The sequence below is a fragment of the Staphylococcus sp. GDY8P57P genome (genome assembly GCF_017892585.1).
Taxonomy (GTDB): Bacteria; Bacillota; Bacilli; order Staphylococcales; family Staphylococcaceae; genus Staphylococcus; species Staphylococcus borealis.
The window spans coordinates 1-57671 of record NZ_JAESLK010000007.1; the positions used below are offsets into that span (position 1 = coordinate 1).

A 57671-nucleotide genomic window follows, 5' to 3' on the forward strand; every position below is an offset into this window, starting at 1 on the left:
TGATGCACTTAATGATGTACTTGCACTTGTTGAGTCGCTCACACTCGTTGATGTTGATGCACTATCTGACGTGCTTTCGCTTAATGAGTCTGAAAGACTCTCGCTTTCTGATCCACTTAATGACGTGCTATCACTTGTTGAGTCACTCACGCTTGTTGATGCTGATGCACTTAATGATGTACTCTCACTTGTTGAGTCACTTACGCTTGTTGATGCTGACTCACTGTCTGACGTACTTGCACTTGTTGAGTCACTCACACTCGTTGATGCTGATGCGCTATCTGATGTGCTTGCACTTGTTGAGTCACTCTCACTTGTTGATGTTGACGCACTATCTGATGTACTTGTGCTCGTTGAGTCACTTACGCTTGTTGATGTTGATTCACTATCTGATGTGCTTGTGCTTGTTGAATCGCTCACACTTGTTGATGCTGACTCACTATCTGATGTACTTGTGCTCGTTGAGTCACTCTCACTTGTTGATGCTGACTCACTGTCTGACGTACTTGCACTTGTTGAGTCACTTACGCTTGTTGATGTTGATTCACTATCTGATGTGCTTGTGCTTGTTGAATCGCTCACACTTGTTGATGTTGATGCACTATCTGATGTGCTTGCGCTTAATGAGTCTGAAAGACTCACGCTTGCTGATCCACTTAATGACGTGCTCTCACTTGTTGAGTCACTCACACTCGTTGATGTTGACTCACTTAACGATGTACTTGCACTTGTTGAGTCGCTTGCACTCGTTGATGCTGATGCACTCAATGATGTACTTGCACTTGTTGAGTCACTTACACTCGTTGATGTTGATGCACTCAATGACGTACTCGCTTTTGTCGAATCACTTAATGATGTACTCGTACTTCTTGAGTCACTTTCACTTTTGGCTACACTTTCACTTCTTGATGCATTTTCGCTATTAACTTTGCTTGTACTTGTGCTTTTTGAATCACTTTCACTTTTGGCTACACTTTCACTTCTTGATTGGCTCTGACTTTTTATTACACTATTAGATAAACTGGTTGATTGACTGGTTGATGTACTCGGCTCTACATTATTAATTGTAGCGTTATCAAAGTAGTTCACATATGATGAATCTAATGCATAGCTAGCTGAAGGGGATATTTTAAATGATAAATCTCCGCTAGGATTATTTATATTCACCGTAAATTCCGCAGTAACGCCGTAGCCTTGAGACACATAATATTTACTTAACGTTGCTCCGGTCCAAGTATACCCGTCCCCTTTAGTCACAACTGTCGGAGTAGTTGTTTTAACATTTGTTATAAAATTATAGTTTGGATCAGTGTATCCTTGCTTTACTTTAGTTATTGCACTATAACCACTACCTAAAGTAATCATTGGCTGATTAGGATTAGTTACATTGGTATCTGTTGTCACTCCTGGCTTTTCAATAGTAGCAGTAGTATTCGGATTGTCATAGGTGATTGTATATCTAAAAGTTACTGTTCCATCACCATTATTCGTTACTGTTACCCTATAGTAAATCGGATAGTTTGTACCATTACTAAATTTTGAAGATCCAACTCCTGTATATGTGTTAGTTTGACTAGTCGCTGCTGTTGTTGCTGCAAGTGTATTTACTGCCAATCTACTAAACGTTCTTAACTTAGTTGGACTTGTGGATGAACTTGTTGAATTAGTAGTAAATAAGGCAGATCCTAAATCTTCGTTTTTATTGCTTTCTGTAGTGTGCGTTGAAGATGTCACACTTTTTGGGGCATTATTTGACGTTAGTGATGCTTCAGTACGCGTACTTCCTTTTGAGTTATTCTCATTTGAGTTACTTAATGATTCTTTATTGCTACTTGAAGAAATTTTATTACTTTTTTCTGATGTGCTGTTAGTAGAAGTGTCTTTTTCTAAAGAATTCGTACTGCTCTTTTTTTCTTCAGACGTACTTGTCTCTTTACTTTTATCACTATTCGATGCATTTCCAGAATTCTTTTCAATTTGTTTTTCCGAAGAAGCAGCTTCTGACTTAGGTGCTTCTTGTTCCGAAGTAGACGTTGTACTCGTGGATGAATTAGCGTTAGATGCCGCTTTATTAGAAGTCGTTTCTACTGAATTCTTATCGCTTGTACTTTCTACAGTGCTTTTACTTGTTGTTTCAGTAGACTCGGAAGTTTCTGATTTAGTAATCGCAGTTGATTGTTGATTTGCTACTGTTGCACTCGTGGATGAAATTTCTGAAGTCATAGGTGTCTCAGAAGCAGCATATGCCTGATGGTCATTAAGCATCGTAAAGGTAAAGGCACCGCCTACTAAGCCAGTTGCTCTCATGGCTTGTTTTTTTAATCGCTCATTATGATTTGTTTCTAAATTGCTAATTTCTTCTACATCTTTATTTAAGAATGGTAAACCCAACATTTTAAGTAGTTGAATTTCCTTAATACCCGCTTTAACCCATTGTTTTCCAGATTTATATAGTTTCACCCTTGCTTTTGCTTCACCAAAGGATCGTTTAAAATTTCTCTCTTTTTTCGACATAATACTCTCCTCTATTTTCCAATTACTTCCCCATCTACTAATTGACCACAATTAATTTGAATTTATGCTATTATATTACCCTTCACATGCAAATTGCAACAAAATTAGAATTCATTTATATAAGGTTTTTCTATATTATATTGTGTAAAATTCAAAAGTATGCATGATTTATTCATTATTTTTATTTTCATTATTTTTGTTTCAATCAAATTATTACTTGGTTAGTAAGTTTCTTTAAGATGAATCAGTTGTAATGCTTATTTATATATACTGGATTGAGATGATAATATTCATTTATTTGTATTTAAATTCATTTATTTAATCGGTATAACAATATTGTAAGCATGACAGATCTATCGCTTTATTATTTCTTTAGTAATTAGAGCTATTTTTAAATTAAAAATAGGAAAAAACACATTCTTCAGAACGAGTTTCTTCCTATTAAAATAGAGTTTTTGAATTTTTTAAGTTTTGGTAATTATTATATTTCAAACAATACATAGTTGATTTGAAATTACTTTTTCGATGGTGTCCTTCATACAGTTGGTCAATTCAATAACAGTGTTTGTTAATTTTTAACGAGATCGCCTAGAGATGTTATGATAGACAAAATCATTAAAAAAATGGGCATACACAAATTGATTTCTAATGTGTGAAGCCCATGAAACGTATTATTTACTGAAGTACTACAAACCATATATATCTTCATATACTACTATATTCATTCTAAGACATCTAATTATACTTCTTTAACCATGTTATACCACTTTATACCCGCGTGTTGTGACGTTGACGCTCCTTCATTAATATAGCCGTAATGTTCATAAAAAGGCACTAATGTTTCGCGACAAGTTAGTGTTACGGCATGTCTTGAATGTTGTCTAGCCAAATCCTCAAATGCTTTTAATAATTGCCCGGCAATGCCTTGTCCTTGGCTACTTTTACTAACAACTAATCCAAGTATACTAAGATAGCCACCATATTCAGGATTGCGCTCACTCGTTTCAAATAAGTCATCAGTTATATAACGTTGCGTAATCACAGGCCCATTAATATAGCCAAGAATTTGGCCCGCATTTTCAGCTATGATGAATGTATCAGGTATTTTACCGATTCTCTCTTTTAATGCTTCTGGTGTAGCTGCTTCATCAGATGTAAAACCTTCATTTTCTAATTCAATTAGTGAAGACAAATCCGCTTCGGTTACTGCACGTAATTGCATCATACATCCTCTCCTATTTTCAAAAGTCGTATATATCGTAGCACAATAATGTGATAAATGTGTATATGACAAAACTGTCATTCAGTTGATAGAAGATATTAAGGTTGAATTTAAATTATTGTGTTAAGTTATAAATATACATATTTATGATATTTTTAATTATTAAATAATCATCTTTATGTATGAAGAATGCTATTTACTAGGGAGTGGATGAATTGATTAAAAGACGTTTTAAATATGCTTTCGGAACAACATTAGTAACATCATCACTATTACTTATGTCACATGGCCATGCTTTTGCAGCAACAAACAACATTGACCAAGCGTTCAATCACGATAATAATGGTCAACCTATAACATCTCAAGGTAGTAACAACAGTGTAGATCCTGGGTTTAACCATGATGTTGATGACAACAATGATACAGATCCTGGTTTCAACCATGATGTAACTAGTAACAATGACACTACGAACAATCAAGATAACAACAACGTAGATCCTGGGTTTAACCACGATGTTGATGACAACAATGATATTGATCCTGGGTTTAACCATGATGTAACTAGCAACAATGACACTACGAAACATCAAGCTGAAGATAATGACATGGGCTTTAATGGTTATGCAGAACAACACGGGTTAGTTAATCAAACATCTAAGACGAACGCACAACAAGATCCAGATAAACATCAAGCTGAAGATAATGACATGGGCTTCAATGGTTATGCAGAGCAACACGGGTTAGTTAATCAAACATCTAAGACAAACGCACAACAAGATCCAGATAAACATCAAGCTGAGGATAACGATATGGGATTCAATGGTTATGCAGAACAACACGGGTTAGTTAATCAATCATCTAAGACGAACGCACAACAAGATCCAGATAAACATCAAGCTGAAGATAATGACATGGGCTTCAATGGTTACGCAGAAAAGCATCATTTAGTTAAACAACAAGCGCAGTCACCACAATCACAAATGAATACACAACTTAGTAAACAAGCAACGCATTCTCAACAAGAAGCGAGTCAATCTTCATTACATCACGAATTACCTATGACGGGCGAACGCACTTCAACAACACCATTTGTTTACAGTATTTTAGCTTTTATATTAGGTGTAGGTGTAATTAGCCTTAGACGTCAACTTATGAAATAAACAATAACTATATTTTTCTAATTATCTGTTACTTTTATTACTAAAGCATTTCTTTTATGCATATGATAAGTAAAGAAGCTATCGCAATAGGTGGTCTCACCTAGCGATAGCTTCTTTTTTATAATTCTAAACTAATAAGAGTTTAATGCCTCTAACGATATTTTGAATGAATAAATAAACACCGACTAAACCTAGTATAACGGCAATTACCCATGAACCAAATACAACCCAACTATCCATATTTGTTGAAGCGTTGCCCATAAAGCTAGCAGATATCATCAATGCGAATGGCGCTAATGCAAAGCAAATCCAAGTTAAAATATGGTTAAACAACGCTTTACGTGCGTGGGTTGATACTGGTTGGTCAGCGATGATCCACATTACAATTGGTAATAGTACTGGTGCAAAAAATACGCTTAAATAACTAATAGACGATGCAATATTTTCATTTCTGCTACCGTAATCGTCGTCATGTCTGTAGTTATATTTGTCTTTTACATCTTCCATAATCACTCACCTCAATTATATGTAAACATATTTAACTTAAGATTTTTAGGGAGAAAGCCCAAAATTACAACTCTGTAAGTTTCGGGAGCGTTCAACTCATTTGTCTATCTAACGCTATTATGATTAACGCTACCAATGTTAAATTAATTATTTAGTTTATTATGTCGCTAGCTTATTTTAATTATTGTTATAATATTAAAAAACAGACTAAGAAATAAATGTGAGGCATAACTATGGCAAATGAATTAGTAAATGAATGGCTAGAATTTACATCCATATACAATAACGTTTCAAAGCAGTTAGAACACGATTTAATGTCTCACCATCATCTTGCATTAAAAGAATTCTATGTCTTAATGTATTTAGATTGTGCAGAACATCATCAATTACCGTTGAAAGTGTTACAAACGAAAGTTGGTTTGAGTCAAAGTGCAATGTCTAGATTAGCAACAAGAATGGAATCAAAAGATTGTGGTGTGATACGACGACAAGGTTGTAGTGAGGATAAACGTGATGTTTACGCTGCTATGACAGATAAAGGACGTCATTTCTATAACGAAGTTAAAGTCACTTTTGAAAATACCTTACGTGATGTGTTCAAATCATAACACGAAACCCATGGTAGCGAGATAACACTCATATCGCGTGCATTATCTCCCCCATGGGTTTCTCTATATTATAAACTATCTTATTTTAATTGTTCTAATACTTCTCTAATAGTAGTATCACCTGATTGAATATAGACCACTTGTTTATCTAATTGCGTTATATCTAATGCGTTGATTAATGTTGTTGCAACATCATCTCGTGGAATTGTGTAACCATTTGGGTCTCCTTCAATTGAGAAAGAAGCATCGATTTTGCCAGTACCTTCATCATTTTGTAATGGTCCTGGACGTACGATGGTATAATTCAAGTCTGATTGTTCAATATAGTAATCAGACATATGTTTGGCAACAGCGTATGGTCTCATCACATCAGACTCGTTATCTGGGTCTGGACTATCTGTTGCACTTAATTGTACTAATTTTTTTACGCCATTTTTGCTTGCTGCATCGACCACTTTTTTAGAACCCCAAAGGTCCACAAGAAGTGTCTTATCTGAGCCAGTACTACCACCAGATCCAGCTGCAAAGATAACAGCATCAACGTCATCAAAGGCATTAGAGATGTCACCTTCTAAGTCAGCAACTACGACTTTGTCTGCGCCTACACTTTCTAATTCAGATACTTGTTCGTCTTTACGTACCAAAGCTACGGATTTATGTTCAGTGTCTTTCAACTGTGCTACTACTTTACGTCCTACAGCACCGTTTGCACCTACAACTAATACATTCATTCTATATCTCCTTTCATTTTGAAAATGCACACCCATATTCATGCATGTGCATGCATTTTATTAACTACTATATGTATTATCGACTCTCTATATTTTAAACATCTCTATATAAAAAGAGTCGAATAAATACGTTTTAATATTTACTCGACCCTATTCAATCTATACTATTCGCTTACGTATTGCGCCTGAAATCAAATCGACAATAGCTACCATAATCACTAAACCGATTAAAATAATTCCTACTCGATCCCAAGAACGTGTTTGAAGGGCGAAAATGAGTGGTGTACCGATACCGCCAGCACCAATCAAACCTAAAATGGATGCAGAACGTAAATTCAATTCAAAGCGATATAATACGAGTGATAAAAATGATGGTAATATTTGTGGTATGATTGCAAAAATAAGTGTCTTAGTCTTATTCGCACCACTCGCTTTCAGTGCTTCTACTGAAGTAAAATCTAATCTTTCAATATCTTCGACGAATAATTTTCCGAGCATCCCTACTGAATGAATACCTAAAGCTAATACACCTGAAAATGAGCCTGGACCAACTGCTTTAATGAAAATGAGCGCCATAACGATTTCTGGAAATACACGAATCACACTTAATATCAATTTAGTCATGCCTGTTACCGGGCGAACTTTGATGAAATTTCGTGCACCTAGAAAAGCAAATGGAATACATATGACCGCAGCAATAAATGTACCTATCACCGCAATTGCAAATGTTTCAAGTAATCCACGTAATAAATCCTCACCCGCAGGAATATACACATAATCCCAATCTGGATGGAATAAGCCGTTAAAGATAGATTTTAAAATTTCGATAGATTTTGATTTTAATTCTAAGGCGGGCATCCCTACAAAGCCCCACGCTATAATTCCTAAAACAACAATAGCTATAATCCAATTTTTAATTAATTTTTGTTTTTGTTGTTTTGATTTAACAGGATACTTTTGTTCTAGCTTGTTTGTACTCTGTGTCATGCGAGTTGTTCCCTCACTTTCGAACTTGCATAGTCAATAATTACAACAATAACAAGTGTAAACAGGATAATCATCGCAGTTTTAGGATATTGGAATAAGCCTAGTGTTGAATCGTAAAACAATCCGATACCACCAGCACCCACAAGGCCAAGTACAGCTGAAGCGCGAATATTAATTTCAAATGCGAATAACACATATGAGAAGAAAGTTGACATAATTTGTGGCACAACGCCAAAGACAATCCACTTTATTTTATTTGCGCCGACTGCCGTCATAGCTTCCATCGGTCCTGGATCGATGGTTTCTAGTGATTCATATAGTAATTTGGCAATTACACAGATTGTTAAGATAAATAGCGCTAATACACCTGGGATTTGACCAATACCGAAGACAGCTACAAAGATAGCAGCTAATAATAAATCAGGTATCGTACGCACAATATTTAGAATAAAACGTGCGGGAATCGAAACCCATTTTGTTTTAATGATATTGCTTGCACAAATTAGCGCAATTGGTATAGACACAATCGCACCTAAAAATGTCCCAACAATAGCCATTCGAATGGTGTCTAACATCGGTTTCAATATTGTATGTATATATGCCCAGTCTGGTGGCACCATTTGTCCAAAGAATGAACCAATTTGAGGTAACCCTACCATTAAATCGGCAAAGCTAAAGCCCGTGTATAAGAAACTCCATACAACTAAAGCAACAACGATAAGCACTGTAAAACTTGTTTTAAGTGACATTTTTTTATTTAAATATTGATCATATTTATGCGTAGTAGGCGTTGTCATTTTAATCCACCCCTAGCTTCTCGTCATCTTTAAGCTTACGGCCATAAATATCATTAAAGACTGCTTCTGTTGCTTCTTCAACAGGTCCATCATATACAAGTTCTCCTGCACGTAGACCTATGATACGCGTACCATATTCAAGCGCTAAATCTACAAAGTGTAAGTTAATTAGAATTGTAATACCTAATTCTTCATTAATTTTCTTTAAATCATCCATAACTTGCTTTGTTGTAAGAGGATCCAATGACGCAACAGGTTCATCCGCTAAGATAATTGCAGGTTCTTGTGCTAATGCACGTGCAATTGAAATACGTTGTTGCTGACCACCAGACAATTCATCAGAACGCTGATCATATTTATCTAGAATATTCACGCGCTCTAGCGCATCCATTGCCTTCACTTTATCTTCTTTTGGGAAAAGACCTAACACCATCTTCCAAGTTGGATGATAACCAACACGGCCACTTAACACATTACGCAATACAGATGATCGTTTCACAAGATTAAAGTGTTGGAAAATCATGCCAATATTACGACGCATCATTAATAGCGATTTACCTTTCGCTTTAGTAATCGATTTACCTTCAATAAGAATATCTCCGGATGTAATATCATGCAGTCGATTGACGGATCTTAATAGCGTTGATTTACCTGCACCCGATAAGCCAACAATAACTGCAAAATCTCCCTTTTCAATATTCAAATTGATATCTTTTAATCCTACATGACCATTGGGATATACTTTATTGACATCTTTAAATTCAATTTGACTCATTTAAATAGCACCCTTTATTTTTTACAAAGAACTTCGTGAGACAGAATTCTTCAAGAATTCGTCATCGACTCCCAGCTTGCTTTGCTTGTAAAATCACTTTCGCGATTTTTTATACTGGGGCTCGTCCGCAAGAATGATTAGAACTGAGAAATGCTTGATATAAGCGATATCTCAGTTCAGTCAGCTACTGTGAATTTATTGCGTAGCTTCAAAAATATTATTTTTGACCTTGCACTTCTTTGTCCCTTGTTTATCTACAATGTTTATTAGACTAAATTTAAATACTTTTTAATCGTATTATAGCTTCTTTTAATATTATTCTACGCTTATTTCATATCTTGAACTTGTTTTTCATATTTTCTTACAATATCAAAGTCTGAATCTTTCGCGTCTGTATATCCTTCGTGAGAATATACTTCACTGATAATTTTGTGACCTTCTTTTGTTTTAGAGATATCTTTAAATGCTTTTTTAAGTTTATCTTGGAATTTCTTATCCATATCCGGACGTACTGAAATCGTGTCATTTGGAATAGGTTCTGTTAATTTAATAATCTTAGTATCTTTAAATACATTTGGTTGGTCCTTTTTAACGATGGTACGTGCGTCTTGGAATACTGCTGCCGCATCAACATCACCGTTAAGTAATGAAATGACTGCTTGGTCGTGTCCTTTCACATTAACAATCTTCATATCTTTCGTTGCATCAATACCCGCTTCTTCTTTAAGTGTTGAGATAGGGAATGTGTATCCTGCTGTAGAAGTTACATCTTGTAATGCAATCTTTTTGCCTTTTAAGTCTTTTAGGCTATTGATACCAGAATCTTTTTTAACTAATATTTCTGATTTATAGTCATCTACTAATTTTTTCGAATTAGAACCATCTTCATTAACGCCATAACGTTGTGCTTTTAACAACAAGTCTGCTGCTTTTTGATCATGTGCTAACGTGTACGCTGTTGGTGGAAGGAATCCAACATCCACTTTTTTAGATTTCATCGCTTCAACGATTGTATTATAGTTTGTCGATACAGATACCTTTACTGGAATTCCTAATTCTTTAGATAACAATTTTTCAAGTGGCTTTGCTTTTGCTTCAAGTGTGTCTGCATTTTGTGATGGCACAAATTGTACCGTTAATTCCTTAGGTGTGTAACCATCTTTACTAGAATCTGATCCGCTGTCAGTGCTTTTATTCTTGCTGTCTAATGAGCTATTATTTCCACACGCCGCCGCAAAAATAATAACTGTTAAAGCAAGCACTAAAAGATACTTCATTTGCTTCATAACTGTAATGCCCCCGTTCGATATGTATAAAATCGTGTAATTTGTCAATTTATATGACAATATAAGATTAGCACAATATTACTTGAAATAATATTTAATTATCATGAATTTTATATAAAATTTATTTATATCGTTAAATTATTGTAAATCATTTCTAAATTTTTTCTTTAAAATCTAATTTGCCTGACTTTTTTACTATAATTTCTTTATATAACATTTATTCAAGATGTGTGCTCATGCATATCATATAATGATGACTATTATTTTATTGTTCTAATGAAAGGATGTTACATATGACGCAACTTGGTCTTTATATCGTGAGTGATGTTCACGGCTATATTTTCCCTACTGATTTTTCACATGCAAATCAACAGTTACCTATGGGGTTGTTATATGCGAATCAGTTAATTGAAACATCAAGCAAACATGACGATATTCATTTCAAAATTGATAATGGCGATTTCTTACAAGGCGCACCATTTTGTAATTATTTAGTGTCTAAATTACAGACTAGCGAACCATTAACAACCATATACAATCGTTTAAATTTTGATTTCGGAACAATTGGAAACCATGAATTTAATTACGGCCTGACATACCTTAACGACACACTCCAAACCCTTAACTATCCAGTGTTATGCGCGAATATTTTAGATTCACAACATCAACCTTTTACAGGTGAAGGTGTGCATTATTTTGAAAAGGGAGACCTCATCGTGGGCGTGATCGGTCTAACTACACAATATATTCCGAACTGGGAACAACCACATCATATCGAAGGCTTAACATTTAAAAGTGCGGTTGAAACACTCGCACAAGTATTACCGAATGTCCGTAATAAAGCTGACATCGTTGTCGTGTCATATCATGGTGGATTCGAGTGTGATGTAGATACAGATGTGCCGACTGAAGATTTAACTGGAGAAAATGAAGCGTCTGAAATTCTACGTCGTTTCCATAAAAGTATCGATGTCTTAATTACAGGTCATCAACACCGCGATATCGCAACAGTGAAGTATGACACCGCCGTTATACAACCTGGAACACGTGCCACACAAGTCGGTAAAGTAACGCTAACAATTGATGATCGTAACCGCATTAGTCATAAAGAAAGTACATTATTGCCTGTAATGCCTGATAAAGATTTCAGCCTGTTACCCGAAGATGCTAAGCTATTAACACAATTAGAGGACTGGCTAGATACAGAAATTACGACCCTACCAGAACCTATGTTAGTAGAAGACAAGTTTAAGGCTCGAATGAAACCTCATCCACTCATTAATTTAATCAATGTTATGTTACTAGAGAACAGTGGTGCTGATATTGCAAGTACGGCGCTCTTTGACTCAGCAGTCGGATTTAATACACGTATTACAATGCGAGAAATCATCAATAATTATCCATTTCCAAATACGTTTCAAGTTTTGAAACTCACTGGTGCAGGTATTAAAGACGCTTTAGAAAAATCAGCAAGCTATTTCGCACTTAATGACGAAAACGAAATAACCATTAATGATGCTTTTTTATATCCAAAACCACAGCATTTTAACTATGACATGTATGGCGGTATCACTTATACCATTCATGTAGGAGAACCTATTGGTCAACGCGTAACTGATATTAAGGTTGGCAATGAACCACTTATCAGTGATAAAACTTATACCATTTGTGTCAACAACTATCGTGCTGTAGGTGGTGGCAATTACAACATGTTCGCCAACGCACCTGTTGTCAAAGACATTCAAGAAGAAGGCGCGCAACTTTTGATTGATTTCATTACCAATAACGATTTGTCTAACATTCCACAAGTCGTTAATTTTAAAGTTCAGCAATAATTTTTCTTCTCATACCGCCCGGATAATGTACAATATATGTGTAAATATCCACATCAGGAAGGGAGTTCATCTTTATGAGCGAATTTTTAGCAGCGATTGTCGGAGGTATCTTTGCGCTAATTGGGACATTTTGGGGCATTAAATATCAAATCACTAAAGAAAAAGAAGAAAAACGTGAAGATTATAAAAATGACATTTTGAGTATGATCGATTTAACTGCTTACAAAGCTTCTAAAATAAGTAAAATTCATTTAAGCGAAACGAATGCTTTAATCAATAAGCCGCAAACATTAGAGAAGTGTGATGATGTTAAAGAACTTTTTGTAAAATTAGACGATCAAATTCAAGAATTATTGGGTACTATGAGTCACCATGAAGAAGAATCCAATAAACCTATTCGCGATTTATTAAATTGCTATGAATCTTTGGAGAATTATATCTCTAAATTTTCTATAGCTGCAAGAATCTATGACGATAAATACGAAACAACTTCTGACGATAAACGTATTATCATCGTTAGAACGAAAGAGAAATTAGATCGTAATATCCATACATTTATCAATGATTTACGTCAATTTTCTAAACATCATTTCAACCACGAAATGTATGAACCCACATTAAAATTTGAATCGGATTAAACATAATGAAACACCTCTAATATCAGTATAATGACCAACTGAGCTTAGAGGTGTTACTTCGACTAAAGCATTATGTTTCAAATTCGATATGTTTCTTTTCATAGAAATAATTAACTGTATTAATTAAAATACCTAGAATAATAATGCCACCTGACACAAAGGTAATCATTAAATAAGGTAAACCAACTGATAATAAAATAGACCCGATAATTGCGCCTAAGAAGTTCGCAACATTAAAGATAGATGCTGCTAATGTGCTTGCAAGTAGTGGTGCTTCTTTGGCACTTAATATAATCTTACTATTTAATAAGGGTGTCGTACCAAATGTACCAAATCCGAATAAGAAGCAAATTATAATTGCTAAGATCGTATGATGCACGAAAGTGACAAATAATACGATGGTTAAAAATAATAATAAAAACGTATAGAATAAATATTTCGTCAATTTAGGTTCTGGCACATTCCCAGTAATTAAGTTCCCTAACACGCCACCTAAACCAAACATAAATAAACAGATCGTTAGGCCGACGATTTTAAAAGGTGCGAAGTTATGAATCATTGGCTCCATAAAGGTATACGTTGTGAAGACACCTGAATAACCAAAGACGATAATAGACATCACAATTAAAATATGTGGATTTTTGAATACTTTCAATTCATTTTTCACATTAGATTCTGTGCTAAGTGATACATCTGGTACAAATTTCAACATACCTAACATCGTCATCACAGCTAAACCAATCATAACGCCAAAGACGACTCTCCAGTTTGCAAATCCACCTAAGAATGAACCAAATGGTACACCAATCATAACCGCGATGGTTAAGCCAGCTTGCACAAGTGCAATCGCTTGTGGTTGTTTACCACGAGGTGCAACGGCTGCAGCGACACTCATACATACGCCAAAGAAGGGTGCATGCATTGACGCTGACAACAATCGTGATAACAGTAATATTTGAAAGTTAGGTGCCAACATCCCTACCACGTTACTTCCGATAAATATGGCCACTAAAATCGGTAATAATCGTTTGGCACGCACATTCATTGTGAATATACGCATGAATGGCCCAATTAGCGCAACACTTACGGCATATACACTAATTAATAATCCTGCACTTGAAATAGATACTTTCATGTCACTTGCAATTTGAGTTAATAATCCAGTTACAACATACTCTGCCATGCCAACTGTAAATGTACCTAACATGAATATAAAGAACATCATTCTGTTACCTTTCATCTTGCTACCTCCTTTTATATCGCGCTCAAAAATAATACGAGTGCTATCTTACAAAAAAATAGGTACCATGTGAAGAGGTTTATTCAGAGTTTTTGATTTTCTTAAGTCAGTATTCGCAAGTTTTCATATATTTTCATTGTATTAATATTAAGATAATTTTAAGTATGTAGTATTTCGAAAACCTTCCATATATGTAACATTTTCAATCAAAATGTCGCTATGTTAATCTAACTAGCATAGGAGTGATATGATGTCTGAATCTAAAAAAGATAAATCCAAACAACCACTTTGGGAACTCATAATTAATATTATCCTAGAACTATTTAGTGCGATCATTCGATTTTTCAAACATTTATTATCTTAAATTCTTAGGTGATGTGGCGAATAATTAATCGCAATCAATGCGATTACAACACACAATCCGCCTAACATAATGTGTAATGTGAAAGGTTCACCTAACCCTATAATTGAAAAAATGGTTGAAAATAAGGGCACTAAAAATAAAAAACTACTCGAAATAGTGGCACCACGTAAATTCAAACTACTAAACCATAATCCAAATGATCCAATAGACGCTGGAAACACAAGCCACCAAAACCATAACCATCCCCAACCATTCAATTGTTCAATGTGATAACGTTCCCCTAACAATTGGCTAATCAAGAACATGATGATGCCGCCAAATAATAATTGCCATCCCGTTAATACCCATGCACCTTTATCAAACTTAAATTGCTTAGTCACAACAGTATTACATGACCAACATAGTGAACCAAGTAATGCGACACACGCACCCCACCCTAGCAAAGTACGGTCTAACCCTAAACATATCGTAACACCAATCACACCAATCACGAGTGCAACCATTTTAATCATTGTTAACCGCTCTTTCAGTATGAAATGCGCAAGAACAGCTAACCATAATGGATTGGTAAACAGTAAAACAGCTGACATTGAAGAGGATACACCCAATGACATTGCTATATTTAATAATCCCATTGTTCCAGCCGTTTGTAATAAACCGATTGTAGCGACAAATATAAAGCCTTTGTAACTATTATGATCAATTGATGGTAATGTGTTTTTAACGCCCCTTTTCAACAATAAAACTACTAAGATAATCAGTCCGGCTATAGTAAAACGCCATCCCCCGAGTAGCATGGGTGGCACGTGTTCAATTGAGATGAGGTATTTCCCAGTTGGAAAAGAAGAGCCCATACATAGGGTCGTCAAAATGATACATATATAGAAGTATAAATGCGAACGTTGATGTAAATTCATAGATGTCATCTCCTAGTCATTTATTAAAGATAATTAAGATATTCGTTGTCTTTAAATAGTATTATAATGCACCCTTTATATTTTTCAATCATAATATATAAAATTTTTATATTATATTTTATAATGAAAGAAACGTCTATCATTGGAGGACTATTATGAAATTATCTAAAGGATGGGAGCAAGCCGTCTATGTTCTATTAATGTTGAACCTACTACCCAAACATAGCGTGATGACCTCTACCGCGTTAAGTGATCGTTTAAATGTTTCTGATTCTTATTTAAAGAAGATTATTAAAGCTCTTGTTAAAGAAGATCTCGTTAATTCTTCTACAGGCAAAAATGGCGGCTTTTCTTTAAATAAGCCTTTAAATCAAATCACATTTTATGATGTTTTTCTAGCAATAGAAGGTCGAGACGCGATCTTTTCTAGTCAGCAATTATTGAAGCCCTTCTTAGGTGAAAAGGAAGGCCAAAAAGCAGAAATGTGTGTAGTTAGTCATGCATTAAATACAATTGAACATACACTTATCTCCACTTTATCTTCGATTACATTGGATGAAGTCAATCAAACCATCGTCACAAAATATCGCCTTAACGATTTAAATCAATGGGTCCTATCGAATCGTAAATCACGGTAAAACAAGCCTTCTGGATGTCTAACTTCAGACAACCCGAAGGCTACTTTTTAGAATTTTATGACAAAAATATAGGTCTTTTTGACTAATATACTTGTCAAAATGACAAAGATAATGTAACGTTATAGACAAGGAGCTGATGAATATTGCGAAATCGTCTTAAAGAATTGCGTGCTCGCGATGGCTTCAATCAAACACAACTCGCTAAGAAAGCTGGTATCTCACGCCAAACAGTTTCTTTGATTGAACGGAATGATTTTATGCCGTCCATTTTAACAGCCGTTAAAATTGCGCGTATATTCAATGAACCAGTTGAAAATGTCTTTATATTTGAGGAGGGAGATTTATGAAAGTAAGACGTAATCTACTTTTACTTGTACTCGGTGGATTGATTGGTGGTATTGTTGGCGGTTCGATGGGAAGCATTAGTAATTTCTTATCAAATATCAATTTATCGCATACCCATTTCGGGATACTTATTTGTATCATTTCGTCACTACTTATCATCGGTCTTACCGTTTATTTATGGAAAGTTCAAAAAGATGCGATTAAATTTAAAACCTCAAGTCTCAATTCGATTGAAGATGACGAAGCCGATATATACGAGAAAAAAGCTAATTTGAATTCTATTAAATCGAGTATCATCACTTATATCCAATTAATCATAAGTTTTATCGCACTTTTATTAATTGTCTTTGGCCACGGTTCAAATATTGATGTACTTTACGCAACCATCCCGTATTTATTGAGTATCATACCTTTAATGATGACAGGCTTTTTCAATCGTCGTTTCGATTCACGCTATCCTAAAATAGGTGAAAAAAAGGCAACAGAAAAAACGTTAGCACTTATGGATGATGGCGAACGTCATATTACTCTTGTCAGTATGTACAAAAATTATCAAGTTAACCTCGCATTATTAATGATCGCAATTATATTTTTAGGTATCTTCTCTATTGATACTGGTTCAAATCAAACACTTGGTATATTATTCTTAATTATTATTTTCGCATATAACAGTCTAGGTTATATGTTAAAAGTACGTAAATTTTACAAATCCTAGTTATTTATTAATTAATCTATATTATGATAAACGTAACTAATCTTTAATTAAATTAAATCCAAAACCTAATCAACAGAAAGAGAGGATTATTATGGAACATCTACTACAAGTGCAACATCTCAACAAGTCGTATAGGAAATCGCAATTCCATTTGAAAGATATTTCTTTAACACTTCGACCTGGTGAAGTGATTGGTTTAATTGGTAAGAATGGTTCAGGTAAATCAACATTGATTAATACATTAGTTGGTAACCGTTTTAAAGATTCTGGAGAGATTTCATTTTTTGATCAAGTTGTCTCAGATAAGGATTATGCATACAAAGAGCATATTGGCGTTGTATTTGATGACTTACGTGTGCCTGATAAACTCGAAATTAAAGATATGGATAAGGTTTTTGCGAATATTTTCAAAACATGGAACAGTGATCGTTTCTTTGAAGTCATTCAGCGTTTCGAATTACCAACTAACGCGCAAATTAAGACGTTCTCAAGAGGGATGCGTATGAAAGCAGCCTTAGCTATGGCTTTAGCGCATGATACAAAGTTACTCATTCTGGATGAGGCTACTGCGGGTATGGACGTATCAGGACGTGAAGAAGTCATTGAAATGTTGGAAGACTATATTTCAGAAGGCAATGGTATTCTCATTTCATCTCATATTTCTGAAGATATTGAGCATCTCGCTACACAATTAGTGTTTATGCGTGATGGTGAAGTTGTCCTTCAAGAAAATAAGGAAGCATTGTTAAAACAATACGGTATTGTAGAAATTGAGGAACAAAATGATATAGACATTCCACAAGACATCATCATTGCCTCAAGAGTAAGACACGGTAAACGTCAAATCTTAATTAATGATTGGTCACGCGTTACAAATGCGCACTCACTTAACACTATTGATGACGCAACAAAATTAATTATGAGAGGTGATAAATAATGAAAGGTCTTATTTTAAGTAGTTTCTATGCATCTAAAAAGTCACTTATCACATATTTCATTGTAGCCATTGTAGCTAGTGTCTTATTCGCGTTTATAAATCCAGCAATGGCATGTTTCTTACCAATGCTTTTCTTATTGTCACCAGTGACAGATAACTTGAAACGCGAAAAAGATTCTAAATGGATGTACTATATCTCAACATTGCCATCACATCGTAGCGCTTATATTAAAAGCTACTTTGCATTTTACGGCATACTCATCGTCATCGGATTAATTATTGGCTTAATCGCAGTATTGGCAATACACCAAAATTTGATGTTAACACTTATTTCAGGTTTAGTTGGTATAGGTGCTGCAGGCACATACGCTATCATGTTCCCGTTAACCTTTAAATTCGGTCCAGAAAATTCAAATGTCATCATGATTTCAACATCTGTTATCGTTCTTATTTTATTCTTTATTACTTACTTTGGTGTCATTATATCAGCTGTGGTACGTTCAGGATCATTCTCTGATTTAGGAACAAATCCTACAGATTTCCTTTTCATAGGATTATATGCACTACTTGGCATCATTTGCTTGGTGGCTTCTTATTTCCTTTCAATAGCCATTTTCAATAAACAAGAATTATAACCTTTAAGTTATTTACAATTTTAATTTAAACTCAAAGTGGTTCTAAGCACGCTACATTAGTGGCACTCAAGTGTTTAGAACCACTTTCTATTCATTGCTTATATGCGTCATTCAACTTTTTATAGGGTATGGATAACTAAACGCACTTAAAAAGGAGTCCTCATCTAATGAACATTCAAACTATCGAACGCTATTTACACATAGATGCTTCACTTCATCAATCACCTACACTTGAAGCACTCAATTATTATATTAAGCAATACATGCTTACGGTTCCTTTTGAAAATATTAATGTCCAAAATGGCATACCTATCTCCGTAGAAATTGATGATTTATATGATAAATTCATTATTCAACACCGTGGCGGTTTCTGTTACGAAATGAATCATTTCTTTGGGACTTACCTTGAAGCCAAAGGGTTTACCGTATATCGCATGTCTGCGACAGTCGAACAGCCGAATGGCAATCGTAGTCCAGAAGGTTCACATATGTCACTTGTAGTCCCAATTGATGGTGTCAGTTATGTTGCAGACGTAGGTTTTGGAGATTTACCTTTACAAGCTTTACCTATTACCAATACCGACCCTACTCATCCTGTGACAGATATTACAGGCGAATTTCGTGCGATTTCAGAACATGACGGTACCTATTGTATTCAAAAGCTTGAAAATGGTACATGGGTCACGCGTTACGAAGCGCGTTTCCACCCCAAACAAGTCGAAGATTTTGCGGATATGATTCAATATAATTCAGAACACCCAGATTCTATATTTGTGCAACAACTGATCGTTACGCAACCTCAGTCATTTGGTCGTGCTACGATGTCATTACAACATCTCACACTAAGTAAACAAGATCGTAAAGATAAGTACGACGTAACTTCTGACAACTATCGCGCTTTGCTAAAAGAATACTTTAATTTAGATGTCAAAATTAAGCCTTTAGAACCTTAAAATATACATTTCTCATTAAGAGGTGAAATTATGTCTAACATAGAGATTGTTGGTGCTAAACAAAACAACTTAAATAATATAAATGTAACCATTCCAAAGCATAAATTAACAGTATTTACAGGTCGTTCAGGTTCAGGGAAGTCTTCCCTCGTCTTCAATACTGTAGCTGCAGAATCCGAAAGATTGTTAAATGAAACGTATTCAAGTTATGTGCAACATCAACTCACACAATATGAGAAACCTGATGTTGACCAAATTAAACATCTTCCGGTTGCTATGATTATCAATCAAAAACGTCTTGGCGGTAATTCTCGTTCAACTGTAGGTACGATTTCTGATATTTACGCGTCCGTACGTCTTCTATGGTCACGTATTGGCGAACCCTTTGTAGGTTACTCTGATATCTTTTCTTTTAATAATCCTAAAGGAATGTGCGAAACATGTTCGGGCTTAGGCTACGTTGAAGATATAGATTTAAATGAATTGCTTGATTATGATAAATCACTGAATGAAGATGCAATTAAATTCCCTTCATTTAGACCAGACAGTTGGCGTGGTAAACGTTATTTATATACAGGTTTATTTGATAATGATAAGAAACTAAAGGATTACACGAAAGAAGAAATGGATACCTTTCTGTATACTGAACCAACCAAATTAAAGAACCCGCCCTCAAATTGGCCAAGGACTGCGAAATTTGAAGGATTAATCCATCGTTTTCGTCGTTCATTTCTACTCAATGATAATTTTGAAAAGAAACGTTTTAAGGAAGACATCGACCGTGTCGTATCGAAACATGACTGTCCTAATTGCCATGGTCAACGTCTTAATGACTCTGTGCTAAGTTGTAAAATTAATGGTTTAAATATTGCAGAATTCACAAACCTACAAATTGATGAGGCGTTAGCCTTTTTAAGGAAAATAAAATCCGACAAGGCACGTGTGATCATAGAGCCACTCAAAAAACAACTAGAAGCGTTAAGTTATATCGGATTGAACTATTTAACACTTGCACGGGAAACGACTTCCCTATCTGGCGGTGAATCACAACGTATCAAACTCATTCGTCATTTAAATAGTCCTCTAAGCGATCTTGTATACATTATTGACGAACCAAGTGTTGGACTACATCCAGAAGACATTCAACGCATTAATGACATCATTCAATCCTTAAAAGATAAAGGTAATACGGTGCTTGTTGTGGAACATGACCCAGATGTAATTAAGACAGCTGACCACATTATTGATTTAGGTCCTTTAGCCGGTAAAAACGGCGGTGACATTACATTTACTGGCTCGTACAACGCACTACTCGCTTCGGACACGAGTACTGGTCGCGCATTAAATCGTGAACATCAACTCAAAACGACACCACGTACGGCAAAAGACATGCTTCAAATTTCAAATATTAGTCGTAATAACTTACAAAATGTCTCAACTGAACTACCTAAACATGCGATGACTGTCGTTACAGGTGTTGCGGGTTCAGGTAAAAGTTCACTCATTTCTGCAGGATTTGAACGTAACTCAAATGCTATTTTTATTGATCAGAAACCTGTTCATGCATCTAATCGTTCTAATTTACTCACTTATCTAGGTATCTTTGACGATGTGCGCAGTTTCTTCAGCCAACACACTGGTCTTAAAAAAAGTCTGTTTAGCTATAATTCAGAAGGTGCATGTCCAGAATGTCATGGCAAAGGCGTCTTAAAAACTGAACTTGCGTTTATGCCAGACTTTTCACAAATCTGCGAGTTATGTGGTGGAACAAGATATCGTCCAGAAGTGTTAGAAGCTAAAGTAGAAGGTTATTCTATTGCGGATATTTTAGCATTAACTGTGGATGAGGCCATTGATAAATTTAGTGATAGTCCAAGTATCACGCGACCGCTTCAAGCATTAGCGGATACAGGGCTCAATTACATGACTTTAGGACAATCATTAGATACACTTTCAGGTGGTGAAATTCAACGTGTGAAACTGAGTCGTTACCTTACTCAAGACGTGACGAACAAGCTCTTTATCTTTGATGAGCCAACAACTGGATTACATGAAGATGATTTGCCAATCCTTATTGATTGTTTTAATCATCTTATTGACGAAGGTAATACAGTTATCTTGATTGAGCATAATTTAACGATGATGACTCAGGCGGATTGGTTAATTGATATCGGCCCCTATGCCGGAGATAAAGGTGGTCAATTACTTTATGCGGGCGAACCCGATGGTATTTTCAATATCGACAATTCAGTAACCGCTAAACATTTAAAACGATATATAAGTAATTAACATAACAATATAAACACCCCCACAAGCGTAACCGTCATGTGGGGGTTGAGTTCTGCCATTAAGCATTTGTATCTACACTTATAGTAACTTGTGTTGTTGCAACAATGCTTCGATATATGTGCCTTTAATCTTCTTCAAGAAAGTGTTGAGGGCGAGTTGCTGTATTTTGTTATGTTCGGTGAGTTCTAATAAATTTTTACGGTCGGTGAGTTCATATAAGGCATCCATCAATATGCGAAGGTCAAATTCTGTTGCAACCACTTCAGGGACACCTCTATCTATGCCCAACAATTGGTAGACTGCTTCCATAGCAGTTCTTACCGAATATTCAGTGGTAAAGACAGTATCTCTTTCTGTTTCTGCAAAATTACCAATAAAGGCTATGTTGCGAGCATTTTTAGGCACAACAAGTGGTCTGTCTCCAACAGCTCTAGGCATAAAATAAGAACAGATATATGGCATATAGACTGGTATCGTATTACATTGATTTTTAGCGAGGTCTTCAATTTGATTGATAGGTACGCCCATATGATATAGCCATTCTTGGCAAATTTCATTTCCACTGCACTCAGTGATTGGTTTATTGATAAAGTCACCATTCACGTTTGAATATAACGCGTAAATCCAAACGCTCACCTCATCGTCGGGTTGGCTTTTAAATTGTTGTTGACGATTTACAGTAAAATTCAATTGCCATTTAGAATCATTCACAGTAACAATCCCACCTGTCACTGTCTTGCCGGCTAAAGGATCTCGTTTACAAATGTGCTCGATAGTATTAATAATTGTCTTGTTATTCGTCGTCGCAGTTGCTGATACAAACCAACTTTTGTCCGGTAAATGATGATAGAACTTTTCGGGACAACCAAACTCAGGACTCTGTTTGGCAAGATTACGCCACAATGTCCAACTACCGCCGATATCTTTTGTAGGGGGTGCGGGGGTGTTGTTATCTCCATATGTTGAACTTTCAGTAATACTACCATTCGTAACAAATACTAAATCATTTGGCGTTAGAGGAATAACTTCATCTTTACCTGAACGTTTAAGTTGTATTTCACGAGCAACTTTTTCTGTTGTTGTGATATCGACTTTAATATTCATGACTTGGACATCATATTGAAATTGCACACCGTGGGACTCTAAGTAGGCAATCATAGGAAGAACAAGTGATTCATATTGATTATATTTGGTGAATTTAAGGGCACTGAAATCCGCTAATCCTCCAATATGATGTACAAAGCGCATTAAATATCGACGCATCTCCATCGCAGAGTGCCATGGTTCAAATGCGAACATTGTTTTCCAATAAATCCAGAAATTCGAATGCATAAAATCATTTGAGAAAACATCCGTAATCGTCACATCATTTAATGCTTCTTCTTTCATTAAACATAAATGTATGATTTCTTTAATCGCTTGTGGCGTCAAAGTAAAATCACCATCAGTAGGTAACTGATGTCCCCTTTTCTCAATAACACGACAACGTGAGTAATTAGGATCTTCTTTATTTAACCAATAAAACTCATCTAATACGGAAGCATTGTCCATTTCAAGCGATGGGATGGAGCGAAATAAATCCCATAAACATTCGAAATGATTTTCCATTTCTCTTCCGCCTCTAACAACATAGCCTTTTAAAGGAAGCTCATCGCCATCTAAACTTCCACCAGGTTTAGATAATTCTTCTAAAACATGGATTTTTGACCCATCCATTTGTCCATCTCTAATCAAGAAACATGCAGCAGCTAACGAGGCTAATCCAGAACCAATAAGATAAGCGGATTTATGCGCGACATTTTCTGGTTTTTTAGGACGGGCAAATGCTTCATAATTCCCGTTACTATAGTACATACATATCACTTCCCAAATGTTCATTATTTTTAATTTTTAGATTGAAAAGTAGTAAACTATTAGTAATCTTAAAGAAATTAATCTACCCTTCGACTGTATTATAAAATGCGGAAGGCTAAGAATTGTGCGTCACTTATGTGGTTTTGTAACATAAGCGACATTTTAATTAAACTGTCCGATATGAGGAGTGATGATGTTGAACAAACAAGATTTACGCGTCCAAAAGACACATCAAGCGCTAATTACTTCATTTTCTGAACTATTGCAATCAAAATCATTTGAACAGATTACAGTTCAGGACTTATGTACCAAAGCTAACGTACGACGATCTACGTTTTATCGTCATTTTAGTGATAAATATGATTTGTTAAATCATGTCGTCGGCACATTAATTGATCATTTTAGAGCGTTATATTTACCAGACATTAATCCTGATAATCCAAGACAATTTTTCGAGAAATTGATGAGAGATGTTTTGACATTTATTCACGATAATAAAGACATGGTCCGTAGCGTTATAACTCTCAATTTTTACGGCGAAGTTTATACGATTTTTTATGAACAAATCTATAAAGCCGTTCAAAAGCAAATTGAATTTGATCGACAGAGTGGACAATTTTATGTAGATGTAACCATATATGGAGAATTTTTAACTGGGGGAATTTTAAGCGTTATAACGAACTGGATTCAACATGGACAACAACAATCGATTGATAAAGTAACGAATGAAATTGTGAATATGATATGTGGTGCTAGAGAAATCCATTTGAAGAAACTGAGATAAAACGCCCTTTATTTAAGGTATTTCATAATTTGAAAAATGTCGCCAAGTTGAAAGCTTAGCGACATTTTTTCTAATTTAATTTATCGATTTAGAACCATTTCCATTTTTTATCTGCAGCAACGCGTGGGTAGTCACTACCTGATAAGAAATCCCTATGATAATGAACATAGGCTTTGCCATCTTTATTGATGGCTATATGCCACTGAGCGTTATCCTTTGGCACGATATCATATAAATCTTTCTTAACATGATATTTCTTGCCATCAATTTCATGGTCACCTTCAGTTAATACTTTCTTGTATTCATATTTTTGGCGATATTGTTTAATAATGTTGTTCCCTATTCGATTTCTATTATATTTTGCATTTTCATCGCCATAAGGTTGAACGTTCATGACCGTTTCGTTTAAACGCAAGTGATTTTGCTTATTGGTTAATGCGATGTTATAGCCTTTATTACTTGTACCTGTCTTCAACCCATCCGTACCAGGTAAATAAAGCGGTTGGCCTTTTAATGATAGATTTGTACTCTTAAACGTATTGCCTTGTTGTGTATCTTGTGTCAACTTAGATATTTGCAATACTTCAGGATGCTTTGAAATAAGCTGTTGCATTAAAATGTTCATATCTTTCGCTGTACTTTTAGGATATTCTTGGTTTTTAAATTTAGATGGTGCGTATTGACCTAACAAGCTATTCTGCGCGCCAGCAGGATTGACAAAATTTGTATTTGTCATATGAAATGATTGCGCTTGTTGATTCATTTTGTTAGTAAATGCATCATTATTACCACTAATCTTCTCACCTAATATCATCGCAGCAGCATTGCTTGATGCTAATGTTGTTTGTTTGATTAATGCTTCGATCGTATATACTTGACCTTGTTGCAATGATACTGATGATAAATTTGGTAAATTAGACAGAGTTGCATAATGATTGGTAATTTTTACTTTATCGTTAAGCTTTAATCTTCCATTGTCAATGGCTTCATATGTTAAATATAAGGTCATCATTTTAGACATAGATGCCGGATCAACATGTTGATTTCCCTGGTAATGATATAAAATTTGCCCTTGATCTGTAGTCAACATGACACCACTCGGCTGATATTTCGTGCTTATGCTACTATGTTTTTCTTTATTAGCAATCGTTACTGGCGATTCACTCGCGTAACTTATCGACGTATGTAATAGCGCTATCGTAATGATGGCGCCTATCCCCTTTACAAATTTACTAAACAATATATCCCCTCTTTTTAAATATTTATAATATTGTACAATATCTTTTATAACAATATTATATGGATAATACAACTATATATAAACGCATAATCTTAGAATGCTGTTTCTTATTAAGATGATCAACTCTCATTTTTAATGATTTAACCAAATTAAAGGGAGTGGAACAGAATTCTTTTTAAATTCGTCGTCCGCTCCCAGCTTGCTTTGCTTGTAAAATCACTTTCGTGATTTTTTGTGTTGGGGCCCCGCCCGCAAGGATGACTAGAACTGAGAAAAGCTTGATTTAAGCGTATTTTTAGTTCAGTCAGCTACTGCGAATTTGCAAAATAGCATCATCATATTATTAATGTCTCATGCTCATTTCGCTGTCATTTGTCATAGCGATGAGTTATGTGCCTGTGACTTCTGATTATTTATACGCTTTGTCACCTTTAAAATAACTACGATCTTCCTTGCTATAAACCTTGTCAGGGTCTACAAATGGTTTCAACTTGTATTTGAAGTCATAAAGATTCAAACCATCGATAGCAACACGATCTTGATATACACTATACTCACCGATATCAGTAAAGTTATTAGGACCTACGCCCGCTAAATATTTGAAACCAGCTTTATGCTCTAGATATTGATAACCTGCAGAGCCCCTATCTTGCGCGCCATGAGGGAAAATAAATAAATCTGTTTGTCCAATGATTGGTGTGACTTCTTTCTTCCAACGTTCGGTATCTTTCACAATACGATCATATGAACTATTGGCAAAATCAATGTGCCCCCAAGAATGACTTGCAAATGTCCAACCGTCACGTTTCATTGCGTTTGTAACTTTGATTGCTTGTTCTTTTCGCTCATGATAATCTTTGCTGTCTAACTCATTGGTACGATATCCAAGTACACCGTTATAACCTGTTAAACCAACGACACCCTTTTGTCCATTCAGTGAGAAATCGGGATGATCTTTCACAAAGCGATTTAGAATCGGAACGATATCATTCGTTTCACTTTGTGTTACTTTCCCATCTTTACCTTTTGTTTCAGATACAACGTGATTAGATTTGTCTAAGACTAAGCGGTCTGCATAGCCGTTTCCTCTCATATAATCATAGTAATTCATATCATCAATGGATAAAATTAATGGTTTCTTTCCTTTAGGCAGCTTTAATGTTTTCTTCTTAATAGGTTTAGAATTAAAATCGTAAGCATCATGTGGATCAATTAATATGTAATGATGCTGATATAACTCATCAAGTGAACGTTTAAATTCATTAACAGTAATCATCCAATCATTATTACCTTTTGCTTGATTTGCTTCACCAGTGAATGCGATCTTAGGATCTGTAATTAACGGATGAAAAAAGACATGCGCCACATCACCTTTATATTCAACCCAATCTTCTTGTCCAGAACTTTTCTTTTTCGCATACATGTTTGCTTCTTTATTTTGCGATGCTTGTTGCGCTTTTTTATCTTGCGTGTGTGATGTCGATTGACATGCACATAAAACAATGGCTAGAACAACTGTGAATACACTCAACAAATATTTCTTAGTCATGCATTTACTCCTTTATATAACAAAGTGATTTTATGCCGATCACTGAATATTATATAATATTTTTATACTATGCATAACATATCATTTATAACTTAATGTAATTTTTACATGACATTAATTTTATTTAATATTAAATTATTTGTTTTTACGCTTTTCAATGAATTTCATAACTAAATTAACTACAATGGCTAGAACAATAATGCTCTTTAATATTAATTCGTAAATTTCCGGCATTGAAAATGTACTAATGAATACAAATACTATGATGAGCACTATCGCAATTTTATCGTGACTATCTAATGTCATTCTATTTCACCTTTTGCTTCATTTTAATTTCCTATATAATTGCATTATACATATAAAAGGAGATGGATGTTTTGAGAAAATTATTTGCTGTGGCGTTAGTATTTATTTTAGCCTTAGCTGCTTGTGGTAATAATAGCGATAATAATCATTCTAATGATGCTAAAGAAGATACTAAATCTTATACAACTGACGATGGGGATAAAATTAAAATTCCTAAGGAACCTAAACGAATCGTTGTTTTAGGTACAACGTATGCCGGTGGTTTAAAAGAACTTGATGCTAACATTCAAGCTGTAGCTAAAAATGTGGATGATAGTTCAGTATTAAAAGATAAATTTAAAGATGTTAAGAAAATTAATCCTGAAAACGTTGAAGCTGTAGCTAAAGCCAAACCAGATTTAATCATTACTTATAATACTGACAAAAACTTGAAAAAATTGAAAAAAATCGCACCTACTGTCGCATTTGATTATATGAAGCATGATTATAAAGAACAACATTTAGAGTTAGGTAAAATTATCGGTAAAGAAGATAAAGCGCAAAAATGGGTAGATCAATGGGAAGATAAAACGAAAGATGATGGTAAAGAAATTAAGGATGCCATTGGTGAAGACGCTACTGTCTCAATCATCAAAGATTTCGATAAAAAAATCTATGTTCTAGGTAAAACTTATGGTCACGGTAGCGAAGTACTTTACGATTCATTCGGCCTAAAAATGCCAAGTAAAGTTGAAAGTGCAACTAAAAAAGAAGATTTAGCTGATATTTCTGCGGAACAAATTCCAGAAATGGCTGGTGATTATGTCGTAACACCTGTTGCTAAAGGGGCTGACCTTTCATTCGAAAATAAAGATGTTTGGAAAAATACAGACGCAGTTAAAAAAGGACAAACATTTAAAGTTGACGAGGGTGTGTATTGGTTAAACGATCCCTATTCTCTTGACTTTGAACGTAAAGATTTAAAGAAAAAATTATTAGATTCTGCAAATAAATAGTGCCTTACTTGCATAACAACCATCAACCGACCAGAATACCTGGTCGGTTGATGGTTTTTTTATTATAACATTTAATTTGTTTCTTCAACTGATGCCTTGCCAGCGAATATCACAATCCATGTGGCAAATATGAAAGGTGCCGTAAATACAGGTAATCCTACTGGTGCAAGTAACGTTGCGAGTGCACCATGCATTACTACAGTTAATAACAACCCTGTAATGACTGCGATATACGTATTTAATTTCGTCGTAAATATCGCACCCAACGCAATACCTGTAAGTATAGCGTTATAGCCGTATAAACCATTCGTAATAGATGGATAGTCACCACCAAGTGCCACAATAAAGATAACAGCTAAGATACTGGAAATGATGGCGTATATACCACCTTTGATTGATCCTACAAAGATGCCTATTATAATTAACACACTTCCCAGTATAGACGTCACTAGAAAGATTTCACTGAAGTTCGTAGTAATACCACTAAGCCAACTGATATGATTATGACTAATATCTGGATGTTTTACTTGTTGTGGCAATATATCAATTGTCACTTTTAATTTCGAAAATTGTGTCGTCATTGCTAACACTAACCATGTCATCAATACAAATGGAAATGTTAGCATAGGTACACCAAAAGGCTTTAACCATTCTCTAATAGCCGCCCCCATAGGCAACGTTAAAATGGTCGCAATCAGCAATACAATCCAAGCTACCATAGTAGACTGAAGGAACAATGCTAAACCAATAGCCGTTAACACAGCATTATACCCTGCTAAGCCATCTTGAATTTCCGCTTCACTATAATTGAAGAAGGGTGCCAATAAGAGCGCTAATACGCTACCTATCATAGCCGCTATACCAATCTCCCATCGAGCCACAAACAAACCAATTAAAATCAGTACCCCTGACCATTTGTTATTCATAAACACAACTTGCGCTATATTTTTGAAAAAAACATTAATATACTTCACAAACTCACCTTACTCTTCTGTTATTACACTTCATTCTTTTAAATTCTAGCACTATTACTACAACTTACAAAATACTTTTACAAAATTTAATCATGTAGAAATACAATTAGAGTTTGGATTTAAAATAATTGTATGACTATATTGCTTGTACAATATTCTTAACAGTTCTAACATTAAGACTACGAACGTTATTTTCAAATGGAAAGAAGGAATAGATATGCATTTTACTCAGCGTGAACAAGATAAGTTGATGATTGTTGTAGCTGCAGAAGTTGCAAGACGTCGTAAAGCACGTGGTTTAAAGTTAAATCATCCTGAAGCACTCGCTTTAATCAGTGATGAATTACTTGAAGGTGCAAGAGACGGTAAAACCGTAGCCGAATTAATGAGCTATGGCAAAACAATACTAAATGAAGAAGATGTCATGGAAGGTGTTGCAAGCATGATCAAAGAAATTGAAATCGAAGCAACATTTCCAGATGGAACAAAACTCATTACAGTCCATCATCCAATCGTCTAAGGAGGCAATAATATGATTCCTGGAGAAATTATAGTTAAAAATACTGAAATCGAAATTAATCAAGGACGCGCGGAAACGGTACTTGTTGTTAAAAATACTGGTGACCGTCCCGTACAAGTTGGTTCTCACTTCCACTTCTTTGAAGCTAATAAAGCATTAAATTTTGAACGTGAAAAAGCTTATGGCAAACACTTAGATATTCCCGCTGGTGCAGCCGTACGTTTCGAACCAGGAGATGAGAAAAAAGTTCAACTTGTTGAATATGTAGGCCATCGTAATATATATGGTTTCCGTGGTTTAGTGAATGGCAAAATTGATGAAAGTCGCGTTTACCGTCCTACAGACGAGAATGATGACTACGCCGGTGTATTTCATGACGAAGGCGAAGAAAACGTCAATAAAAAAGGAGGACAAGATTAATGAGTTTTAAAATGACGCAATCTCAATATACCAGTCTTTATGGTCCGACTACAGGCGATTCAATTCGTCTAGGTGATACAAATTTATTTGCTCAAGTCGAACACGATTATACAAGTTACGGAGATGAAGTCACTTTCGGTGGCGGTAAATCGATTCGTGACGGTATGGGGCAAAATCCTAACGTGACACGTGACGACCGTTATGTTGCAGATTTAGTTATAACAAATGCAGTTATTATTGATTACGATAAAGTAGTTAAAGCAGATATTGGTATTAAAAATGGCTACATCTTTGCTATTGGCCAAGCAGGTAATCCAGATATTATGGATAATATTGATATCATTATTGGTGCGACAACAGATATTATTTCAGCTGAAGGTAAAATTGTGACAGCTGGTGGTATTGATACACACGTTCACTTTATTAATCCAGAACAAGCTGAAGTAGCACTTGAAAGTGGTATCACTACACATATTGGTGGCGGAACTGGTGCATCAGAAGGTACTAAAGCTACGACAGTAACCCCTGGCCCTTGGCATATACATCGCATGCTTGAAGCAGCTGAGCAACTCCCTATTAACGTTGGTTTCACTGGTAAAGGTCAAGCTGTTAATCACACTGCGCTCATTGAACAAATTCATGCAGGTGTTATTGGATTGAAAGTTCATGAAGACTGGGGTGCAACACCATCAGCACTTGATCACGCATTAGCCGTTGCAGATGAATTCGATGTTCAAATTGCCCTTCACGCTGATACATTAAATGAAGCTGGATTTATGGAAGATACAATGGCAGCAGTTAAAGGACGTGTCTTACACATGTATCATACTGAAGGTGCAGGTGGTGGACATGCGCCCGACTTAATTAAATCCGCATCATATCCTAATATCTTACCTTCATCTACCAACCCAACATTACCTTACACACAAAATACTGTCGACGAACATTTAGATATGGTAATGATTACACATCACTTAAACGCATCTATTCCTGAAGATATCGCCTTTGCAGATTCTCGTATTAGAAAAGAAACTATCGCAGCTGAAGATGTACTCCAAGATATGGGCGTCTTTAGTATGGTAAGTTCTGACTCACAAGCGATGGGACGTGTAGGCGAAGTGATAACACGTACTTGGCAAGTCGCTCACCGTATGAAAGAACAACGCGGTTTCTTAGATGGTGATGCAGAATACAATGATAACAACCGTATTAAACGTTATATCGCTAAATATACAATTAATCCTGCAATTACACATGGTATTTCAGACTATGTGGGTTCAATCGAAGGTGGTAAATTAGCAGATTTAGTAATGTGGGAACCAGCCTTCTTCGGTGTTAAACCTGAACTAATTGTAAAAGGCGGTTTAATTAATGCAGCGGTTAATGGCGATGCCAACGGTTCAATTCCAACATCAGAGCCACAAAAATATCGTAAAATGTATGGCCAATATGGTGGCAATTTACAGCATACTGCCATTACATTTGTGTCTAAAACTGCATTCGAAAGTGGTATCTACCGTAGCTTAAACCTACAACGTATGGTTCGACCTGTTCATGGCATTCGTAATTTAACGAAAAAAGACATGAAGAATAACGATGCTACACCTAAACTTGATGTAGACCCACAAACTTATGAAGTATTTGTTGATGACGAAAAAGTGACTAGTGAACCTGCTACTGAATTACCGTTAACTCAAAGATACTTCTTATTCTAGGAGGTACGTTTAATGATTATAGAAGAAATTCAAGGAAACATTGCCAATTTACCAGCTGAAGATAAACAAAAGCACGTTGAAAAAGTCTATTTAGAAAACTCTGATTTAGTTAAACGTATTCAACGTGTAACAACAGATCATGGCACAGAAATTGGTATCCGTTTAAAACAACCTATTGATTTACAATATGGTGATATTTTATATCAAGACGAAACAAATATGATTGTGGTTGATGTGAATTCTGAAGACTTACTCGTTATCAAACCACGTACGTTACAAGAAATGGGCGATATCGCACATCAACTTGGCAATCGTCATTTACCTGCACAATTTACAGAAACTGAAATGCTCGTACAATATGATTATTTGGTCGAAGATTTATTAAAATCATTAGGCATTCCTTATAGTCATGAAGACCGTAAAGTTAATAAAGCCTTCAGACATATAGGACATTCACATGATTGATCATTCACATCTTCGATTATTTCAGTTCTGTGATTCACAATTTCCTACAGGTGCATTTAGTCATTCATTTGGTTTAGAAACATACATTCAACGCGATGTAGTTAAAGATGCTAAGACGTTTAAAGCATGGTTACAGCTATTTTTAAATGAGCAATTAACCTACTCAGACGGTTTGGCTATGCGTTTTGTCTATCAAGCGTTAGAAAACGAAGATACAGAAGAAGTATTAAGATTAGACCGCTTAATCTATGTTCAAAGTTTGCCTCGCGAAACACGTGTCGGCACGAAACAAATGGGCACACGTATGGCGAAATTAGCTATGGAACTTTATGATAGCGAATGGATGACGTGGTACCATACGCAAATGACTGAGAAGCGCGCTAAGTTACATCCAGCGATTTGCTTTACAATGTTAGGCCATCATTTAGGTATTGATATCGAAACGATTATTGATTATTACTTGTATCAAAATGTTTCAAGTTTAACTCAGAATGCGGTACGTGCAATCCCTCTTGGTCAAACAACGGGGCAACAAGTTGTGTCAGATATGATTCCGCATATCGAACGTACGCGTCAACATATCTTCACATTGAACGAATCAGACTTTGGTGTGACAGCACCAGGATTAGAACTTAATCAAATGGAACATGAGAACGTTAATGTGAGAATCTTTATTTCATAGGAGGTAATATTTATGGCAAATCCAATTAAAATTGGTATTGGTGGTCCTGTTGGTGCAGGTAAAACACAATTAGTAGAAAAATTAGTCCGCCGTCTGTCTAAAGAATTAAGTATCGGTGTTATCACAAATGATATTTATACTAAAGAAGACCAAAAAATCTTGGTTAATACAGGCGTGTTAGCTGAAGATAGAATCATTGGTGTCGAAACAGGTGGCTGTCCACATACAGCTATCCGTGAAGACGCTTCAATGAATTTTGCTGCGATTGATGAATTATTAGAACGTAATGACGACATTGAGTTAATATTTATTGAATCTGGTGGCGATAACTTAGCCGCTACATTCAGTCCAGAATTAGTAGATTTCTCAATTTATATTATCGATGTAGCCCAAGGTGAGAAAATTCCTCGTAAAGGTGGTCAAGGTATGATTAAATCTGACTACTTCGTCATTAATAAAACAGACTTAGCGGAATTTGTCGGTGCGTCATTAGACCAAATGGCTGAAGATACGAAGACATTTAGAGGAAATCGTCCATTCACATTCACTAACCTTAAGACTGATGATGGCTTAGATAATGTAATTGAATGGATTGAACGTGATGTATTGCTTAAAGGGCTATCTTAATGACTGAAGACAAGAAACAAGCTATTGAACAACCTTGGACTGGACAGTTAGACTTAACTGTATTCAATAATGGTAAACGCTCTGTTGCACGCGACATCTTCTTTGAAAAAGCGCTAAAAGTCATTCGCCCAGTCTATTTAAACCATTCAACGATGCCTACGTTCTATATTGTGAACGTGGGCGGTGGTTACTTAGATGGCGATCGATATCGAATGAATATCAATGTAGATCAAGGCGCAGCAGTGACGCTCACATCACAAGGTGCTACGAAGATTTATAAGACGTTGAATGATCGTGTGGAACAATATCAAACATTCCATATAGCGAAAGATGGATATATGGAATATGTTGGTGACCCGATTATTGCTTACGAACATGCGAAATTCTATCAGCACAATATATTCAAGTTAGATGAAACGGCATCTATGTATTATACAGATATTTTGACGCCTGGCTATTCTATGCGTGATGAACATTTCACATATGATTATATGCATTTATTAAATGAAATTTACGTCGGTGATGAACTCGTCACTTACGATAATTTGCGTATGCATCCAAGTGAAACAGAGATTAGTTCGATTGGTTATATGGAGCATTACACACATTTAGGTTCAGCCTATTTTATTCATCCTGACGTGACGCAAAAGTTAATCGATGAAGTGTATGACGAAATTAAAGGTTATATGAAGCAATATGATTGTCGTCTTGGTATAACACAATTGCCAACACATGGCTTTACCGTGCGTGTATTATCAAATATGACACAGGAAATTGAAGAGATTCTGAATACGGTGCAATCTTATATTGCGAATAAATTATACGATCGACAAATCAATTTTTTAAGAAAGTATTAATAAAGCAGAACAGGGAGCGGGACAGATTTTTTTAAAATCGTTGTCCCGCTCCCTGCTTGCTTTGATTGAAAAAGCGATGACGCACTTGACCAGCCTTTTACAAAGGTTAAATGGTCGTGATTCATCGCTTTTTGTTTTCATTTTTGTCTCAAGACGTATCCGAATCCTAGTGGCGTCTTGCCATCAAAATGCCGTCTTTGTACTAGGAAAGACATTTGAGAAAGGCTATTCAGTATCGCCAAATATATAATTATAGATGTCTTGTGATACTTGTTCGAAGTTATCGACGTTGAGTGAGAGATAGAACTTCAGTTTAGGTTCTGTACCTGATGGTCTCAATGCAATAAAGCCTTCTTTAAAGATGATTCGTATCACATTCGCTTGAGGTAATCGTATTATTTCTTCAGTATGATCTTCTTTATTTACACGTTTTAATGTCTTATAATCTTCCACTGCAACAACGTTTAATCCTGCTATGATTTCAGGAATATTCTGTCTTAATTGATTCATTAATTCATTAATCTGTTGTTGTCCTGCTTTACCTTCAAAGACTTTAGACATCGGTTTATCACGATACTGGCCTACTTCTTTATGGATTTCTTTTAATGCCTCGTGCAGTGTTTTGCCCTGACTTTTCAAAATAGATGCATACTTAATTATCAATGGCACGATTTGAATAGCATCTTTGTCTCGCACGAAATCATCGGCCAAATAGCCATAGCTTTCTTCATAGGCGAATAGGAAAGATTCTGTATCATCTAATTCACGAATAGCTTTAGCAATATGCTTAAAGCCGATTAAGACTTCCTTCACAGTGACCCCATGTTGTTGTGCAAGACGTTTACCTAACTCGCCACTTACAATAGATTGAATAACAACTGAATGCTTCGGTACATTCGTGTGTTCGAGAAGATATTTAATGAGTAATGCGCCGATTTCACTACCACCAAAGTAATATGTTTGTCCATCTGTATAACGTTCAACAAACCCCATGCGATCGACATCTGGATCTGTTGCAATAATTAAATTCGCATCGCTATCATGTGCTTGTTGAATCGCTAAATCAAAGGCTTCGCGTTCTTCGGGGTTCGCACTTTTCACGGAACTGAAATTCGGATCAAGTTCACATTGTGATTGCACTAAGCTGACTTGTTTAAAATTCAGATGCTTTAACACGTCTGGAATAATCGGTACTCCGGTACCATGTAAACTCGTATAAACAACCTTTAATTCAGATTGTGGAATATCTCCTACTAACCGTGTAATTTTATTGATATAACTATCATCAACCGCTTCTGGTAAATCACTAGTATTCTGCTCAATGCGTTCTTGGTTTAATTTAATATTTAACTCAAGCGGATCACCTAAGTTATTGATATAGTTAGCAACTTCTAATGACGTAGCTTCATCTAATTGTGCGCCATCTGCACCATAAACTTTGATGCCATTATAATCTTTAGGGTTATGGCTTGCTGTAATCATAATACCTGCAGATGTTTGCAAATATCGCACAGCATAAGAGAGTTGTGGCGTTGTTTTATACACATCTGACAGATAAACTTTGATATCATTCGAAGTCAAAATTTGCGTAATAATTTGCGCGAATTCTGATGATAAATGACGAATATCATAGTGAATGACAATTGAAGGATTATCTTCTTTATCGTTTAAGTAATTAGCAATTCCTAATGCCAGACGTTGTATGGTATAGCGATTTAATCGACCTGGACCAAGTCCAAACTGGCCACGAATACCGGCAGTACCAAATGCTAATTCAGTTTCAAATCCTTGTTCTTGAAACGTTGCGGTCTGGCTATCATAGAATGATGCTACAAGACTGTCATCTTTATATTTCATCCAATTGTCTTTCATCATATACTCCTTTCATACTTATGCGGATGTCTTATTATTCTTTTTCAGTATACTGGATATTTAAAAAAGTTTCATTTGATTAGTAAATAAGCTCTATTTAGTAATCTTTTATGCTGGCCGAATTAAACTTGCAATAAGTTACTCATAGTGATATAATACATTCATAAATTAATTCCATTGGCAACACCAAACCCCTCACTATTGCGCTAGTGAGGGGTTTTATGGTGTGTTAGACGATGTCGCTTATTTTCTATTACGGTTGTCTAACCAATATTTAAAAGCCGTAACAATACATCCTGTAATAACAGGACCAATGATGGTTAAAAAAATTAACTCCATTGGCATCACACCTCCTTCCGTCGAAATTACCGCCGGAAGAGCTAGCGACGCCTTGATTATAGCACCAAAGTGTAAAATCACTCTACGTTGCAAATTTTGATATAGTAAATGCTACATTAGCATATAAATTAATAAATTCACGATTATTTATAGAAAACTGTTCTATTTACTCTAAAATAATTGATATTTACTATCTTTCTGAGTTTTTATTACTTACTGAAATTGATAGCTTTCATGACCTTTCGCAAAGGCTTCAACGGTATAAATCATAGAACCACCTTCTGAGCCATTCTCAATGTCATTGGTACAAATGAGCAATTGGTTTGTTCCAGGAATAAATTGTGGATGTGTTGAACGTAACATTTTACCTTCATCACGCCCTGGCATTAAGATTTGACCAATAGGATAGCCACGTTTATTAAAGACTAAGACACGTCCTTGCCCATACATCGCTACGTATAAATTATCATCACTATCGATACATACTGAGTCTGGCCCTTCATGACCAGTAAAGTAATACGGAATCGTTGCGCCAAATGGTGCAATTGTCACACCATCGTCCTCCAATTGAATACGATGAAGTCGATTTGTCGTTGTTTCTGTCACCCATAGTACTTTTTCATCCGTACTTAACGCTACTCCGTTAGCTACTGAAATATTCTGAATGACTGGTGTTACTGTCTTGAAGTCAGGCGAAACGTAGTAGACGCCACCTTTAGGGTTAGTAGAATACCCTCTGAAATCAGTGAAATAGAAGCCACCTTTACTATCAAAGACCATGTCATCGATACAATATTCTGTGTTGAGTTCTGAAATAATTTCTTCAAACTGTTCACCATGTTCATCAGTAGCGAAGATGCCGCCTGTTGACTCAAAGTCACCTAAATAACATGTAAATAATCGTCCATCTTTATGTATTTTGACTGCAGCTGGATTTTGTTTTGTTGATTGAAATGCAGTTGAAACTTCTTTTGTATTTATATCAACTTTAAAAATTTTACCGCCAAATACTTCACATAAGAACAAATTATGATCTTTATCAAAGATGAGACCTTCTAATTGCAATCCTTCATCTGAAATTTTCAACCATGGTTCTGCCGTTACCGTTTGTAATTCACTTTCAGAAATAATTGGTACTGCGCTTTTAGATGCTCCAGTATATGTTAATTTTGGTAAAGATTGATTTGTCATTATTAATATTTCCTCCCTTTGTGAAAAGTATCGTTTACATTCATTATAATCCTTTAATACACTTTCTACTTATCGTACTACATGTAATCGTTTTCAAAAAGTAATTATACTTCTAACATAGGTCTATTGCCCTATTTTAAAAACTGAAATATTGAAAGTTATTGTAAATTTGATAAAATAATATAATGTTGATTTTTATAAAAAGATAAATGAATGAATCATTAAATGATATGGCTTGCCTTTACGATAAATAATAATTTTTAGAGGAGAATCAGAAAATGGATTATAGAGTGTTATTATATTACAAATACACAACGATTGATGACCCAGAAACATTTGCTGCTGAGCATTTAGAATTCTGTAAAGCAAACAACTTAAAAGGTCGAATTCTAGTGTCTACAGAAGGTATCAATGGTACGTTATCAGGTACGAAAGAAGATACAGATCAATATATCGAACATATGCATGCAGATGAACGTTTCGCAGATATGACGTTCAAAATTGACGAAGCTGAAGGTCATGCTTTCAAAAAAATGCACGTTCGCCCAAGAAATGAAATTGTTGCACTTGGTTTAGAGGACGATGTTGATCCACGTGTCACAACTGGTAAATACTATTCACCTAGTGAATTTAAAGAAGCATTGGAAGATGAAGATACTGTTATCTTAGATGCACGTAATGACTATGAATTTGATTTAGGTCACTTCCGCGGTGCAATCCGTCCAGATATTACACGTTTCAGAGATTTACCAGATTGGATTCGTGAGAATAAAGACCAATTAGATGGTAAAAATATCGTAACGTATTGTACAGGTGGTATCCGTTGTGAAAAATTCTCAGGCTGGTTAGTAAAAGAAGGCTTCGAGAATGTTGGTCAATTGCATGGCGGTATTGCAACGTATGGTAAAGATCCTGAGACTAAAGGTGAATATTGGGACGGTAAAATGTACGTCTTCGATGAACGTATTAGCGTAGACGTCAACCAAGTTGAGAAAACAGTGATTGGTAAAGAACACTTCGACGGCACACCATGTGAGCGTTACATTAACTGTGCTAATCCAGAATGTAACAAACAAATTCTTGTTTCAGAAGAAAATGAAGCTAAATATCTTGGCGCATGTTCATATGATTGCGCGAAACATGAACGTAACCGTTATGTAGCTAAAAATAATATAAGTGATGAAGAATGGAATCGTCGTTTAGACAATTTTAAAGACGTACCAGAACACGCACACGCATAGAGGTCTGAACAAAAGCGTTAGGAGACAGTTAAACACTGCCTCCTAGCGCTTATTTTTTAGGCTTAATCTTATTAGGGAGCGGGACAGAAATCATATTTTTCAAAATGTATTTCTTTGTCCCGCTCCCAGTTTGCTTAACTTGTATATTTGCTTGATAAAATGCTCTTTGCTAGGGCCCACCGTCAAGGATGACAAGGTTTGAAAAAACCTAATTCAAGTGCATTTTTTATTCAGTCAACTACTACCAATATATCTTTATAGCCTGAGACACCAATTGATATCCCGTTTTTTTATAACTACCCAATGCTATAATAGTGTAAAAAATCCCTTCTGAAATGTGGTGATTCTATGACAAAGCATAGCAAAGATTTTTACCATTTACTTTATAGTCAGTTATTCGCTAATACTGGTGATATTTTAACGATAGTGGGTTTAATTGCAGTTGTTTATAACATGACATCACAGACGACAGCCGCTTCTTTAATTCCGATTATATTTACTATAGGTATTTTTGTAAGTAGTTTTATTTCAAATTATATTTATCAATACCTTACTCAGAAGAAAGTATTATCTATATTTCAATTTCTTAAACTAGTGAGTTTAGCGTGCATCGCCATTCTATTAATGATAGAAATGACCCCTTCTTTTATATTTATTTTGCTTTTCTTCAATGCTCTTTTTGACGGATTCACAAATCCTATTAAGAACTCAATGATTCCTTTTATTGAGAATAAAGACGCAATCACTTCTGCTAACGCTTTGATGAATATGATGAGCAGCATTGTTCAACTGTCTACTTGGGCATTAGGCGGTGTCTTAATGAGTCTTATCGGTGCAAAGTACTTATTTTTATTTGCATTAATACTAGAAATAGTAAGCTATTACTTTATTTTACGCCTTTCAGAACGTCATGTTTATAAAACAGATAAGGAAACGATTTTTAATAGTTTTAAAACCGTTATCCATGATAACTATCGCAATAAACTAAGTTTATATCTAAATATTTCTATCATTTTTGAATCATTCGCAACAACCATTTGGATTGCAGCAATTATTTTGACTTACACAAGAACTTATTTACACGTTCCTGATTATTGGTTTGGACTGATTAATGCCTTTTTCTTTAGTGGCACAATTATTGCAGGCCTATGGATAAATTATAAAGATCGCTTCTTTACGCAGATCAATTACCCGATTATTATTTACGTTCCTGTGCTCTTAGCATTTATTAATTTAAGCTTTATCCTCCATCATTCAATCATTATTGTCTTATTATTTTCATTATTGATGGGCATTTTCGAAGATATGCGTTACATTTCTTTAAATTCGGTAGTTCAACGTTATACGCCTAAAGAGATTCTTCCTTCTACATACATATTAAACAATTTATTCAGTAGTATTTTCTTCGCTATTGGAACTTTTGTTATATCAATGATCGTTGACTATTATGGTATTATTTGGGCCTATATTATTTGCTTTAGTATGTATATATTAACTTTTATTTTAGGACTCTTTTTCCGAAAATATTTTAAAATTGAAAAACAAAAACAGACATCTTATAATTGATAATAATTCTCACTTTGGATATGGAGGCTATTGTATATGTGTACAGGTTTTACGTTTCAAGCTAAAAACGGTGATGTTATTTTAGGTCGTACGATGGATTATGATTATCCTTTAACTGGTCATCCAGCTGTGCAACCACGTCACTACTATTGGGAATCTCGTGTAGATTATAAAGGGACAACGAAGTATGGTTTCACTGGTGCTGGTTCTGATATGGAAGGGTTTATTTTCGGAGATGGTGTAAATGAGCATGGTCTTGCGATTTCTAATCAATATAACCGTGGCTATGCATCCTATGCGCATGACATACGTGACGGCTTTATCAATATTTCTCAAACCGAAGTATTAACATGGGTACTTGGATATAACCAAACGATTGCCGAACTAATTGAGCAAGCTGATCAGGTCAATGTAGTCGCACATACATTAAATGATATTAATGAAGCACCACCTTTACACTATCATATTTCTGATGCGACTGGTCGTACTGTAGAGATTACATTTGTAGAAGGTCGCATTGTCGTTCATGATAATCCAGTTGGTGTACTAACAAATAGTCCTGATTTAAATTGGCATTACGAGAACTTGAAGAATTATGCGAATGTGACGCCTTACAAGCCACAATATAAACGCTATAAAAATTTATATATTGGCAATGAAAGTGGTACCTCTGGACTACCAGGTGGTTATACCTCAGCTGAACGTTATGTAAGAGCAGCTTATCTTGTAAGTAATATGTTGCCTGACGATGGTGATGATGCGGTGTTGGATGCTTTTAGAATGCTTGATAGCGTTAGCATTCCTAAAGGAGCAGTTCGCCCTTCTGAACATGAATTCCACTATACGCTATACCAAACTGTATTTAACTTAACGTCACGTACGTTATATGTAAAATACTACAATTCTAATCGTATCGCTGAATTACAATTAACAGAGGACTTATTAAATAGCAAGGACTTAGTCATGTTCGATCCTATCCCTCAAGGTTTGACGACCGATAAAGTGAATGAATAGTTTTTTAAAAGCGATCTCAGATGAATATTTACTCAATTTGTTGCGACGCTTTCTTGCGGGAAAGGCTCGTGCCTGTAGTCACTCGTCACTTTCTTTTCCGCCAAGAGTCACGCAACAATATTCGTGATTCATCTCTAGAATTTATTTCTCACTTAAGTACTGTTGCACTTGTGTTCAATATAAAATAAGCGTGGCTGAGTAAACAGTCACGCTTGTTTGTTATGCTTTAACATTTTTAGGGATAAGAATAAATGCCGAAATGAGGCCAAGTACCATAATAATCGCACCTACTAAGAAGGAAATCATTGCTGACATTTCTACTGAGTAGAACTGTTGGCATACTGTAAATACAGTTGTATTTAATGCAATACCAAAGGCGCCCCCAAGTGTAGCACCCATCTTATATAAACCTGTCGCAAAGCTCACTTTTTCTTCTGGCATATTAAACACCGCAATCGTTAATCCTGGTGTTGCTACCAATCCATTACCAATTGCACAAACCACGAATGCGAAGGTTACAACACCAACATACCAACTTGGTGATAAGAATGTACAACTAATTAGAATAATACCAATTGTCGGGAATAATGGTCCTGCAATTAACATGCTTTTACCACCATATTTTTGAATTGCTTTTTCACCTAAACGAATCATTGCAATCGCCATGAAGACGTACGGCACAGTGACTAACCCTGTTTGTGCTTCACTCATGCCAAATTGCTTTTGCGCATAGCCATTGAAGACAACTGTAGTCCCAACACCTGTGTTAAGTACGAAATTATTAATCGTTGATCCTAGAAATGCTCGGTTTTTTACAATCGAGAAATCAATAAATGGTGTGGTTTTGCCTTTTTCAAAAAGATAGAACACAATTAAGGCAATGAGACCAATAGCAGCAACAGATAATGTGAAACGACTCGTCCAACCATATGTAAATCCTTGTGTCATCAGCAACATCAAGCAAGCAATGACGACACCAAAGATGATCATACCTACATAATCAAAAGGCTGATGATTACGTTCTGAACGTGGCGTTTCCTTTCTACGACTTAAAATATAGATTGCGATCACTGATAAAATGATTGAAATTACAAAGATCATTTGCCAACTCAATAAACTAGAAATAAGACCGCCGACATAGGAAGAAAATCCAATTCCGCCAACTGTCGCAATCATCATAAAACTATAGGCTTTTCGCAAATCTTGGCCTTTAAATTTATCTGAAACTAAACCAATCGTTGAAGGCAAGAGTATCGCAGCTGACAACCCTTGAAAAATTCGCCCAATAATTAAAAAGGGTGTTGCTGGCACAATGATCAAGCTAAGACAGCCGATGATACTAAAGATCAAACCTAATATCGTCATTTTAAGGTTGCCGACTTTATCAGCAATATCCCCTGCTCCCACCATGAAAATACCAGTTACAAAAGCGACTAAACTGATTGATAGATTTAATGTTGAATCCGCAGCACTAAACGTCTTTTGAACGCTTGAGCCAATATTAATAAATGATTGCGCAAACAACCAATATGTTAACACTGCAAAACTAGCTGCAATGATTAATTTACCGTCAAACTTACTTTGATGCGATTTCACATCTGACACTTCCTTTACATAATATAATCAATCTCATTAATGATAATTGTTCTCATTTAACCTTAGTTATTATATCATGTATGTAGAGAAAGTATATAGGGTTAATCATCTTTTCTCAGCATGATTCACCGTAACAATAAAATATACAAATTATACACTCTCAAAATATTATTCTTTTTATTTTAAATTCACTTTAATAGCAATTTTAGTTGTGCTAATATTAAGAAAATTACATCTATTAATCATTTATCTATCTTATCTGAGTTAGATTCATTACAGCGTTATTGTAACTTTGAACCTCAGATTTTAGATATTAAATGACAAATTGAATTAATTTTAAGGAGTGGTTTTATGGAATGGATTAAATTGATTGGTATTTTAATCATTATCATCGGCTTCATTCTTAAGTTTGATACAATCGCAATTATTTTAATTGCTGCTGTGGTCACTGGTTTAGTTGCCGGTATGGATATCGTTGAAGTACTTTCAACACTTGGAAAAGCCTTTGTAGATCAACGTCTTGTAACTTTATTTATGCTTACACTTCCTATGGTCGGTTTAATTGAGCGTTTTGGTTTGAAGCAACAAGCTTCTAAACTCATTAGTAACGTTAAGAAAATAACAACCGGTCGCCTTCTCACTTTATATTTAATTATTCGTGAAATCGCCGGCGTAGCTTCTATACGTATCGGTGGACACCCTCAATTTGTTCGACCTTTAATTAATCCAATGGTTCAAGGTGCACTTCGAACACGCTTTAATCTTACTGATAAAGACATCGATGAAAAAGATATTGAAAAATTAAAAGCTGAAGCATCTGCCATGGAAAACTATGGTAATTTCTTCGGTCAAAACTTATTTGTTGGTGCTGCAGGCGTCTTGTTAATGGTTGGGACTTTCCAATCTCTAGATATCAAAGTGAATGCAGTGAGTTTAGTACTTGCTTCAATTCCTATCGCCATCATCACACTTATCTTAGTTTGGATTAAGAATATTTTACTTGATCGTTACTTTAATAAAAAATATGGACATAATGAGGTGAAAAATCATGAGTGAGACAACGTTAAACCATATTTTAGAAATATTTTACATACTTATTGGCCTTCAGTTCCTATATACAGCCTTTCGCGCTTTACGTTCACAAGATAAATCAAAACGTTTAGGTACGGCAGCGTTTTGGACAATTCTAGCTATTTTATTCATAGGCGGGCCTTACATTCCTGACGCAATAAATGGTCTCCTTGTTTTAGCCATGGGTGCGTTAACACTTTTCAGACAAGTTACAATTAAAAATATTATCGATGTCAATGATAAAGAAGTTGAAAAAGGTTCTGCTAAATATGGAAATAAGCTCTTCATTCCAGCAATTGTCCTAGCTGTCGTAGCTGTTGTTGTATCAAACTGGACACCACTTGGTGGTGCAATTGGTTTAGGTATTTCATCAGTTATCGGCTTAATTGCAGCATTACTCATTATCAAACCGAAATTATCTTACACATTATATGATAGTGACCGATTAACACAACAAGTTGGGACAACAGGTATATTGCCACAGTTCTTAGCAGCACTAGGCGTACTCTTTACTGCAAGTGGCGTAGGTCAAGTCATTTCTAAAGGCATTTCATCATTTTTACCTGAGGGTAACCATTTAATTGGTGCCATTGCATATGTGCTAGGTATGGTGCTCTTCACAATGCTTATGGGAAATGCTTTCGCTGCATTTACAGTTATCACAGCGAGTATCGGTATTCCTTTCGTCATTGCTCAAGGCGGAGATCCAATCATAGCAGGTGCACTTGCCATGACTGGTGGTTTCTGTGGAACATTGTTAACACCAATGGCAGCCAATTTCAACACATTACCTGTCGCACTACTTGAGATGAAACAAGAATTTGGTGTCATTAAGGCTCAAGCACCTATAGCCTTAGCACTTATAGTGATTCACATAGCGCTCATGTATTTCTGGGCATTTTAAACAATTCAAAGGAGGAAATGAATAATGAAGATTTTAGTTACAGCATTTGATCCATTTGGTGGGGAAAAGATTAATCCTGCATTAGAGGCAGTAAAGCAATTAGAGGACACAATTGGCAATCATACCATTACAAAGTCAGAAATTCCAACTGTCTTTCATGAATCTAAAGACGTCATTGATAAGGAACTGGCTAAAGGCAATTACGATGTGGTCTTGTCTATTGGTCAAGCTGGAGGTCGTTATGACCTTACTCCTGAGCGTGTAGGCATCAATATCGACGATGCGCGTATTCCTGACAACAAAGGTAACCAGCCTATTGATATGGCTATTCAAGAAGATGGGGCACCTGCCTACTTCTCAAACTTACCGGTTAAAACGATGACTGAAGCGATTAAATCAGCAGGAGTCCCTGCAAGCTTATCGAATACCGCTGGCACTTTTGTTTGTAATCATGTCTTATATCAATTAGGTTATCTCGCTGATAAATCATACCCTGGCTTGTTATTTGGATTTATTCATGTGCCGTTTATCCCAGAACAAGTGACAGATAAATCTGGGAAACCATCGATGTCTATTGAGACAATAGCGAAAGGTTTAACTGCTGCTATTAAAGCCATTTCTAAAGAAGATGATACTAAAGTTGCATTAGGTGAAACACATTAAGCCTGAGACATAAATAATATAATGGAGCTATTTTGCAAATACGCAGTAGCTGACTGAACTGAGAAGGCGCTTTAATCAAGCTTTTCTCAGTTCTAGTCATCCTTGCGGGGGTGGGACAACGAATTTAAAAGCATTCTGTCCCACTCCCTTATTTTTGAAATTGGAAAATCATCACTTATCTATTCACAAATTTATCATTTCAAAGAATTTGTATAGGGTGTATCATATAATAATGTCTATTGATGGAAAAATATTTTTTCATAACTAAACTCTATTATAAAAAATAATGATGAATACAATGGAAAGAAGGTAAAACATTGAAAAAGCGCATATGCTATTCGCTCTCTATGTGCGCGATGCTTATGTTAAGTGGTTGTGCTCAACATCATAATGATGACAGTGAGGTAAAAGTCTCGCTCCCCCGTGAATTTAATACAAAACAACTTGATGCACAAGGTTTTGATGCCCCTATGCCTGTGTACAATGCCATCTATCAACCGCTCGTGACTTATGGTGAAAATGGCAAGATTGAACCTGGACTTGCTACATCATGGGACGTTTCAGAAGATGGTAAACACTACCTTTTTCACTTGAAGCACAATGTAAAATTCAATGACGGTTCTGAATTTGATGCATCGGCTGTTAAATTTTCGATTGAACGTGCGAAGGCAACAGATACAACAGATCCTATGGAAACGTTAGATAAATTAAAATCTGTCACAATAAAGGACAAACATACCGTTGAGATTGAATTAAAATCGCCATCAAACCAAGTGCTAAATGAGTTGTCTCAAGTTAGACCGCTCCGCATTATGAGTCCACATGCAGTTAAAGATGGCAAGACAACTGGTAAATTTGAGAAAGCAATCGGCACAGGTCCATTTAAAGTTGCAGATTCAACCAATGAAACTGTGAGCTTCAAACCAAATACATATTACCGTAATGGCCATCCCCTTAACTACAATCTAACATTTCAATCGATTGAGGATAGCGATTCAAGACATTTAGCGATTGAGAGTCATTCTATTGATATTACGGGTGGTTCCTTAGGTCAAATGACGCCACAACAAGTAAAAGAGTCGCATAGAAACAAAGCGCTATCTGTACATACGTCGCCAAGTACAGAAACGCAATTTATGGGATTTAACCCACAGCATAAACGTTTACAAAGCAAGACGATGCGCGAGGCAATTAGCAAAGCAATTAACACAGATGACTTATCACCGAACAAGAAATTGAAAGGTCTATTTCAACAACATGTTCAATACGTCAATTCAAATAATCAGTCTGACCATGATTACGACCCTTCAACATCTCAGTCACTCATCCGTTCTTTAGGTTACAAGATAAACGATGATGGTTATTTTGAAAAGGACGGCCGTGTACTGTCATTTAAACTCGCTCTACAAACCGATGAATTTCCAGAATGGAAGACGAAAGCGGAAATTATGCAACAAGACCTTAAAAAAGTAGGTATTAAACTCGATATTAATATTTTAGATTCACAAACATATTATGAAACATTAACGGTGCGTAAAGATTTTGACCTCATTTATTATCGAACATATACGAATGCATTAATGCCATACAATTTCTTGAATGCACGATTTAAACAAGATGGTACGCGTCCCGGTGTGTTTGCAGACGATGCCACTTTAACATCTATGATTCATCAATTCCCGACGATCATCAATATGCGTGACCGACAACATGCGTTTGATAAGCTATCATCTTATATTGACCGACAATATCTCATTGTCCCAATTTCCTATCCTAATGAGACATTTGTAACCAGTCCTAAAATCAAGCATTTCGAGTTCTCAGGTCAAACAGATGCACCGCTAAATTATGATAAGTTGAAGGTGTCAAATAATGACTAACATCGTAAAACATTTCATCCGACTACTCATTTATTTAATCATTATTTCTTTTGTGCTCTTTCTTCTTTTGGAGAACACAACTGGCAATCCTGCCGTTCAATACTTACAAGAACATGGTGTCGCTCAAATTACACCTGAACGTATCAAAATGGCTCAAGATAAACTCGGCTTAAGCCAGGCAATGCCTGTTCGCTATGTACAATGGTTAGGTAATGTCTTCACAGGCGATCTTGGTATGAGTTTTAGCAATGGTGAACCTGTAACAGATCGTATTTCCCAGGCAATTACACCAACGATTAAACTAATTATTGGTTCAGCTATCATACTGTTTCCTATTAGTTACGTCATCGGTTATCTATGTGGCAATCATCCACGACAAAATTGGTCAGTCGTATTAACTCGTATTGCTCAAGTGATAACATCATTACCAGAATATTGGCTAGCTATTATTTTCATTTATTACTTTGGTGTGAAATGGCATCTGTTCCCCTTTGTAGGAAGTAATAGTTGGGAATACTTTGTTCTTCCAATTGTTATACTCGTTCTTGTAGAAGGTAGTCATATGTTGCTATTAAGCAGTCACCTTTTTGAGAGCACCTTACAAAGTCAACCTTTCCAATTAGCCCAATTGCGTCGGTACAAATTAAAGGATCGTATTTACGTACAGGTAAAAGAAATATTAGCGCCACTCATGACGATTACCATTAATAATTTTATTCATTTATTTAGTCGTGTGATCATTTTAGAAGTCATATTTAGTATTTCTGGATTAGGTAAATTACTCATCAATAGCATTAATTTGCGTGACTATCCTGTGATTTTAGGCATTTTAATGATGATTATTACTTTTATAATGGTGCTTAATTTCTTCGGCGATGTTTTACTTGAGAAGAGTGATCCACGTCTAAGATTGTCAAGAAAGTCAGGAGGCCGAATTACATATGAAGATTAAACATTGGATATGGCCTATCGTGGCAGTTATTTTAGTCATACTTGCTACACTGCTCTATGATAAAGCAAATATGATTCATCAATCTGAGGCACTATTGCCGCCGAGTCTGCACCACCTGTTAGGTACTGATCATTTAGGTCGTGATTTCTTCACACGCTTATTTGTAGGCAGTATGGTTACACTCGGTTTAACAACGCTTATTATTTTTGGCACCGTGGTATTAGGCCTTGTATTAGGACTAGCAGCTGCACTGATTGGTCGTTGGCTGGATGCGTTATTAATGGCACTTGCCGATATGTTGATTGCCTTACCATCTATTATTATCGCCCTTGTGGTATTAGGTTTTATCAATAACTCAATTATCGGTTTATGCCTAGCCTTGATGATTGGCTGGTTAGGACGCTACTTACGTTACTTTAGAAATTTGGCACGTGATGTACAAACGCGACCATTTGTTAAATTCGCATCTTTGAGTGGTCTTACGAAGACACAAACAACGATACACCACATTGTTCCACACCTTATACGTAACGTAACTGCATTAATCACTGCAGATTTTGGTAAATTAATGCTTAGTATTTCTGGATTAGCTTTTATTGGATTAGGCGTAAAACCGCCGTTGCCCGAATTAGGTGCAATACTCTATGACGGTAAGAGTTACTTTTACTCAGCGCCTTGGTTATTCTTCTTTCCAGGACTATTGTTAGGAGGTTTCGCGCTCATATGTCAAATACTCAATCGTCGATACACACGTTAAACACGTTATTAAAGTTGAACAATGTCTCCGTTTATGATGGCCATCAAGTATTATTGAAAGATATCGATTTTAATGTCACAGAAGGTAGCTTTCATTGTTTAGTTGGGGAGAGTGGCAGTGGGAAATCTTTACTAGCACGGACGGCTTTGAATATGTGCCCTCCACATTTAAAATATCAAGGTCAAATCGATATTGATTTAAATAATACAGATGCCATGTTCCAAGATACCAATAGTAATTTCTTCCAAAACGTACGTATCCAAAAGCATTTTGATGCCCTGTTTGATGCATTGCATACGCAATGGTCTCGACAGCAACAACATGAATTTGTATGCCGCCAATTTAGACATTTAGGTTTAGAGCATCCAGAAGCTTTACTTCATGACTATCCTTTTCAATTGAGTGGTGGTATGGCACAACGTATTGCGTTAGTGATGTCAATTGTAAGAGAAGCCGAATTCTTGATTGTAGATGAACCAACTAGCGCATTAGATTTTGACAATCGCAATCACTTAATGAAATTATTACATCATGTTGTCGAAGCACATCATATGACACTCTTATTTATCACGCATGACTTAAGTTTAGTGATGAATTACGCAACACATATTAGTGTGATGCGTAACGGACAAATAATTGAAAGTGGCAAGGCTGAAGAGATTTTAGAGAACCCTAAACACCCATACACTCAACAATTAATTGAATTGGCACATAGGAGATATCGATATGTTGCAGATTAAATCTTTGAATAAAACATTTTCTGAAAAGCAAATTTTTAAAAACTTTAATTTCGAACTTAAAAATGATGATCATTTAATTATTAGTGGTACAAGTGGGAGCGGTAAGTCGACACTCGCACAAATCATTGCTGGTTTGGATGATCGTTATGAAGGTATCATAAGCTATAAAGAGATGACACTCGGACACGTGTCACGTCACGACTGGATGAAACATATTCAATACGTTCCGCAATATAATGCCAATACATTAGATCCTAAAAAAACTGTTTCATGGGTTTTGAAACAACCTTTAAAGCACTTTAATATTCCTAAACGTCTACATGACGATAAGATTTTAAGTGTCATCGAACAATGTCAACTCGACAAACGTTTATTATCTAAAAAAGTGTGCACTTTGAGTGGCGGACAATTTCAACGCTTGTGGATTGCGAAAGCCCTACTCGTTGAACCTGAGATATTAATTTTGGATGAAGCTACAACGAATCTTGATGTGATCAATGAAGACATCATTATTCAAATGTTACGAAATTTGAATACGTTACAGCTTATTATGATTACACATGATCCTTATTTATTAGACAGCCTTCCTGGTAAACACTTAAAAATCGAGCATATTTAAGTTAAAAAGCAATGCCTATCAAAACTTAGGCATTGCTTTTTATTGCGTATATACTATGTAATTAAAGTATTTCTACCAAAAATAATTTTGAAATGTAGCTAATATATTACCAAGCATGTGTATGATAATAGGTATTTCGAGCCGTTTTGTTGTTAAATAGGCAATAACGAAAATGAAACCTGAAAAGCCGTAAATAAACCATTCACCTATGTTGCTTGGGCCATGAGCGCCAGCGAATAAAATAACAGATACTATGCCACCAACTATAGGCGCACCTCTAAAGATACCTTTAATTAACAATCCTCTAAATATAATTTCTTCTAAGATAGGACCTAAAATACCTATCGCAATGAGTTGTAAATACAGTGGTACATTGCGGTAACTTTCCTCTAACTCCTTTTCATTCCCTGTTGTAGGCATGAATTCAAAATAAATATAATCTGCACCATTGGCAAGAATGAATCCAATGATAATGATTAGCCATTGCTTTTTAGTAATTCGACTAAATTGAAATAGCTTCAACTTACTTAATTTTAAAATTAGAAATGCAATAATGACCCCTACAATAGCAATCCAAAAATATTTTGGCTTCTCTACTAAAAATATAACCATTGATTCGGCAACAAATAAAATACAAATTAAAAATAGAGATTGTAATAGCAACTTCCAATAAGGTTTTTGAGAAATTTGGAAATCTCCTGTTATATGGTCATGTGACATTTCATCTTTAGACATAGTTAGCCTCCTAAACATATAATTCGAAATGTTAATTTTTAGTTAAGATAACGCATTTTTATGAAGTGACCTACAATAGATGTCAAATATATGTTACATTTAAATAGAAGTATTCATTTTCAAGATTTTATATTTCTAGACAAAGGTGGGCTTATTATGACGAATCAACAGAATCTGAATACAAATGCTAATGTAACCACTTCCTCAAATGAAGCTTTGACATCTAAGGAGCATATACATATTGAAGAACGTCGTCCAACTGGTAATAAGTTTGTGCGTGCCCTCATTTTCATAGGCTGGATGTTACTGATTCAAATTCCGATAGCTAGTATCATGTTTATCTATAGCTTTTCTATTTATATAGATACATTGACTGGTACATTAGTAACCATCATTTATTTATTAATCGCTGCTATAGTGATATGGCTTGTTAGAGGCTATTATAAACGTCATACGTATGAAGAACCTAAAAAACTCACAGGCAAAGCGATTGCGATTAACATTGGTTGGGCCGTACTTCTTAGAATCATCGTTATAGGTATGTCATATTTAATGTTATTTGCTACAGGTTCGATGCAAACACAAAATGACAAAATGTTATTAGGTGATATGAATGCGGCTAAACCAACACCTGATCAATTAGGGCAAGTCTTTCCGCTCATTATCTTCGTACTTACGATTACATTTGTAGCACCTTATTTAGAAGAACTTGTTTATCGTGGCATCTTCAAAGAAACATTATTTAAACGTACACGATTCTGGTTACCATTGATTTTATCATCCCTTATCTTTGCTTCTCAGCATGGTATTTCAAATTGGGTAGCTGTTCTAATGTATACGATGATGGGCATGATATTCTATCTTGCTTACCATCGTCGTGGTAACGTTAGAGATAGTATGATGGTTCACATGATTCATAACGGTGTGAGTGGCATCATGATTTTAGTAAGTTATTTCATGGTACTTTTTAGTTAAACATAAGTGTCTGAAGCTAGTTCTACCATAACAAATAATGTCGCTCTTTAATCTTAAATCTTTCTTAATTTAGAAATGATTCTTTACACAGAAAAAGCAGGACTTCATTCCATTGAAGTCCTGCTTTTTCTTATTTATCAAATGCAATGGTTTTAATGTTTTTCTCTTTCAAGAATTTCTCAATTTCGGCTTGTTCTCGACCATTCGCAATCACCTTATCTTTATTGACATCAAGAATATTTTTTAACGATGCATCTTCATCTAAATTTAACGCACGTTGATTTGTTTGATATGTTGCTATCATATAATTACTTATCTTTTTAGTGTATTGTTCATATGCTTTATTAGGCATTTGATTATTTTTTTATGTCCCACTCCCTTATGCTTGCTTTCGCTTAATTGTTAGTAAAATTAGAATAACGCATACATATCCAGCGATGGATATCACTGATGCTTCATAACCAAATTGATTGCCTGTTATAGCTATGTTCTTAGTATGTACGACATACTGCCATATGCTATACTGGCTTTCCTTTTCAGTGATGAATACAATTTGGGATAAATTCCAGCAAAAATGTAACGTAATGCTTGCCCAAATGGTATTGAATGTATAAGTCGCTAAACCAAACATAATACCTACTAATGAACCACTAATTAATAATAAGAAGAAACTAGTTACATTTAGTCCACCGTTTAACAAATGAATGGCACCAAAAAAGATTGCCGTGGAAATAATGGCAACGTTGATATTCGTCTTCTTCTCAACATATCCCATCAAGAAACCTCTGCATACCATTTCTTCAACGATTGCGCCACCAATGGCTGTTACAAAGATAGACCAGAAAAACGTGTGCAATGTATCATTCAAAGTACTAAAATGATGTACGATGAAATCACCTGGTACAAAGATGAAATATACCGCATAAACTGCTACTGGTAAGCCTATACCTAATACCACATAGATGATATTAAATTTAGGTTTCGTAATACGATACGCTTTTAAATGATCTTTAAATACACGCATTATGAATAATCGAATAACGAGAAATGCAAAGATAACATATAATAATCCTTGTAGAATAGCGCCTATACCTAAAAATGGAATTAAGTCACTAAAGATGGATGCAATGCCTTGCGTAATGCTCATGATTAGTAGTGCTAGAATAAACATACCTATAATCTTTAATAATTTCATGATGATACCTCTATTTTCTTATAATCATCTTTATATTAGCACAATGTTAATGGCATAAAATACGAGTCGAACAAACCTGTTGTCCAACTCGCATGCAAAATATTATTTTTTCTCTACTACTTTAGAGATATATGTTGATGGTTTATCTTTATCGAAGATTGTTAATCCAGTAATATCTTTCGCATTTTTAGCTGGTACAACCAGACTTACTAAGTAGCCAAAGACGAAGGCCACGACGAAAGAAATAATTGATACATAGAATGGTGAGTTTCCGCCTCCAACACCATTGAGTAAGTATGCGATCACTACGCCTGTAACTAAACCTACTAAGACGCCAAATGTGTTGGCACGCTTCGTAAAGATACCTACTGCAAAGATACCAGCCAGTGGTACACCAAATAATCCAGTGATTAATAAGAATAAATCCCATAAGTTATTCGAATCAGCAGCAATTAAGTATATTGAAATACCATAACTTAATAAGCCTGCCACAACAATGACTAATCGTGCGAAGTTAACTTCTGCTTTGTCTGCCCCTTTTCCAAAGAAGCGGTGTTTAATATCTTCCGAAATACATGCTGAAATTGAGTTCAAGCTTGATGAAATCGTTGATTGTGCAGCTGCAAATATAGCAGCAATCAATAACCCACCTACAAATGGTGGCATTTCAGTTAGAATAAAGTACGGCACGATTGATGATGTATTGAATCCTTTAGGTAAGACTTGTTCATGTTGATAGAATGAATACATCATTGTTCCCATACCATAGAAGATAGGTGCAGAGATTAACGCTAATACACCATTGGTCCATAATGATTTCTTCGTTTCGTCCATTGAATCTGATGCTTGATAACGTTGAACAACATCCTGACTCGCAGTATATTGGTGTAAGTTGTTAAAGATATTTCCAAGGAAAATGATTGGAATCGCAGCCGCTGCTGAATTCAATTTCCAGTTATCTGCACTAATAATTTTCTTGTTGGCGATTGCGTCACTAACAATGGTGCCTAAACCACCTTTAATTTCAAAAGCACCGATGATAATAATCAATAATGCCCCGCCAAGTAAGATAACGCCTTGAATAAAGTCACTCCATACAACGCCCTCGAATCCACCTAAAAACGTATAAAGAATACATAAAATCCCTACTAAACTAGCTACGATATATGGATTCATATCAGATACTGCTGTAATGGCTAGTGTCGGTAAATAAATTACGATAGCGATGCGTCCCAAATGAAAGATGACAAATAATAATGATCCAATGACACGAATACTTGGACCAAATCGTGCTTCTAAATATTCGTACGCTGATGTTACACGTAACTTTTTAAAGAATGGTACATAAAAAGCAATTAAAATTGGAATAATTGCGACAATCGCAATATTACCAGCTATGTATGCCCAATCCGTTAAAAATGCTTTTTCTGGTGTAGACATAAAGGTAATGGCACTTAATGTTGTCGCATAAATTGAGAAACCAATGGCCCATGAAGGTAAGCGACCACTTGCCGTGAAGAAACTATCCGTATCTTTACCAGCTCTTTTAGTAAAATACGCTCCAATTAATAACATAATGACTAGATAACCAATAACAGCTACCCAATTCCATGCCCCAAAACCTACTTGATGCATAATCAACACCCCTTGTGCTTCATATTCTGTTGTTAAATCGTCTCAGTTTGCTTATAAATCATATTGCTTAATTAAAGTGTCTAATGCGTCACGATGTGTTTCATCAAATGGTTTGAATGGACGTTTAGGTAAGCCGCCATCGATACCACGAGACTTTAATATTTCTTTTAATGTTGGATAAATGCCCATACCTAATACTGTTTCAATGATGTCATTTGAATCGTGTTGTATTTGATAGGCTTCAGCAATTTTACCTTCACGTGCTAAATCAAAAATTTGTCGTGCACGGCGACCATTCACATTGTATGTAGAACCAATCGCCCCATCGACACCTGAGATTGTGGCTTGAACTAACATTTCATCAAATCCTGATAATATGAGCTTATTAGGGAATGCTTTACGAATTCGTTCTAATAAGAAGAAATTAGGTGCAGTGTATTTCACGCCAACAACTTTCTCATGGTTAAATAGCTCGCCAAATTGTTCAATACTGATATTGACACCTGTTAAGTCAGGGATTGCATAAATAATCATATTGTTTTGCGTTGCTTCGATAATATCGAAATAGTATTGCTTAATTTCTTCAAATGAGAATGGATAATAGAATGGTGTAACTGCTGATAATGCATCATAACCTAATTCAGTTGCATATTTCCCTAGTTCAATCGCTTCATTTAAATCTAATGAGCCAATTTGCGCAATTAAGTTCACATCGTCTCCAACAGTTTCTTTCACAACTTTAAAGATTTGTTTCTTTTGTTCTTTACTAATTAAGAAATTTTCTCCAGAACTACCATTCACATATAAGCCATCGAGTTTTTCAGTTTCAATCGCATTTTTGGCGATTTGTTTGAGCCCTTCTTCTTTGACTTGGCCATGTTCATCAAATGGTACAAGTAATGCGGCATATAAACCTTTTAATTTATCTTCCATGTCACGTTCCTCCAAACCAATTTTTATTCAAATTCATTTTTATAAACTTTGAGATAAATTCAATTACAATAAATTTCTATTTACACTTCAAATTGTAAACGCTATCATTTTCTTAAACAACTACTTTTGAAAAGATTTAACAAAATATTCTAAAATTAGTGAAAATATTTTTCAAAAGGAGGGATGACGCTTACTTCGATTTGAAGTGTCGTTATAATAAAGACGAATAAGGAGGTACCTCAATGTATAAAATAGCTGTAGATATAGGTGGAACAAATATTAAAGTAGCAGTCATTAATGATGATTTAGAAATGATTGATTATCAAAAGATTAAAACGCCAGACAATATAAATGTACGTATAGTAGATAAAGCGTATGAATTGGTAGAAGGGTTTATTAGCCAATATCAACTTAACAATCCATTTATTGGCATTTCAAGTGCTGGCGTCGTTGATTCGGATTTAGGACAAATTATTTATACCGGTCCGACCATTCCAAATTACGACGGTACGCAATTCTTCGAGGTCTTTAAAGATTTATCGTCTGATATCGCTGTCTATAATGATGTGGATGCTGCATTATTAGGGGAACTCAAACTCCACCATTATGAAGAGGATAATATTTTTTGTTTAACTTTAGGCACTGGTATTGGGGGTGCATTTTATAATTCAACACTTGGTATATATCAAGGGTCACGTCATCGCGCCAATGA

57 protein-coding genes (1 of these 57 running past the window's edge) are annotated in these 57671 nt (G+C 35.4%); 33 read left to right on the top strand and 24 right to left on the bottom strand.

The genetic code is table 11. The annotated features are described in order from the left end of the window. Both KA878_RS02815 and KA878_RS02820 read right to left on the bottom strand, forming a co-directional pair. On the bottom strand, positions 1 to 2514 hold a 2514-nt coding region (locus tag KA878_RS02815), incomplete at its 3' end, for a KxYKxGKxW signal peptide domain-containing protein (RefSeq protein WP_210142060.1). Between the two features lie 739 nt (positions 2515 to 3253). Beyond that, complete coding sequence (locus KA878_RS02820; RefSeq protein WP_193839940.1) at positions 3254 to 3736, bottom strand: GNAT family N-acetyltransferase; 483 nt, start codon at positions 3734 to 3736, stop codon at positions 3254 to 3256. A gap of 215 nt (positions 3737 to 3951) precedes the next feature. Here KA878_RS02820 and KA878_RS02825 point away from each other — a divergent pair, with 215 nt between their 5' ends. Then, positions 3952 to 4896, top strand: a complete 945-nt coding sequence (locus KA878_RS02825; RefSeq protein ID WP_193838818.1) for a hypothetical protein — start codon at positions 3952 to 3954, stop codon at positions 4894 to 4896. Positions 4897 to 5022: 126 nt separating this feature from the next. On the opposite strand, the gene KA878_RS02830 is transcribed toward KA878_RS02825, so the two are convergent. Beyond that, positions 5023 to 5403 (bottom strand): hypothetical protein, encoded by a 381-nt coding sequence (locus KA878_RS02830; RefSeq protein ID WP_193838817.1) that lies wholly within the window; start codon positions 5401 to 5403, stop codon positions 5023 to 5025. 233 nt (positions 5404 to 5636) lie between these two features. Between KA878_RS02830 and KA878_RS02835 the strand changes: the two genes are divergently transcribed. After that, on the top strand, positions 5637 to 6011 hold the full coding sequence (locus KA878_RS02835) for a transcriptional regulator, SarA/Rot family (RefSeq protein WP_053030010.1): 375 nt from the start codon (positions 5637 to 5639) through the stop codon (positions 6009 to 6011). A gap of 80 nt (positions 6012 to 6091) precedes the next feature. On the opposite strand, the gene KA878_RS02840 is transcribed toward KA878_RS02835, so the two are convergent. From KA878_RS02840 to KA878_RS02860, 5 genes are all read right to left on the bottom strand, one after another. Then, the gene (locus KA878_RS02840; protein ID WP_193838816.1) at positions 6092 to 6742 is read right to left on the bottom strand and encodes an SDR family oxidoreductase; all 651 of its coding nucleotides are present in this window, start codon (positions 6740 to 6742) and stop codon (positions 6092 to 6094) included. A gap of 159 nt (positions 6743 to 6901) precedes the next feature. Further along, entirely contained in the window at positions 6902 to 7729 is an 828-nt protein-coding gene (gene phnE / locus KA878_RS02845; RefSeq protein WP_193838815.1) for a phosphonate ABC transporter, permease protein PhnE, read from the bottom strand. Next, the gene (phnE, locus tag KA878_RS02850; RefSeq protein ID WP_228480656.1) at positions 7726 to 8526 is read right to left on the bottom strand and encodes a phosphonate ABC transporter, permease protein PhnE; all 801 of its coding nucleotides are present in this window, start codon (positions 8524 to 8526) and stop codon (positions 7726 to 7728) included. Before phnE (KA878_RS02850) ends, phnE (KA878_RS02845) begins: the two co-directional genes overlap by 4 nt. A gap of 1 nt (position 8527) precedes the next feature. Beyond that, entirely contained in the window at positions 8528 to 9301 is a 774-nt protein-coding gene (gene phnC / locus KA878_RS02855) for a phosphonate ABC transporter ATP-binding protein (protein WP_053030014.1), read from the bottom strand. Between the two features lie 326 nt (positions 9302 to 9627). Then, positions 9628 to 10587 carry a phosphate/phosphite/phosphonate ABC transporter substrate-binding protein gene (locus KA878_RS02860; protein WP_193838814.1) on the bottom strand — a complete coding sequence of 320 codons (960 nt, stop codon included), beginning with the start codon at positions 10585 to 10587 and terminating at the stop codon, positions 9628 to 9630. Between the two features lie 293 nt (positions 10588 to 10880). Here KA878_RS02860 and KA878_RS02865 point away from each other — a divergent pair, with 293 nt between their 5' ends. Then, positions 10881 to 12422, top strand: coding sequence for a bifunctional metallophosphatase/5'-nucleotidase (locus tag KA878_RS02865; protein ID WP_193838813.1), 1542 nt, complete (start codon positions 10881 to 10883; stop codon positions 12420 to 12422). Between the two features lie 74 nt (positions 12423 to 12496). Beyond that, positions 12497 to 13060: a hypothetical protein gene (locus tag KA878_RS02870; protein ID WP_053030017.1), complete on the top strand. Its 564-nt coding sequence runs from the start codon at positions 12497 to 12499 to the stop codon at positions 13058 to 13060. A 70-nt stretch (positions 13061 to 13130) separates the two neighbouring features. Here the strand turns inward: KA878_RS02870 and KA878_RS02875 are convergent, their stop codons facing one another. Then, on the bottom strand, positions 13131 to 14300 hold the full coding sequence (locus tag KA878_RS02875; RefSeq protein ID WP_193838812.1) for an MFS transporter: 1170 nt from the start codon (positions 14298 to 14300) through the stop codon (positions 13131 to 13133). A 360-nt stretch (positions 14301 to 14660) separates the two neighbouring features. Continuing rightward, positions 14661 to 15581, bottom strand: coding sequence for a DMT family transporter (locus KA878_RS02880; protein ID WP_193838811.1), 921 nt, complete (start codon positions 15579 to 15581; stop codon positions 14661 to 14663). Between the two features lie 155 nt (positions 15582 to 15736). Here KA878_RS02880 and KA878_RS02885 point away from each other — a divergent pair, with 155 nt between their 5' ends. The 7 genes from KA878_RS02885 (at position 15737) to KA878_RS02915 (ending at position 22093) form a co-directional block, all read left to right on the top strand. Continuing rightward, positions 15737 to 16219: an RrF2 family transcriptional regulator gene (locus tag KA878_RS02885; protein ID WP_193838810.1), complete on the top strand. Its 483-nt coding sequence runs from the start codon at positions 15737 to 15739 to the stop codon at positions 16217 to 16219. A gap of 143 nt (positions 16220 to 16362) precedes the next feature. Further along, the gene (locus KA878_RS02890; RefSeq protein ID WP_053030021.1) at positions 16363 to 16566 is read left to right on the top strand and encodes a helix-turn-helix transcriptional regulator; all 204 of its coding nucleotides are present in this window, start codon (positions 16363 to 16365) and stop codon (positions 16564 to 16566) included. After that, positions 16563 to 17279 (top strand): DUF3169 family protein, encoded by a 717-nt coding sequence (locus tag KA878_RS02895; RefSeq protein WP_193838809.1) that lies wholly within the window; start codon positions 16563 to 16565, stop codon positions 17277 to 17279. The genes KA878_RS02890 and KA878_RS02895 overlap by 4 nt, the downstream gene beginning before the upstream one ends. A 91-nt stretch (positions 17280 to 17370) precedes the next feature. Further along, positions 17371 to 18216, top strand: a complete 846-nt coding sequence (locus tag KA878_RS02900; RefSeq protein WP_193838808.1) for an ABC transporter ATP-binding protein — start codon at positions 17371 to 17373, stop codon at positions 18214 to 18216. Continuing rightward, a complete protein-coding gene (locus tag KA878_RS02905) occupies positions 18216 to 18851 on the top strand; it encodes an ABC-2 transporter permease (protein ID WP_193838807.1) in 636 nt (211 codons plus the stop codon). The genes KA878_RS02900 and KA878_RS02905 overlap by 1 nt, the downstream gene beginning before the upstream one ends. A gap of 167 nt (positions 18852 to 19018) precedes the next feature. After that, positions 19019 to 19804 carry an arylamine N-acetyltransferase family protein gene (locus tag KA878_RS02910; protein ID WP_193838806.1) on the top strand — a complete coding sequence of 262 codons (786 nt, stop codon included), beginning with the start codon at positions 19019 to 19021 and terminating at the stop codon, positions 19802 to 19804. A 30-nt stretch (positions 19805 to 19834) separates the two neighbouring features. Beyond that, positions 19835 to 22093, top strand: coding sequence for an ATP-binding cassette domain-containing protein (locus KA878_RS02915; RefSeq protein ID WP_193838805.1), 2259 nt, complete (start codon positions 19835 to 19837; stop codon positions 22091 to 22093). Between the two features lie 78 nt (positions 22094 to 22171). Here the strand turns inward: KA878_RS02915 and KA878_RS02920 are convergent, their stop codons facing one another. Continuing rightward, a complete protein-coding gene (locus tag KA878_RS02920) occupies positions 22172 to 23947 on the bottom strand; it encodes an oleate hydratase (protein ID WP_193838804.1) in 1776 nt (591 codons plus the stop codon). A 196-nt stretch (positions 23948 to 24143) separates the two neighbouring features. Here KA878_RS02920 and KA878_RS02925 point away from each other — a divergent pair, with 196 nt between their 5' ends. Further along, positions 24144 to 24731 (top strand): TetR/AcrR family transcriptional regulator, encoded by a 588-nt coding sequence (locus tag KA878_RS02925; RefSeq protein WP_193838803.1) that lies wholly within the window; start codon positions 24144 to 24146, stop codon positions 24729 to 24731. 88 nt (positions 24732 to 24819) lie between these two features. On the opposite strand, the gene pbp4 is transcribed toward KA878_RS02925, so the two are convergent. The 3 genes from pbp4 to KA878_RS02940 all read right to left on the bottom strand — a co-directional run bounded on the left by pbp4 (position 24820) and on the right by KA878_RS02940 (position 27826). Further along, positions 24820 to 25971, bottom strand: coding sequence for a penicillin-binding protein PBP4 (pbp4, locus tag KA878_RS02930; protein ID WP_193838802.1), 1152 nt, complete (start codon positions 25969 to 25971; stop codon positions 24820 to 24822). A gap of 409 nt (positions 25972 to 26380) precedes the next feature. Beyond that, positions 26381 to 27520, bottom strand: coding sequence for a polysaccharide deacetylase family protein (locus KA878_RS02935; protein WP_193838801.1), 1140 nt, complete (start codon positions 27518 to 27520; stop codon positions 26381 to 26383). Positions 27521 to 27655: 135 nt separating this feature from the next. After that, positions 27656 to 27826 (bottom strand): hypothetical protein, encoded by a 171-nt coding sequence (locus KA878_RS02940; protein WP_154392021.1) that lies wholly within the window; start codon positions 27824 to 27826, stop codon positions 27656 to 27658. Positions 27827 to 27897: 71 nt separating this feature from the next. Here KA878_RS02940 and KA878_RS02945 point away from each other — a divergent pair, with 71 nt between their 5' ends. Next, positions 27898 to 28821, top strand: a complete 924-nt coding sequence (locus tag KA878_RS02945) for an ABC transporter substrate-binding protein (protein ID WP_193838800.1) — start codon at positions 27898 to 27900, stop codon at positions 28819 to 28821. Positions 28822 to 28892: 71 nt separating this feature from the next. Here KA878_RS02945 and yut read toward each other — a convergent pair whose 3' ends face one another. Further along, positions 28893 to 29795 (bottom strand): urea transporter, encoded by a 903-nt coding sequence (yut, locus tag KA878_RS02950; RefSeq protein WP_193838799.1) that lies wholly within the window; start codon positions 29793 to 29795, stop codon positions 28893 to 28895. A 217-nt stretch (positions 29796 to 30012) separates the two neighbouring features. Here yut and KA878_RS02955 point away from each other — a divergent pair, with 217 nt between their 5' ends. From KA878_RS02955 to KA878_RS02985, 7 genes are read left to right on the top strand one after another with little or no spacing between them, the layout of a single operon-like run. Beyond that, complete coding sequence (locus KA878_RS02955) at positions 30013 to 30315, top strand: urease subunit gamma (RefSeq protein ID WP_053030032.1); 303 nt, start codon at positions 30013 to 30015, stop codon at positions 30313 to 30315. Between the two features lie 12 nt (positions 30316 to 30327). Next, positions 30328 to 30735 (top strand): urease subunit beta, encoded by a 408-nt coding sequence (locus KA878_RS02960; protein ID WP_053030033.1) that lies wholly within the window; start codon positions 30328 to 30330, stop codon positions 30733 to 30735. After that, positions 30735 to 32450, top strand: coding sequence for an urease subunit alpha (gene ureC / locus KA878_RS02965; RefSeq protein ID WP_193838798.1), 1716 nt, complete (start codon positions 30735 to 30737; stop codon positions 32448 to 32450). Before KA878_RS02960 ends, ureC begins: the two co-directional genes overlap by 1 nt. A gap of 12 nt (positions 32451 to 32462) precedes the next feature. After that, positions 32463 to 32915: an urease accessory protein UreE gene (gene ureE / locus KA878_RS02970; RefSeq protein WP_107629269.1), complete on the top strand. Its 453-nt coding sequence runs from the start codon at positions 32463 to 32465 to the stop codon at positions 32913 to 32915. Further along, positions 32908 to 33597, top strand: coding sequence for an urease accessory protein UreF (locus tag KA878_RS02975; protein WP_193838797.1), 690 nt, complete (start codon positions 32908 to 32910; stop codon positions 33595 to 33597). The genes ureE and KA878_RS02975 overlap by 8 nt, the downstream gene beginning before the upstream one ends. Positions 33598 to 33609: 12 nt before the next feature. Beyond that, positions 33610 to 34224, top strand: coding sequence for an urease accessory protein UreG (ureG, locus tag KA878_RS02980; protein WP_193838796.1), 615 nt, complete (start codon positions 33610 to 33612; stop codon positions 34222 to 34224). Next, positions 34224 to 35081 (top strand): urease accessory protein UreD, encoded by an 858-nt coding sequence (locus KA878_RS02985; RefSeq protein ID WP_193838795.1) that lies wholly within the window; start codon positions 34224 to 34226, stop codon positions 35079 to 35081. Before ureG ends, KA878_RS02985 begins: the two co-directional genes overlap by 1 nt. Before the next feature lie 225 nt (positions 35082 to 35306). On the opposite strand, the gene KA878_RS02990 is transcribed toward KA878_RS02985, so the two are convergent. The 3 genes from KA878_RS02990 to KA878_RS03000 all read right to left on the bottom strand — a co-directional run bounded on the left by KA878_RS02990 (position 35307) and on the right by KA878_RS03000 (position 38483). Continuing rightward, positions 35307 to 36953 carry a phospho-sugar mutase gene (locus KA878_RS02990; RefSeq protein WP_193838794.1) on the bottom strand — a complete coding sequence of 549 codons (1647 nt, stop codon included), beginning with the start codon at positions 36951 to 36953 and terminating at the stop codon, positions 35307 to 35309. Between the two features lie 243 nt (positions 36954 to 37196). Then, on the bottom strand, positions 37197 to 37298 hold the full coding sequence (locus KA878_RS02995) for a type I toxin-antitoxin system Fst family toxin (protein ID WP_275126180.1): 102 nt from the start codon (positions 37296 to 37298) through the stop codon (positions 37197 to 37199). Between the two features lie 207 nt (positions 37299 to 37505). Beyond that, positions 37506 to 38483, bottom strand: coding sequence for an SMP-30/gluconolactonase/LRE family protein (locus KA878_RS03000; RefSeq protein WP_193838793.1), 978 nt, complete (start codon positions 38481 to 38483; stop codon positions 37506 to 37508). 278 nt (positions 38484 to 38761) lie between these two features. On the opposite strand from KA878_RS03000, the gene trhO reads away from it, so the two are divergent. From trhO to KA878_RS03015, 3 genes are all read left to right on the top strand, one after another. Next, positions 38762 to 39724, top strand: a complete 963-nt coding sequence (trhO, locus tag KA878_RS03005) for an oxygen-dependent tRNA uridine(34) hydroxylase TrhO (RefSeq protein WP_053030041.1) — start codon at positions 38762 to 38764, stop codon at positions 39722 to 39724. 348 nt (positions 39725 to 40072) lie between these two features. Further along, the gene (locus tag KA878_RS03010) at positions 40073 to 41290 is read left to right on the top strand and encodes an MFS transporter (protein WP_193838792.1); all 1218 of its coding nucleotides are present in this window, start codon (positions 40073 to 40075) and stop codon (positions 41288 to 41290) included. A 36-nt stretch (positions 41291 to 41326) separates the two neighbouring features. Continuing rightward, entirely contained in the window at positions 41327 to 42304 is a 978-nt protein-coding gene (locus tag KA878_RS03015; protein ID WP_193838791.1) for a choloylglycine hydrolase family protein, read from the top strand. Between the two features lie 219 nt (positions 42305 to 42523). Here KA878_RS03015 and KA878_RS03020 read toward each other — a convergent pair whose 3' ends face one another. Then, complete coding sequence (locus tag KA878_RS03020) at positions 42524 to 43900, bottom strand: MFS transporter (RefSeq protein ID WP_193838790.1); 1377 nt, start codon at positions 43898 to 43900, stop codon at positions 42524 to 42526. Positions 43901 to 44251: 351 nt separating this feature from the next. Between KA878_RS03020 and KA878_RS03025 the strand changes: the two genes are divergently transcribed. The 8 genes from KA878_RS03025 to KA878_RS03060 all read left to right on the top strand — a co-directional run bounded on the left by KA878_RS03025 (position 44252) and on the right by KA878_RS03060 (position 51486). Continuing rightward, entirely contained in the window at positions 44252 to 44956 is a 705-nt protein-coding gene (locus KA878_RS03025) for a DUF969 domain-containing protein (protein ID WP_193838789.1), read from the top strand. Then, positions 44949 to 45875 (top strand): DUF979 domain-containing protein, encoded by a 927-nt coding sequence (locus KA878_RS03030; protein WP_193838788.1) that lies wholly within the window; start codon positions 44949 to 44951, stop codon positions 45873 to 45875. The genes KA878_RS03025 and KA878_RS03030 overlap by 8 nt, the downstream gene beginning before the upstream one ends. A 24-nt stretch (positions 45876 to 45899) precedes the next feature. Further along, a complete protein-coding gene (gene pcp, locus KA878_RS03035) occupies positions 45900 to 46538 on the top strand; it encodes a pyroglutamyl-peptidase I (RefSeq protein ID WP_193838787.1) in 639 nt (212 codons plus the stop codon). Positions 46539 to 46900: 362 nt separating this feature from the next. Further along, positions 46901 to 48418: an ABC transporter substrate-binding protein gene (locus KA878_RS03040; RefSeq protein ID WP_398577034.1), complete on the top strand. Its 1518-nt coding sequence runs from the start codon at positions 46901 to 46903 to the stop codon at positions 48416 to 48418. Then, positions 48411 to 49370 carry an ABC transporter permease gene (locus KA878_RS03045; protein ID WP_193838785.1) on the top strand — a complete coding sequence of 320 codons (960 nt, stop codon included), beginning with the start codon at positions 48411 to 48413 and terminating at the stop codon, positions 49368 to 49370. The genes KA878_RS03040 and KA878_RS03045 overlap by 8 nt, the downstream gene beginning before the upstream one ends. Continuing rightward, positions 49360 to 50127 (top strand): ABC transporter permease, encoded by a 768-nt coding sequence (locus KA878_RS03050; protein ID WP_193838784.1) that lies wholly within the window; start codon positions 49360 to 49362, stop codon positions 50125 to 50127. The genes KA878_RS03045 and KA878_RS03050 overlap by 11 nt, the downstream gene beginning before the upstream one ends. Next, positions 50094 to 50867 (top strand): ATP-binding cassette domain-containing protein, encoded by a 774-nt coding sequence (locus tag KA878_RS03055; protein WP_193838783.1) that lies wholly within the window; start codon positions 50094 to 50096, stop codon positions 50865 to 50867. The genes KA878_RS03050 and KA878_RS03055 overlap by 34 nt, the downstream gene beginning before the upstream one ends. Continuing rightward, positions 50854 to 51486, top strand: a complete 633-nt coding sequence (locus KA878_RS03060; protein WP_193838782.1) for an ATP-binding cassette domain-containing protein — start codon at positions 50854 to 50856, stop codon at positions 51484 to 51486. Before KA878_RS03055 ends, KA878_RS03060 begins: the two co-directional genes overlap by 14 nt. Before the next feature lie 72 nt (positions 51487 to 51558). On the opposite strand, the gene KA878_RS03065 is transcribed toward KA878_RS03060, so the two are convergent. Further along, positions 51559 to 52221 (bottom strand): CPBP family intramembrane glutamic endopeptidase, encoded by a 663-nt coding sequence (locus KA878_RS03065; protein ID WP_048667836.1) that lies wholly within the window; start codon positions 52219 to 52221, stop codon positions 51559 to 51561. Between the two features lie 156 nt (positions 52222 to 52377). On the opposite strand from KA878_RS03065, the gene KA878_RS03070 reads away from it, so the two are divergent. Further along, positions 52378 to 53196 carry a CPBP family intramembrane glutamic endopeptidase gene (locus tag KA878_RS03070; protein WP_193838781.1) on the top strand — a complete coding sequence of 273 codons (819 nt, stop codon included), beginning with the start codon at positions 52378 to 52380 and terminating at the stop codon, positions 53194 to 53196. A 130-nt stretch (positions 53197 to 53326) separates the two neighbouring features. On the opposite strand, the gene KA878_RS03075 is transcribed toward KA878_RS03070, so the two are convergent. From KA878_RS03075 to KA878_RS03090, 4 genes are all read right to left on the bottom strand, one after another. Beyond that, positions 53327 to 53548, bottom strand: a complete 222-nt coding sequence (locus tag KA878_RS03075) for a hypothetical protein (protein WP_228480654.1) — start codon at positions 53546 to 53548, stop codon at positions 53327 to 53329. Between the two features lie 27 nt (positions 53549 to 53575). After that, positions 53576 to 54391 (bottom strand): CPBP family intramembrane glutamic endopeptidase, encoded by an 816-nt coding sequence (locus KA878_RS03080; protein WP_193838780.1) that lies wholly within the window; start codon positions 54389 to 54391, stop codon positions 53576 to 53578. A gap of 102 nt (positions 54392 to 54493) precedes the next feature. Then, positions 54494 to 56026 carry a sodium:solute symporter family protein gene (locus KA878_RS03085; protein ID WP_193838779.1) on the bottom strand — a complete coding sequence of 511 codons (1533 nt, stop codon included), beginning with the start codon at positions 56024 to 56026 and terminating at the stop codon, positions 54494 to 54496. A gap of 51 nt (positions 56027 to 56077) precedes the next feature. Beyond that, entirely contained in the window at positions 56078 to 56959 is an 882-nt protein-coding gene (locus KA878_RS03090; protein ID WP_193838778.1) for an N-acetylneuraminate lyase, read from the bottom strand. 242 nt (positions 56960 to 57201) lie between these two features. On the opposite strand from KA878_RS03090, the gene KA878_RS03095 reads away from it, so the two are divergent. Beyond that, positions 57202 to 57671, top strand: partial view of an ROK family protein gene (locus KA878_RS03095; protein ID WP_193838777.1) — the 5' portion only. The gene runs 397 nt beyond the window's last position; only the first 470 of its 867 coding nucleotides appear in the window; the start codon lies at positions 57202 to 57204; its stop codon lies off the right edge, out of view.

Coding starts and splice junctions, on each gene's coding strand:
- KA878_RS02960 (WP_053030033.1), top strand. CDS start 30,328: ATGATTCCTGGAGAAATTATAGTTAAAAATACTGAAATCGAAATTAAT.
- KA878_RS03045 (WP_193838785.1), top strand. CDS start 48,411: ATGACTAACATCGTAAAACATTTCATCCGACTACTCATTTATTTAATC.
- KA878_RS02895 (WP_193838809.1), top strand. CDS start 16,563: ATGAAAGTAAGACGTAATCTACTTTTACTTGTACTCGGTGGATTGATT.
- phnE (WP_193838815.1), bottom strand. CDS start 7,729: ATGACACAGAGTACAAACAAGCTAGAACAAAAGTATCCTGTTAAATCA.
- KA878_RS03090 (WP_193838778.1), bottom strand. CDS start 56,959: ATGGAAGATAAATTAAAAGGTTTATATGCCGCATTACTTGTACCATTT.
- ureE (WP_107629269.1), top strand. CDS start 32,463: ATGATTATAGAAGAAATTCAAGGAAACATTGCCAATTTACCAGCTGAA.
- KA878_RS02865 (WP_193838813.1), top strand. CDS start 10,881: ATGACGCAACTTGGTCTTTATATCGTGAGTGATGTTCACGGCTATATT.
- phnE (WP_228480656.1), bottom strand. CDS start 8,526: ATGACAACGCCTACTACGCATAAATATGATCAATATTTAAATAAAAAA.
- KA878_RS03030 (WP_193838788.1), top strand. CDS start 44,949: ATGAGTGAGACAACGTTAAACCATATTTTAGAAATATTTTACATACTT.
- KA878_RS02955 (WP_053030032.1), top strand. CDS start 30,013: ATGCATTTTACTCAGCGTGAACAAGATAAGTTGATGATTGTTGTAGCT.
- ureC (WP_193838798.1), top strand. CDS start 30,735: ATGAGTTTTAAAATGACGCAATCTCAATATACCAGTCTTTATGGTCCG.
- pcp (WP_193838787.1), top strand. CDS start 45,900: ATGAAGATTTTAGTTACAGCATTTGATCCATTTGGTGGGGAAAAGATT.
- KA878_RS03050 (WP_193838784.1), top strand. CDS start 49,360: ATGAAGATTAAACATTGGATATGGCCTATCGTGGCAGTTATTTTAGTC.
- KA878_RS03025 (WP_193838789.1), top strand. CDS start 44,252: ATGGAATGGATTAAATTGATTGGTATTTTAATCATTATCATCGGCTTC.
- KA878_RS02985 (WP_193838795.1), top strand. CDS start 34,224: ATGACTGAAGACAAGAAACAAGCTATTGAACAACCTTGGACTGGACAG.
- ureG (WP_193838796.1), top strand. CDS start 33,610: ATGGCAAATCCAATTAAAATTGGTATTGGTGGTCCTGTTGGTGCAGGT.
- KA878_RS02920 (WP_193838804.1), bottom strand. CDS start 23,947: ATGTACTATAGTAACGGGAATTATGAAGCATTTGCCCGTCCTAAAAAA.
- KA878_RS02905 (WP_193838807.1), top strand. CDS start 18,216: ATGAAAGGTCTTATTTTAAGTAGTTTCTATGCATCTAAAAAGTCACTT.
- KA878_RS02875 (WP_193838812.1), bottom strand. CDS start 14,300: ATGAAAGGTAACAGAATGATGTTCTTTATATTCATGTTAGGTACATTT.
- KA878_RS02880 (WP_193838811.1), bottom strand. CDS start 15,581: ATGAATTTACATCAACGTTCGCATTTATACTTCTATATATGTATCATT.
- trhO (WP_053030041.1), top strand. CDS start 38,762: ATGGATTATAGAGTGTTATTATATTACAAATACACAACGATTGATGAC.
- KA878_RS03080 (WP_193838780.1), bottom strand. CDS start 54,391: ATGAAATTATTAAAGATTATAGGTATGTTTATTCTAGCACTACTAATC.
- KA878_RS02940 (WP_154392021.1), bottom strand. CDS start 27,826: ATGACATTAGATAGTCACGATAAAATTGCGATAGTGCTCATCATAGTA.
- KA878_RS02885 (WP_193838810.1), top strand. CDS start 15,737: ATGAAATTATCTAAAGGATGGGAGCAAGCCGTCTATGTTCTATTAATG.
- KA878_RS03060 (WP_193838782.1), top strand. CDS start 50,854: ATGTTGCAGATTAAATCTTTGAATAAAACATTTTCTGAAAAGCAAATT.
- KA878_RS02870 (WP_053030017.1), top strand. CDS start 12,497: ATGAGCGAATTTTTAGCAGCGATTGTCGGAGGTATCTTTGCGCTAATT.
- KA878_RS03010 (WP_193838792.1), top strand. CDS start 40,073: ATGACAAAGCATAGCAAAGATTTTTACCATTTACTTTATAGTCAGTTA.
- KA878_RS03015 (WP_193838791.1), top strand. CDS start 41,327: ATGTGTACAGGTTTTACGTTTCAAGCTAAAAACGGTGATGTTATTTTA.
- KA878_RS02910 (WP_193838806.1), top strand. CDS start 19,019: ATGAACATTCAAACTATCGAACGCTATTTACACATAGATGCTTCACTT.
- KA878_RS02835 (WP_053030010.1), top strand. CDS start 5,637: ATGGCAAATGAATTAGTAAATGAATGGCTAGAATTTACATCCATATAC.
- KA878_RS02860 (WP_193838814.1), bottom strand. CDS start 10,587: ATGAAGCAAATGAAGTATCTTTTAGTGCTTGCTTTAACAGTTATTATT.
- KA878_RS03070 (WP_193838781.1), top strand. CDS start 52,378: ATGACGAATCAACAGAATCTGAATACAAATGCTAATGTAACCACTTCC.
- KA878_RS02935 (WP_193838801.1), bottom strand. CDS start 27,520: ATGACTAAGAAATATTTGTTGAGTGTATTCACAGTTGTTCTAGCCATT.
- KA878_RS02820 (WP_193839940.1), bottom strand. CDS start 3,736: ATGCAATTACGTGCAGTAACCGAAGCGGATTTGTCTTCACTAATTGAA.
- KA878_RS02990 (WP_193838794.1), bottom strand. CDS start 36,953: ATGAAAGACAATTGGATGAAATATAAAGATGACAGTCTTGTAGCATCA.
- KA878_RS02830 (WP_193838817.1), bottom strand. CDS start 5,403: ATGGAAGATGTAAAAGACAAATATAACTACAGACATGACGACGATTAC.
- KA878_RS02915 (WP_193838805.1), top strand. CDS start 19,835: ATGTCTAACATAGAGATTGTTGGTGCTAAACAAAACAACTTAAATAAT.
- KA878_RS03040 (WP_398577034.1), top strand. CDS start 46,901: ATGTTAAGTGGTTGTGCTCAACATCATAATGATGACAGTGAGGTAAAA.
- KA878_RS03065 (WP_048667836.1), bottom strand. CDS start 52,221: ATGTCTAAAGATGAAATGTCACATGACCATATAACAGGAGATTTCCAA.
- KA878_RS03075 (WP_228480654.1), bottom strand. CDS start 53,548: ATGCCTAATAAAGCATATGAACAATACACTAAAAAGATAAGTAATTAT.
- KA878_RS02840 (WP_193838816.1), bottom strand. CDS start 6,742: ATGAATGTATTAGTTGTAGGTGCAAACGGTGCTGTAGGACGTAAAGTA.
- KA878_RS02975 (WP_193838797.1), top strand. CDS start 32,908: ATGATTGATCATTCACATCTTCGATTATTTCAGTTCTGTGATTCACAA.
- KA878_RS03000 (WP_193838793.1), bottom strand. CDS start 38,483: ATGACAAATCAATCTTTACCAAAATTAACATATACTGGAGCATCTAAA.
- KA878_RS03085 (WP_193838779.1), bottom strand. CDS start 56,026: ATGCATCAAGTAGGTTTTGGGGCATGGAATTGGGTAGCTGTTATTGGT.
- KA878_RS02900 (WP_193838808.1), top strand. CDS start 17,371: ATGGAACATCTACTACAAGTGCAACATCTCAACAAGTCGTATAGGAAA.
- KA878_RS02995 (WP_275126180.1), bottom strand. CDS start 37,298: ATGCCAATGGAGTTAATTTTTTTAACCATCATTGGTCCTGTTATTACA.
- phnC (WP_053030014.1), bottom strand. CDS start 9,301: ATGAGTCAAATTGAATTTAAAGATGTCAATAAAGTATATCCCAATGGT.
- KA878_RS03055 (WP_193838783.1), top strand. CDS start 50,094: ATGTCAAATACTCAATCGTCGATACACACGTTAAACACGTTATTAAAG.